The organism is Sorangium sp. So ce296 (genome assembly GCF_051529605.1).
In the GTDB taxonomy this organism is placed as follows: Bacteria; Myxococcota_A; Polyangia; order Polyangiales; family Polyangiaceae; genus Sorangium; species Sorangium cellulosum_D.
Genome location: NZ_CP150325.1, coordinates 12,898,659 through 12,956,329 on the forward strand (window position 1 = coordinate 12,898,659; position 57,671 = coordinate 12,956,329).

The 57,671-nt window shown below is 73.3% G+C and carries 45 protein-coding genes and 2 tRNA genes (2 of these 47 cut by a window edge); 24 read left to right on the top strand and 23 right to left on the bottom strand.

What is annotated here, in order from left to right; genetic code table 11:
* The 4 genes from WME98_RS47560 to WME98_RS47575 form a co-directional block, all read left to right on the top strand.
* Positions 1–912: the 3' portion of a PfkB family carbohydrate kinase gene (locus WME98_RS47560; RefSeq protein WP_061623735.1), read on the top strand. Its footprint begins 15 nt before the window's first position; only the last 912 of its 927 coding nucleotides appear in the window; its start codon lies beyond the left edge, outside the window; its stop codon occupies positions 910–912.
* 79 nt (positions 913–991) lie between these two features.
* On the top strand, positions 992–1,654 hold the full coding sequence (locus WME98_RS47565; protein ID WP_437948193.1) for a hypothetical protein: 663 nt from the start codon (positions 992–994) through the stop codon (positions 1,652–1,654).
* A 141-nt stretch (positions 1,655–1,795) separates the two neighbouring features.
* Entirely contained in the window at positions 1,796–3,472 is a 1,677-nt protein-coding gene (locus WME98_RS47570) for a serine/threonine protein kinase (RefSeq protein ID WP_437948194.1), read from the top strand.
* Positions 3,469–4,503, top strand: coding sequence for a hypothetical protein (locus WME98_RS47575; RefSeq protein ID WP_437948195.1), 1,035 nt, complete (start codon positions 3,469–3,471; stop codon positions 4,501–4,503). Before WME98_RS47570 ends, WME98_RS47575 begins: the two co-directional genes overlap by 4 nt.
* Before the next feature lie 97 nt (positions 4,504–4,600).
* On the opposite strand, the gene proS is transcribed toward WME98_RS47575, so the two are convergent.
* Positions 4,601–6,157, bottom strand: coding sequence for a proline--tRNA ligase (gene proS / locus WME98_RS47580; RefSeq protein ID WP_437948196.1), 1,557 nt, complete (start codon positions 6,155–6,157; stop codon positions 4,601–4,603).
* Between the two features lie 272 nt (positions 6,158–6,429).
* Here proS and WME98_RS47585 point away from each other — a divergent pair, with 272 nt between their 5' ends.
* Positions 6,430–7,326, top strand: coding sequence for an isoaspartyl peptidase/L-asparaginase (locus tag WME98_RS47585; RefSeq protein WP_437948197.1), 897 nt, complete (start codon positions 6,430–6,432; stop codon positions 7,324–7,326).
* Positions 7,327–7,342: 16 nt separating this feature from the next.
* The gene (locus WME98_RS47590; RefSeq protein WP_437948198.1) at positions 7,343–8,857 is read left to right on the top strand and encodes a phytoene desaturase family protein; all 1,515 of its coding nucleotides are present in this window, start codon (positions 7,343–7,345) and stop codon (positions 8,855–8,857) included.
* Positions 8,858–8,884: 27 nt separating this feature from the next.
* Here WME98_RS47590 and WME98_RS47595 read toward each other — a convergent pair whose 3' ends face one another.
* The gene (locus WME98_RS47595) at positions 8,885–10,585 is read right to left on the bottom strand and encodes a sigma 54-interacting transcriptional regulator (protein WP_437948199.1); all 1,701 of its coding nucleotides are present in this window, start codon (positions 10,583–10,585) and stop codon (positions 8,885–8,887) included.
* A gap of 255 nt (positions 10,586–10,840) precedes the next feature.
* Entirely contained in the window at positions 10,841–11,776 is a 936-nt protein-coding gene (locus tag WME98_RS47600) for a hypothetical protein (protein ID WP_437339508.1), read from the bottom strand.
* Between the two features lie 319 nt (positions 11,777–12,095).
* Between WME98_RS47600 and WME98_RS47605 the strand changes: the two genes are divergently transcribed.
* Positions 12,096–13,670, top strand: coding sequence for an alkaline phosphatase family protein (locus tag WME98_RS47605; RefSeq protein WP_437948200.1), 1,575 nt, complete (start codon positions 12,096–12,098; stop codon positions 13,668–13,670).
* Between the two features lie 60 nt (positions 13,671–13,730).
* Positions 13,731–15,380: a murein biosynthesis integral membrane protein MurJ gene (murJ, locus tag WME98_RS47610; RefSeq protein ID WP_437948201.1), complete on the top strand. Its 1,650-nt coding sequence runs from the start codon at positions 13,731–13,733 to the stop codon at positions 15,378–15,380.
* On the opposite strand, the gene WME98_RS47615 is transcribed toward murJ, so the two are convergent.
* Positions 15,349–15,945, bottom strand: a complete 597-nt coding sequence (locus WME98_RS47615; RefSeq protein ID WP_236644716.1) for a protein-tyrosine phosphatase family protein — start codon at positions 15,943–15,945, stop codon at positions 15,349–15,351. The two genes, murJ and WME98_RS47615, sit on opposite strands and share 32 nt — an antisense overlap.
* Before the next feature lie 102 nt (positions 15,946–16,047).
* Between WME98_RS47615 and WME98_RS47620 the strand changes: the two genes are divergently transcribed.
* Positions 16,048–17,739 (top strand): L,D-transpeptidase, encoded by a 1,692-nt coding sequence (locus WME98_RS47620; protein WP_437948202.1) that lies wholly within the window; start codon positions 16,048–16,050, stop codon positions 17,737–17,739.
* Positions 17,740–17,801: 62 nt separating this feature from the next.
* Here WME98_RS47620 and WME98_RS47625 read toward each other — a convergent pair.
* From WME98_RS47625 to WME98_RS47670, 10 genes are all read right to left on the bottom strand, one after another.
* A tRNA-Met gene (locus tag WME98_RS47625) sits at positions 17,802–17,878 on the bottom strand.
* A 116-nt stretch (positions 17,879–17,994) separates the two neighbouring features.
* The gene (locus tag WME98_RS47630; protein WP_437948203.1) at positions 17,995–19,392 is read right to left on the bottom strand and encodes an energy transducer TonB family protein; all 1,398 of its coding nucleotides are present in this window, start codon (positions 19,390–19,392) and stop codon (positions 17,995–17,997) included.
* A 94-nt stretch (positions 19,393–19,486) separates the two neighbouring features.
* Complete coding sequence (locus WME98_RS47635; protein ID WP_437948204.1) at positions 19,487–20,290, bottom strand: TatD family hydrolase; 804 nt, start codon at positions 20,288–20,290, stop codon at positions 19,487–19,489.
* A gap of 8 nt (positions 20,291–20,298) precedes the next feature.
* On the bottom strand, positions 20,299–22,572 hold the full coding sequence (locus tag WME98_RS47640; RefSeq protein WP_437948205.1) for a PrkA family serine protein kinase: 2,274 nt from the start codon (positions 22,570–22,572) through the stop codon (positions 20,299–20,301).
* A gap of 153 nt (positions 22,573–22,725) precedes the next feature.
* Entirely contained in the window at positions 22,726–23,202 is a 477-nt protein-coding gene (locus WME98_RS47645; RefSeq protein ID WP_437948206.1) for a hypothetical protein, read from the bottom strand.
* 268 nt (positions 23,203–23,470) lie between these two features.
* Positions 23,471–24,766, bottom strand: a complete 1,296-nt coding sequence (locus WME98_RS47650; protein WP_437948207.1) for a serine/threonine-protein kinase — start codon at positions 24,764–24,766, stop codon at positions 23,471–23,473.
* Between the two features lie 13 nt (positions 24,767–24,779).
* Positions 24,780–25,535, bottom strand: coding sequence for a zinc ribbon domain-containing protein (locus WME98_RS47655; protein ID WP_061623043.1), 756 nt, complete (start codon positions 25,533–25,535; stop codon positions 24,780–24,782).
* 35 nt (positions 25,536–25,570) lie between these two features.
* Positions 25,571–25,644 (bottom strand) — tRNA-Ile (locus WME98_RS47660).
* 184 nt (positions 25,645–25,828) lie between these two features.
* Positions 25,829–26,818, bottom strand: a complete 990-nt coding sequence (locus tag WME98_RS47665) for a formylglycine-generating enzyme family protein (protein ID WP_437948208.1) — start codon at positions 26,816–26,818, stop codon at positions 25,829–25,831.
* 1 nt (position 26,819) lies between these two features.
* Entirely contained in the window at positions 26,820–27,881 is a 1,062-nt protein-coding gene (locus WME98_RS47670) for a formylglycine-generating enzyme family protein (protein ID WP_437948209.1), read from the bottom strand.
* A gap of 306 nt (positions 27,882–28,187) precedes the next feature.
* Here WME98_RS47670 and uvrA point away from each other — a divergent pair, with 306 nt between their 5' ends.
* The gene (gene uvrA, locus WME98_RS47675; RefSeq protein WP_437948210.1) at positions 28,188–31,157 is read left to right on the top strand and encodes an excinuclease ABC subunit UvrA; all 2,970 of its coding nucleotides are present in this window, start codon (positions 28,188–28,190) and stop codon (positions 31,155–31,157) included.
* A gap of 116 nt (positions 31,158–31,273) precedes the next feature.
* Here the strand turns inward: uvrA and WME98_RS47680 are convergent, their stop codons facing one another.
* Positions 31,274–31,636 carry a TraR/DksA family transcriptional regulator gene (locus tag WME98_RS47680; RefSeq protein WP_020736477.1) on the bottom strand — a complete coding sequence of 121 codons (363 nt, stop codon included), beginning with the start codon at positions 31,634–31,636 and terminating at the stop codon, positions 31,274–31,276.
* A 521-nt stretch (positions 31,637–32,157) separates the two neighbouring features.
* On the opposite strand from WME98_RS47680, the gene WME98_RS47685 reads away from it, so the two are divergent.
* Both WME98_RS47685 and WME98_RS47690 read left to right on the top strand, forming a co-directional pair.
* Positions 32,158–33,069 carry an NUDIX hydrolase gene (locus WME98_RS47685; RefSeq protein WP_437948211.1) on the top strand — a complete coding sequence of 304 codons (912 nt, stop codon included), beginning with the start codon at positions 32,158–32,160 and terminating at the stop codon, positions 33,067–33,069.
* A gap of 3 nt (positions 33,070–33,072) precedes the next feature.
* Positions 33,073–33,660 (top strand): response regulator, encoded by a 588-nt coding sequence (locus WME98_RS47690; protein ID WP_020736479.1) that lies wholly within the window; start codon positions 33,073–33,075, stop codon positions 33,658–33,660.
* A 40-nt stretch (positions 33,661–33,700) separates the two neighbouring features.
* On the opposite strand, the gene WME98_RS47695 is transcribed toward WME98_RS47690, so the two are convergent.
* The gene (locus tag WME98_RS47695) at positions 33,701–35,497 is read right to left on the bottom strand and encodes an N-acetylmuramoyl-L-alanine amidase (RefSeq protein WP_437948212.1); all 1,797 of its coding nucleotides are present in this window, start codon (positions 35,495–35,497) and stop codon (positions 33,701–33,703) included.
* A gap of 210 nt (positions 35,498–35,707) precedes the next feature.
* Between WME98_RS47695 and WME98_RS47700 the strand changes: the two genes are divergently transcribed.
* From WME98_RS47700 to WME98_RS47720, 5 genes are all read left to right on the top strand, one after another.
* Positions 35,708–36,124, top strand: coding sequence for a YbjN domain-containing protein (locus WME98_RS47700; RefSeq protein ID WP_437948213.1), 417 nt, complete (start codon positions 35,708–35,710; stop codon positions 36,122–36,124).
* A gap of 127 nt (positions 36,125–36,251) precedes the next feature.
* Positions 36,252–37,556 (top strand): hypothetical protein, encoded by a 1,305-nt coding sequence (locus WME98_RS47705; protein ID WP_437948214.1) that lies wholly within the window; start codon positions 36,252–36,254, stop codon positions 37,554–37,556.
* Positions 37,557–37,649: 93 nt separating this feature from the next.
* Entirely contained in the window at positions 37,650–39,059 is a 1,410-nt protein-coding gene (locus tag WME98_RS47710; RefSeq protein ID WP_437948215.1) for a hypothetical protein, read from the top strand.
* 317 nt (positions 39,060–39,376) lie between these two features.
* Positions 39,377–40,372, top strand: a complete 996-nt coding sequence (locus WME98_RS47715) for a hypothetical protein (RefSeq protein WP_437948216.1) — start codon at positions 39,377–39,379, stop codon at positions 40,370–40,372.
* A 106-nt stretch (positions 40,373–40,478) separates the two neighbouring features.
* Complete coding sequence (locus tag WME98_RS47720) at positions 40,479–40,730, top strand: hypothetical protein (protein ID WP_437311614.1); 252 nt, start codon at positions 40,479–40,481, stop codon at positions 40,728–40,730.
* A 293-nt stretch (positions 40,731–41,023) separates the two neighbouring features.
* On the opposite strand, the gene WME98_RS47725 is transcribed toward WME98_RS47720, so the two are convergent.
* The 3 genes from WME98_RS47725 to WME98_RS47735 all read right to left on the bottom strand — a co-directional run bounded on the left by WME98_RS47725 (position 41,024) and on the right by WME98_RS47735 (position 45,452).
* A complete protein-coding gene (locus WME98_RS47725; RefSeq protein WP_437948217.1) occupies positions 41,024–41,974 on the bottom strand; it encodes a hypothetical protein in 951 nt (316 codons plus the stop codon).
* A 549-nt stretch (positions 41,975–42,523) separates the two neighbouring features.
* Positions 42,524–43,561 carry a deoxyhypusine synthase family protein gene (locus WME98_RS47730; RefSeq protein ID WP_437339085.1) on the bottom strand — a complete coding sequence of 346 codons (1,038 nt, stop codon included), beginning with the start codon at positions 43,559–43,561 and terminating at the stop codon, positions 42,524–42,526.
* Between the two features lie 466 nt (positions 43,562–44,027).
* Positions 44,028–45,452, bottom strand: a complete 1,425-nt coding sequence (locus WME98_RS47735) for a sigma 54-interacting transcriptional regulator (protein WP_437948218.1) — start codon at positions 45,450–45,452, stop codon at positions 44,028–44,030.
* Positions 45,453–45,586: 134 nt separating this feature from the next.
* On the opposite strand from WME98_RS47735, the gene WME98_RS47740 reads away from it, so the two are divergent.
* Complete coding sequence (locus WME98_RS47740; RefSeq protein WP_437948219.1) at positions 45,587–46,402, top strand: hypothetical protein; 816 nt, start codon at positions 45,587–45,589, stop codon at positions 46,400–46,402.
* 101 nt (positions 46,403–46,503) lie between these two features.
* Positions 46,504–47,727: a Stp1/IreP family PP2C-type Ser/Thr phosphatase gene (locus tag WME98_RS47745; RefSeq protein WP_437948220.1), complete on the top strand. Its 1,224-nt coding sequence runs from the start codon at positions 46,504–46,506 to the stop codon at positions 47,725–47,727.
* Positions 47,728–47,832: 105 nt separating this feature from the next.
* Here the strand turns inward: WME98_RS47745 and WME98_RS47750 are convergent, their stop codons facing one another.
* Both WME98_RS47750 and WME98_RS47755 read right to left on the bottom strand, forming a co-directional pair.
* On the bottom strand, positions 47,833–48,162 hold the full coding sequence (locus tag WME98_RS47750; RefSeq protein ID WP_061626525.1) for an FKBP-type peptidyl-prolyl cis-trans isomerase: 330 nt from the start codon (positions 48,160–48,162) through the stop codon (positions 47,833–47,835).
* Between the two features lie 141 nt (positions 48,163–48,303).
* A complete protein-coding gene (locus WME98_RS47755; RefSeq protein WP_437948221.1) occupies positions 48,304–49,407 on the bottom strand; it encodes a M48 family metalloprotease in 1,104 nt (367 codons plus the stop codon).
* Positions 49,408–49,537: 130 nt separating this feature from the next.
* Between WME98_RS47755 and WME98_RS47760 the strand changes: the two genes are divergently transcribed.
* Positions 49,538–50,131 carry a hypothetical protein gene (locus tag WME98_RS47760; protein ID WP_437948222.1) on the top strand — a complete coding sequence of 198 codons (594 nt, stop codon included), beginning with the start codon at positions 49,538–49,540 and terminating at the stop codon, positions 50,129–50,131.
* 30 nt (positions 50,132–50,161) lie between these two features.
* On the opposite strand, the gene WME98_RS47765 is transcribed toward WME98_RS47760, so the two are convergent.
* Positions 50,162–51,217, bottom strand: coding sequence for a hypothetical protein (locus WME98_RS47765; protein WP_437948223.1), 1,056 nt, complete (start codon positions 51,215–51,217; stop codon positions 50,162–50,164).
* A gap of 178 nt (positions 51,218–51,395) precedes the next feature.
* Here WME98_RS47765 and WME98_RS47770 point away from each other — a divergent pair, with 178 nt between their 5' ends.
* The 4 genes from WME98_RS47770 to WME98_RS47785 all read left to right on the top strand — a co-directional run bounded on the left by WME98_RS47770 (position 51,396) and on the right by WME98_RS47785 (position 56,367).
* The gene (locus tag WME98_RS47770) at positions 51,396–52,844 is read left to right on the top strand and encodes a serine/threonine-protein kinase (RefSeq protein ID WP_437948224.1); all 1,449 of its coding nucleotides are present in this window, start codon (positions 51,396–51,398) and stop codon (positions 52,842–52,844) included.
* A 200-nt stretch (positions 52,845–53,044) separates the two neighbouring features.
* A complete protein-coding gene (gene pdhA, locus WME98_RS47775) occupies positions 53,045–54,022 on the top strand; it encodes a pyruvate dehydrogenase (acetyl-transferring) E1 component subunit alpha (RefSeq protein WP_437948225.1) in 978 nt (325 codons plus the stop codon).
* The gene (locus tag WME98_RS47780; protein WP_437948226.1) at positions 54,019–55,002 is read left to right on the top strand and encodes a pyruvate dehydrogenase complex E1 component subunit beta; all 984 of its coding nucleotides are present in this window, start codon (positions 54,019–54,021) and stop codon (positions 55,000–55,002) included. Before pdhA ends, WME98_RS47780 begins: the two co-directional genes overlap by 4 nt.
* A 39-nt stretch (positions 55,003–55,041) precedes the next feature.
* Positions 55,042–56,367, top strand: coding sequence for a pyruvate dehydrogenase complex dihydrolipoamide acetyltransferase (locus WME98_RS47785; RefSeq protein ID WP_437339096.1), 1,326 nt, complete (start codon positions 55,042–55,044; stop codon positions 56,365–56,367).
* 121 nt (positions 56,368–56,488) lie between these two features.
* Here WME98_RS47785 and fxsT read toward each other — a convergent pair whose 3' ends face one another.
* Positions 56,489–57,671, bottom strand: partial view of an FxSxx-COOH system tetratricopeptide repeat protein gene (gene fxsT / locus WME98_RS47790; RefSeq protein WP_437948227.1) — the 3' end only. Its footprint extends 1,688 nt past the window's final position; only the last 1,183 of its 2,871 coding nucleotides appear in the window; its start codon lies beyond the right edge, outside the window — the gene reads right to left on this strand; its stop codon occupies positions 56,489–56,491.

Below are 57,671 nucleotides of genomic sequence, written 5' to 3' on the forward strand. Positions count from 1 at the left end.
GCGATCCTCATCATCGGCTCGATGGCCTTCGACGACCTCGAGCTCCCCTCCGGCAGCGCCAAGAACGTCGTGGGTGGCTCGGCCACGTACTCGGCGTTCGCTGCCTCGTGCTTCGCTCCGGTGCGCACGGTGGCCGTGGTCGGCGACGACTTCCCCGAGGAGACGCTCGCGGCGATGCGCGCCCGCGGCATCGCCGTCGAGGGCATCGAGCGCGCGCCGGGCAAGACGTTCCGCTGGGCCGGTCGCTACGACGTCGATCTCATCCACCGCACGACGCTCGACACGCAGCTCAACGTGTTCGCGTCGTTCGCGCCGAAGCTGCCGGAGGCGTACCGCGACACGCCCTTCCTCCTGCTCGGCAACATCCACCCTGCGCTCCAGCTCGACGTGCTCGAGCAGGTCCGCTCGCCGCGCTTCGTCCTCGCGGACACGATGAACTTCTGGATCGAGGGGGAGCCGAAGGCGGTCGCGGCGATGCTGCGCCGCATCGACACGCTCGTCGTCAACGACGAGGAGGCGCGCCAGCTCTCGGGCAAGTACAACATCCGCCGCGCCGCGAAGGAGATCCTGTCCCGCGGGCCGCGCCGGCTGATCATCAAGCGCGGCGAGCACGGCGCGCTGCTCTTCGACGAGGAGGGCGTGTTCGCGGCGCCCGGCTTCCCGCTCGAGGACGTCGTCGATCCGACGGGCGCCGGCGACGCGTTCGCCGGCGGGCTCATCGGTTACCTCGCGGGCCAGCCGGAGGTCACGCCGCTCGCGCTCCGGCGCGGCATGCTCCACGCGACGGCGACGGCCTCGTTCTGCGTCGAGGCGGTGGGCACGCAGCGGATCGCGAAGGTCACGCGCGCCGACATCACGGCGCGCCTCACCGAGATCCGGGCGCTCTACGAGTTCGGCGCGAGCACGATGTGAAGCCCGCCCCGGGGCGGGCCGGGGTCGAGGGCCTGCCGTGTGCGGTCGCTGTTCACCTTCCGGCGCATAGCCGTGCTAGATGACCGTCAAAGTGAACATGAACCTCACCACCCGTACACTCGCAGGCATCGCCTTGCTGGCACCCCTTGTCACCGGCTGCGCGGCACGCACGGCGCCGTTCGACGAGATGGACAAGGCGCAGATCACCGTGCTCCGCCTCCAGGGGCAGGAGCTGGCCCCGACGCCGACGGCGACCACGGCCCCCACCCTCATCCCGGGGATCCCGCCCGAGCTCCAGCAGATGGGGCAGGCCGCTCTCCAGGGGCTGCAGCAGGCGCTCCCCGGCCTCATCCCGCCCAACCTCATCCCGGGGCAGACCGCGGCCGCGCCGGCGCTGCCGGCCCAGCCCCGCTTCAAGAACTTCGTCATCCTCCAGCAGCGCCAGCTCACGACCAGCGACGCCGACGAGGAGCTCAAGGATCAGATCCTCGACGTCTTCGGCGACGAGGACAGCTTCACGGCGGACCGCGGCAACTGCTTCTACCCGGGCCTGGGCATCTCCATCATCCGGCCGAACAACCCCACGCCGGTCGACCTGCTCGTCTCGTTCTCGTGCAACCAGGCGATGGGAGACGGCTTCCGCTGGCCCTACGCGGTCAACGGCTTCTCGCAGGAGACCCACCAGAAGCTCAGCGAGATCTACCAGCAGCTGTGGGGACAGGCGGTCCCGCCCGGCGCGTGATCTCCCGACGCGGCGGAGCGCTCCTCCGGGCCGCGTTTCTGTGACCAACATCACATAACGTGCCTGCCGGGCCCGGATGCTAGACTTGCTCAAGCTTTCCGGGCTCCCTGCATTTCGGTCCGGAGCGCGCCGCACGACGTCATGATCCCCCAACCCCAGCTGCTGCCGGGAAAGGAGCTCGGGCATTACGAGCTCCTCCTGCCGATCGCGCAGGGGGGGATGGCCACGGTGTGGGCCGCGCGCCGCAAGGGGCATCGCGGGTTCCAGAAGACGGTCGCCATCAAGACGATGCTGCCGTCGCTCTCGGAGGACGCCCAGTTCGAGTCGATGTTCCTCGAGGAGGCGAGGCTCGCCTCGGGGATCCACCACCCGAACGTCGCCGAGATCCTCGACCTCGGGGAGCAGGGCGACGTCCTCTACATCGTGATGGAATGGGTCGACGGTGAGGCGCTGTCGGTCATCGCGCGGGCGGCCAACAAGAGCGGGGTGGCGATCCCGCTGCGCATCGCGCTCCGCGTCCTGAGCCGCGCTTGCCTCGGCCTGCACGCCGCGCACGAGCTCCGCGACCCGCAGAACGACGATCAGCTGCTCGGGCTCGTGCACCGCGACGTGTCGCCCCAGAACATCCTCGTGACGTACGACGGCCACGTGAAGCTCGTGGACTTCGGCGTCGCCAAGGCGACCAACCGCTCCGGCAACGACACGACCGCGGGCCAGATCAAGGGCAAGGTCCCGTACATGTCCCCGGAGCAGGCGCGGGGCGAGCGGATCGATCGGCGCACCGACATCTTCGCGATGGGCATCGTGCTCTACAAGCTCACGACCGGGGATCATCCGTTCACCGCGGAGAACGATCTCCTCACGCTGCAGCACATCACCTCGCGGCCAGCGCTGTCGCCCCGCCTGAAGAACCCGGATTTCCCCGCCGACCTGGAGCACGTGCTGATGACGTGCCTCCAGAAGGACCCGGACAAGCGGTACCAGACGATGCTCGAGCTGGAGGGCGCGCTCGAGGCCGTGCTGGCGAAGGAGCCGACGGTGACGGACCACGACGTCGGGGCGTTCGTGCGCGGGCTCCTCGGGGAGCGCAACCAGCGCCGGCGCGCCGCGCTGCGCGACACGGTCCGCACGCTCGACGAGCGCGCGTCGCACCCACCCGAGGTGATGCTCGTTCGCGACAGCATCAGCGAGTTCTTCTTCACGCAGCTCCCCCCTGGCCATCCGAACGCACAGCTCCCCACGATCCGCGCGAGCGCTCCCTCGCTCTCGCAGCCGGCGCTGCTGCCCGAGGCGCTGCCGCAGAGCTCGCCAGGCCAGGAGACGCCGCTCAGCCCGATCGAGGTCCCCGCGGCGCGGAGTCGCTCGGGAACACTCGCGGCAGCCGCGGCGCTCGCGCTCGTCACGGCGCTCGGCGCGGGCGTGGTGTGGCTCCGGCAGCGGTCCGCACCGCAGCCGATCGCGCCCGAGCAGGCCGCGGAGGTCGACCGCAGCGCGGGCGCCGCGGCGGCAGCCGCCCCGGCGTCGGCCAGCGCCGCCGCGATCCAGGCCGACGGCAACGAGACCGGCGCCGTGCCGGCCCGCGACCCGATCGCCGCCGCCGGTCCCGAGGAGCGCGGGACCGGTGCTCCGAGCCAGGCGGCCAAAGGCGCGCCGGGGGCCGCGGCGCCGAGCCCCGCGGCGCCGAGCGCGGCGGCCGCTGGCCCCCCGGCGCCGAGCGCGACGGCCGCAGCATCGAGCGCCGCGAGCGCGCGCAAAGCCATCCCGACCAAGCCTCCTTCGACGCGGTGGGTGCCGACCGTCACCGATCCCGGGTTTTGAGCGGCCGAAGGACGCGTCAGCTCCGCGACGCGCTCGTCCTGGCGGCGAGCCTTGGCGTCATGGGCGGCGTGCTGCTGCTTCGCCGGAGCCGGGAGCCCAGCGCGTCGCCGGTCCCGGCGCCGGCGAGCGCGCCCGCAGCGCCGTCGCCGCTGCCCAGGGGCGGCGAGCCCGAGCGGATCGCTCTCGAGGAGCGCGAAGCGCAGGCGGGCTGCGACTTCGCCGACCACGGCTTCGGCGGCTACGAGCGCTGGCGCCCCCTGCCGCTGGGCAGGCTCCTCGTCCCGCCGGCGCGCGCGATCTCGGCGCACGGCGGCTACGATCTGCTCGTCCACTTCCACGGCGCAGAGGCCATCCGAAAGGTGCTGGCTCCCAGGGACATGGAGCTGGTCATCGCCGGGATCGACCTGGGGACCCGCTCCAGCGACTACGCGCGCGCCCTCGAGGTCGGCGGCTGGGACGCGCTGCTCCAGGCGATCGACCGCGAGGTCGGCGCCGCGACCGGGATCGCGGGCGCGCGCGCGCGCCGCCTCATGCTGTCGTCCTGGAGCGCCGGATCGGGCGCGATCGGGAGGATCGTCGAGCGCGGGAGCAGCCACGTGGACGCCTTGATCCTGCTCGACTCGCTCTATGCCTCTTACATGCCGGGCCAGACGTCGCTCGTGCAGGGTCAGCTCGCGCCGTACGTCGCCCTCGCGAACGCCGCCGCGCGCGGCGCGCCGGTCTTCTACCTGACGCACACCGACATCCCGACGAGCGGCTACGCGTCGACGAAAGAGGTGGCCACCTTCCTGCTGAGCGAGCTCGGCGCGAGCCCGATCGCGGTGACGTCCACCGGCGACGGCGCGCCGCCTGGAGCGCCCGGCCTCGGCGCCGAGGGCGCGGGAGAGGCGCTGCGGCTCACCCGGATGTACGACGGGGGCAGCCTCTACGTGCGCGGCTACACCGGCTCGGGCCCCGGCGAACACTGCGCGCAGCTGCGGCTGCTCCCCGCGATCCTGGCGGAGCACGTGCTGCCCGCGCTCGGCCGTTGAGGCGCCGCGGCTCCGGCGATGCGCGCGGCGTCCAGCCCGCAGCGGCGGGCGCGCCGGCGACGCCGCGCGCGCCCGGTGAGCCGGCGGCTGCCGCCGCTCAGTACGACCTCGCGAACACCACGCGCCGCGGGCTGGGCTTGCCCGTGAAGATGCACGTCCCCTCGCCGGTCACCGCGTCGGCCCACGGCGCCCCTTCGAACCCGCCGGTCGGGATGCAGCGGATGGTCACCTTGTGCGCGTCCTTCACCGCCGCCTCGACCTCCGGATCGCCGGACCAGTGCGCCAGCGCGAAGCCGCCCGGCGCCTCCTTGCCCCCCTTCGACCCGAAGAACGCGTCGAAATCGGCGCGGCTGTCGATCACGTGCGTGTTCGCGTCGCGCATCGCGAGCGCGCGCGCGTAGAGCGTCGCCTGGATGTCGGCGAGGATCTCCGTGATGCGCCCCGTGAGCTCCGCGCGCGCCATGCTCGCCTTGTCCTTCGGCGAGCGGTCCCTGCGCATGACCATGGCCACGCCGCCGTCGACGTCGCGCGGCCCGATCTCGATCCGCAGCGGGACGCCCTTCTTCACCCACTCCCACTGCTTCTCGCCGCCGCGGATGTCGCGCCGGTCGATCTCGACCTCGACGCGCCGCTCGCCGAAGCGCTGCGCCCTGAGCTCGTTCGCGAGCCCGTCGATGTACTCGTCGATCTTGGCGCGCGTGTCGTCGCCCCGGTACACCGGCAGGATCACGACGTGGGCCGGCGCGAGCCGCGGCGGGAGCACCAAGCCGTCGTCGTCGCTGTGGGTCATGATCAGCGCGCCGACGAGCCGCGTCGTCACGCCCCACGAGGTCGTCCACGCGTACTCTTCGGTCTCCTGCTTCGTCTGGAACTTGATGCCGCTGGCCCTCGCGAAGTTCTGCCCCAGGAAGTGGCTCGTCCCGGCCTGCAGGGCCTTGCGATCCTGCATCATCGCCTCGATGGCGTAGGTGTCGACCGCGCCGGGGAAGCGCTCGCTCGCCGTCTTCGGCCCCTCGAGGACGGGCATCCCGATGAAATCGCGCGCGAACGTCGCGTAGACGCCGAGCATGCGCAGCGTCTCCTCGCGCGCCTCAGCCTCGGTCGCGTGCGCGGTGTGCCCCTCCTGCCACAGGAACTCCGCGGTCCGCAGGAACAGGCGCGTCCGCAGCTCCCAGCGCACGACGTTCGCCCATTGGTTGATCAGCAGCGGCAGATCCCGGTAGCTCTGGACCCAGCTCGCGAACGCCGCGCCGATGATCGTCTCGGACGTGGGGCGCACGATGAGCGGCTCCTCCAGCCGGGCCTGGGGGTCGGGGATGAGCCCGCCGCCTGGGCCGGCCACGAGCCGGTGGTGGGTGACCACCGCGCACTCCTTCGCGAACCCCTCGACGTGCTCCGCCTCCTTCTCGAGGAACGACTTCGGGATGAACAGCGGGAAGTAGGCGTTCTTGTGCCCGGTCGCCTTGATCATGCTGTCGAGCTCGCGCTGGATGTTCTCCCAGATCGCGTAGCCCCACGGCTTGATGACCATGCAGCCGCGGACCGGCGAGCTCTCCGCGAGGTCGGCCGCGCGCACGACCTGCTGGTACCACTCGGGGTAGTCCTCGTTGCGCGTGGGCGTGATGGCGGTCTTCGGCGCTTCGTTCTTGGCCACGGTCTCTGCTCTCCTCGATTCCTCGATGGGCGGCTTCGCGGCGGCCTTGGACCTGGCCGCGCTCGTCCCGCAGCTGGCGGTCGGCTGGCGCCTGCCGCGCTCCGGGCTGAGCGCGCGACGTATCAGGAGCGCGGCAGGGTGTCGAGCGCAGCGGTCCTGCCCCGGAGCCGAGCGGCCTCCCCGGTCGGCGGCCCCGCGCCCGCCCCCCCGGCGGCCGCGGGCCCGGCCGGCTTCGCGGCGGCGCGCTGCCGTGGTACGCGCGGGAGGACGACGTGAGATACGCCATCCTCACGCACGGCGGGGTGTCCGCGCCGCAAGACGGCGCGGACAGCTGCGCCAGGGCCGCCGACGAGGCGCTCGGCGCGCTCGACGCGGGCGGAGAGGCGCTCGCGGCGGCCATCGCGGCGACCGCGCGCCTGGAGGACGACCCGCGCTTCAACGCCGGGACGGGCTCAAACCTCCGCCTCGACGGGCGCACGATCGAGATGGACGCGGCCGCGATGGCCAGCGACGGGCGGTTCGGCGCCGTCGCGTGCGTCGAGCGGGTGAAGAACCCCGTCCTCGTCGCGGCGAAGGTGATGGAGACGCCCCACCTGATCTTCGCCGGCGCGGGCGCCACCGCGTTCGCGCGCCGGCTCGGGTTCGCCGACCACGATCCGGCCACCGAGGCGGCGCGCGAGCGGCACGGCCGCGCCCTCGCGGCGCTGCGCGGCGAGGGGGGCGACGGCGACTCCACGAACGACGCGGCGCGGTTCCACGCGCTCACGGCGAAGCGGTTCTGGAACTTCGACGCCGAGCCGATCGAGTGCGACACGGTCGGGGCCGTCGTCCGCGACGCGCACGGCCGCTTCGCCGCCGCGGCGTCGACGGGCGGGTCGACCTTCTCGCTCCGCGGCCGCGTCGGGGACGTGCCGCTGATGGGCGCGGGGATCTACGCCGGCCCGCACGGGGCGGTGGCGGCGACCGGGGTCGGCGAGGAGATCGCGCGCCGCCTCCTCGCGCGGACGGTCTACGACTGGCTCGCCGACGGCGTCGCGCCCGCCCGCGCCGCGCAGCGCGGCGTCGCGATGTTCCCGGACGTGATCGCCGTCGGCCTGCTCGTGGTGGGGCGGAGCGGCCAGGCGATCGCCTCGAACCGCACCATGCCGAGCGCGCAGCTCGTGGGCTGAGGAGCCGCAGACGACGATGCAGAGCGGAGACCCTGATGTGATCGTGGTGGGCTCGGGACCGAACGGCCTCACCGCGGCGGCGTACCTCGCCCGCGCGGGCCTGTCGGTGCTCGTGCTCGAGGCCGAGCAGGAGCCGGGCGGCGCCGTGCGCACGCGCGAGGTGACGCTCCCGGGGTTCCGCCACGACCTCGGCGCGGCGTTCTTCCCCTTCGGGCAGACGAGCCCCGCGCTGCTGCCGCTCGACCTGCCGGGGGCCGGCCTCGTCTGGCGGCACGCGCCGGTCGACAGCGCCCACCCGGCGCCCGACGGGACCTGCGCCGCGATCGCGCGGGACGTCGAGGCGACGGCGAGGTCGCTCGGCGAGGACGGCCCCACGTGGCGCCGGATCGCGGGCTGGCACGCCGCCACGGTCGAGCGGCTGCTCAAGGCGCTCCTGTCCACGCCGCCCGCCCTCGGGGCGCTGCTCCGCTTCGGGCCCCTCAACCTGCTCCGCCTCGCGCAGGTGGCCCTCTCGAGCGGCCGCGGCTTCTCGACGCGCACCTTCCGGACCGAGGCGGCCCGGCGCGTCGTCCCCGGCCTCGCCCTCCACACCGACGTGGGCCCCGAGGACCCCTGCGGCGCCATCGTCGGCTTCATGCTCACCCTGCTCGCCTCGAGCGGCGGCTTCGCGGTGCCCGAGGGCGGCGCCGGCTCGGTCACGCGCGCCTTGCTCCGGCGCATCGAGGAGCGCGGCGGCAGCCTCCGCTGCGGCGCGCGGGTCGAGCAGATCATCGCCAGGCAGGGCCGGGCGGCCGCGGTCCGGCTCGCGGACGGCGAGGAGATCAGCGCCCGCCGCGCCATCGTCGCCGACGTCGCGGCGCCGACGCTCTACCTCCGCCTGCTCGCGCCCGAGCTCGTCCCCGGCCGGATCCAGCGCGCCATGCGCCGGTTCCGCCAGGGGTTCGGCACCTTCAAGATGGACTGGGCGCTCGACGGCCCGGCGCCGTGGTCCCACGAGGACGCCGCGCGCGCCGCGGTCGTGCACGCGGGCGACAGCCTCGAGGATCTCGCCGAGTTCACGCGCCAGGTGCGCGCCGGCGCGCTCCCCGAGCACCCCTACCTCGTCATCGGGCAGCAATCGCTGGTCGATCCGACCCGCGCGCCGGCCGGGCGCCACACCCTGTATGCCTACTCGCGCGTCCCCTCCTCCATCGGCGGGGGCTGGGCGGCCTCGCGCGAGCGCTTCGCCGACCGCGTCGAGGCGCGGATCGAGGAGCTCGCCCCCGGCTTCCGGCAGCGGATCCTCGCGCGGAAGATCTGGGCGCCCGACGACCTCGAGGCGATGGACGCGAACCTCATCGGCGGCGATCTCGGCGGAGGCTCGGCCGACATCCGGAACCAGCTCATCTTCCGGCCGGTGTTCCCCTACTTCCGCTACCGGACGCCGGTCCGCGGCCTCTATCTGGGCTCGTCGTACGCGCACCCCGGCGCCGGGGTCCACGGCGCGTGCGGGCACAACGCGGCGCTGGCGGTGCTGGAGGACGAAGGCTGAGCCGCCGGGGCCCCGCGCGCCCGCGCGCTACTTCGATCGCGACGGCGGGCCGTCCCGGTAATCGGAGCGCTTCAGCCCGTGGCTGGTGATCTTCTCCTGGAGCGTGCGCAGCGGCATCCTGAGCCGCCGCGCCGCCATCGCCAGGTTGCCGTTCGTCGCGCGGAGGGCCTCGAGGATGATCTCGGTCTCCAGGCGGTCCATCTGCGCCTTGAGCCCGATCATCGGCCCCGTGCTGGTCGGCGCGATCTCCACGAGCGGCCGGTCCGGCGGCGGCGGCGTGGAGCGCCGGCGCGCCGCGAGGGCGTTGATGCTCTCCGGCAGGTCGAGCGGGGTGATGACGCTGCCCCGCGCGATGACGACGGCCCGCTCGATGGCGCTGCGCAGCTCGCGCACGTTGCCGGGCCAGGGGTATTGCTCCAGGAGCGCGAGCGTCTCGGGATCGATCGAGCGCACGTTGCGGCGATGCGCCTCGTTCGCCTGCCGGAGGAAGCGCTGGGCCAGCGGCCCGATGTCCTCGCGCCGCTCGCAGAGCGGCGGGATGCGCAGCGGCACCGCGTTGAGCCGGTAGAGCAGGTCCGAGCGGAACGCGCCCGCCTCGCACATCGCCTCGAGATCGCGGTACGTGGTCGCGACGATCCGCACGTCGACCTCGATCTCCCGGGTCGACCCGATCCGGGCGATGCGGCCGGTGTCGAGGAGGCGCAGCAGCGCGGCCTGGGAGGAAGGCGGGAGATCGCCCACCTCGTCGAGCACCACGGTGCCGCCCGCGCACGCCTCGAAGACGCCCTCCTGCGCCTCTGCGGCGCCCGGGAGCGCGTCGGCCTCGTGGCCGAAGAGCGTGCTCTCCAGGAGCTGCGCGGGGACGCCGCTGCACCCGACGTGGACCAGCTGCTTCTTGTGGCGCGGGCCGGCCTCGTGGATGAGCCGCGCGAGCACGTCCTTGCCGGTCCCCGTCTCGCCCTGGAGCAGCACGGGCGCCGACGAGCGCGCGAGGCGCATGGCGGTCTCGAGCACCGGCCGCATCGCGGGGCTGCGCATCACGAGCCCCTCGTCGCTGACCGCGCGCACGCCGCCCACGGGCGTCGGCCCGCCCATCAGGTTGTCGGCGCTCGGCAGGCGCCGCGGGTCCAGGGCGGCGCGGCGCGCGTCCAGCGCGTCGAGGTGGAGCACCGGCAGCTCCGCGCTCGCGATGACGCGCAGCGAGGCCGTGATCTCCCCGAGCACCACCTCGTCGCCGGGCTTCAGGATGCCCTGCTCCACGCGATGGCCGCTCAGGAAGGTGCCGTTCGTCGAGCCGAGGTCCTCGATGAGCACGTCGCCGCGCTGGAACGTGAAGCGCGCGTGGCGCCGCGACAGGCTGCGCTCGGGGATCGCGACGTCCGCGCTCGGATCGCGGCCCACGACGACCCCGACCCCCTCGTTCAGCCGCACCGTCTCGGCGCCGTGCCGGTGATAGATGATGAGCAGCACGTGCGGCTGCGTCCCGCGCTCGCGGCTCAGCTGGTTCAACGCGTCACGGACCTGCGACATGGCGATCGGATCCGTCACGCCCAGCTGCGAATCGAGCTGAGCCTCCTGCGCGTCGGGGTCTTCGGCCGGCGTCGAGGGCTGGACGGCCGAGGCCTCGACCGGCGACGCGTCGCCGCGGTACCCCTCCTCGGACGCGCCCGGCTCGCGGACGTCCGGCGACGGTAGACTCCTCGGAGCGGCCGGACGCGAGTGATTCATGCGTTCTCTCTCATGGGTGCCAGAGCAACCCCCGGCGCCGGATGCTGGCCCGCGAGCCCTGCTCGCGATCATCCTTTATCCCATGACCATAAGCCGCAGGTAGGCCGGCGCGCAAGGCGCGAGCAGCCGATCGTCGGCGCTGGTTGCCGTTCCCCGCGCAGTTCCCCGCGCCGCTCCCCGAGCAGCTCCCCGCGGGTCCCTCGACGGCGCGGCCCCTCGGAGCACGCGCGGATCAGGTACCGCGCCGCGCGCGGCTCAGGCGCCGCGCGCGACCTGCTCGCCGGGGATGGGCGTGCGCGCGGAGGGCGTGGGCGGATCCTCGGCGCGGCAGTGGGCGGCGAAGCGCGGGCACGGGGCGTCCTCGATCGGCGGGAGCTCCGCGTAACCGCGGGGGCCGGCGATCTCGTTGAAGCAGCGGCCGAGCCAACCTGGAATCACGAGCGCGTAGGTGCGCGCGAGCCGCCTCGGATCGTCCAGGGTGCGCAGCATCGCGTGGTAGGTGACCTCGCCGTAGGTCGCCTTGAAGGCGGCCGCCTGCTCGGGCCGCGCGAGCCAGCTCATGACGCCGGCGCGATCCGCCTCCGGATGGAACTGGACCGCCTCGACCCCCGGCGCGACCTGCAGCCCGAGGATCGCCCGGCCCTTGGAGATGCCGTCGCGGCTCTCGCGGGCGAGGAGCTGGCCCCCGAGGCCGCCGAGGCGGCGCTCGTCGAGGTTCACCGCCTCCCAGTTGCGGTGCTCGAAGGCGAAGAGGCGGTCGCCGAACGGAGACAGCAGCGGGTGCTGCTGGCCGACCGGGGTCGTGTAGATGGGCATGACGCCGAACTTGCGGTCGGCGCGCGGGACCACATCGGCCAGCCGGTAATGGTGGACGACGAGCTCGAACGAGTAGCAGATCGCGAAGAGCGCCCGCCGGTCCGCGCCCCCCTGGATCGCCGACTCGACCACGCCGTCGAGGAGGCGCGCGTAGTCGACCGTCCACGGCTCGCCCTCGCCGTCGAACGGAGAGCCGGGGCCGCCCGACGAGAGGTACAGATCACAGTCCGCGGGGATCGGTGCGTTGGTGTCCCGGGGGGACACCTCGACGACCTCGCAAGATACGCCCGGATTGTGCTTCTGGACACGTTCGAAGAAGGCTGCGGTGAGCCCGCGCAGGCAGCGCATCGCCTGATTCACGTGGCCATTGTTCATGTCCACGATGCACAGCCGTAGCGGCCTCAGCGGCGCGATCGACCGGCCGTTCTCGACGGTATCTATCCCTGCTGACGTAGGTGGGAGCGGATTCGAGCTCATCGGAAGGTGGCAGAGTGCAAACGTAGGCCCCCGCGATTTCTATCCATATCACCCGGCAGACCTCGCGAAAAGAAAGGTTTTCTCGGTTACGCCGGTCGCACGCCGGTCGCGCGCCGGTATTCGCAGAAGGTCACGTGGGTTACTCGGCGGTTACGTCGAGTCGAGGGGACATCAAAAGTCCTTTCTCGGCCCCGCGTTCCTGAGGATCCTGTGTGTGATGAAAAAACGGAATGGACCGCCGCGTGATCCCCTGACCCGGCGGCATGTGCTGACGGGGCTCGGCGCGGCGCTCGGCGCCGCGACCTTCGGATGCAGCGCCACGGAGGGCGCGACGCTGCTCGAAGACGCCGGCTCGAGCTCGGGCAGCTCGGGTGGGAACGACGGAGCCGGCGGAGCGGGCGGCGGCGCTGGAGGTGCGGGCGGCGCTGGAGGTGCGGGCGGCGCTGGAGGTGCGGGCGGCGCTGGGGGAGCGGGCGGCTCGGGACAGGCGGGAGATGACGGCGCCGGCGGCGCGCCTGCGGATGGCTGCGTCGACACGGGAGGCCTGAGCCCTGCAGAGCTGCTCGCGCCGATCAGCACCATCGTCGTCCTGTGTATGGAGAACCGGTCGTTCGACCACTACCTCGGCTCGCTGCGGCTGAAGGAGGGCAGGCAGATCGACGGCCTGACAGGCAACGAGTCGAACCGGGCGCCGGACGGCGCGCTGGTCTCCCCCTTCCAGCTCGACAACTTCACGCCCGCCGACCCGCCGCACAGCTGGGACGCGGCCCACGCGCAGTGGAATCAAGGGAGGAACGACGGGTTCGTCGCCGCTCACGCGGGGCCGGATCAGCGCGACGTGATGGGCTATCACGTGCGCGAGCACCTGCCGATCCTCTACGCGCTCGCCGACGCGTCGGCGATCTGCGAGCGCTGGTTCAGCTCGGTGCTCGGCCCGACCTGGCCCAACCGGTTCTTCCTGCACGGCGCCACGTCGAGGGGCGTCTCCAGGAACGTGCCGGTCACCGGCTTCACGAGCGTCTTCGAGCTGCTGAGCGACGCGGGGATCTCGAGCAGGAACTACTACCACGACGTGCCGTGGTGCTCGGGGGCGTACTTCAAGTTCAAGGGCGTCTCCGGGATCGAGCGCTTCTTCGAGGACGCGGCCGCGGGGCTCCTCCCCGCGTTCTCCGTCATCGATCCCCAGTTCTTCGGCGCCACCGCGAACGACGATCACCCCGACCACGACGTGCAGCTCGGGCAGGTGCTCATGGCCAGCGTCTACAACGCGCTCGCGAAGAGCCCCCAGTGGGGCCGGTGCCTGCTCGTGATCACCTACGACGAGCACGGAGGCTTCTTCGACCACGTGCCGCCGCCCACGACCACCGACGACGATCCGCTGTTCTCGCAGCTCGGGTTCCGGGTGCCGTCGATCGTCGCGGGCCCGTTCGTCCGGAGGGGCTGCGCGGTGAGCACCGTGCTCGACCACGCGTCGGTCATCCGCACGCTCGAGGCGCGCTTCGAGATCCCCAGGCTGAACGCGCGCTCCGGCGGGGCGAACGACCTGTCGTGCTGCATCGACCCGGCGCTCCTCCGCGATCCCCAGGCGCCGATCGCCCTCCCCACGGTCGAGGTCTCCCTCTCGCAGCTGCGCGCGCGGACCGAGACCGGGATCTCCCAGCCGGAGCTGTGGGACGCCGCGGAGCGCGGGGTCATCCCGCGGCACCTGGACCGCCGGCGCGAGGGGCCGGACGTCGCGCGGCGGGTGCTGGCGCACGCGGAGCGGCTCGGCGCCGCGAGGCTCCGGGACTGAGCCGCCGGCCGGCCGGCGCCGAGGTCGCCCGGGGGCGGGAGGTCTGATAGAAGCGGCGCCGTGCCGCCCGACCTCGATCCGCCCGCCGCCACGCAGGCAGGGACCACGCCGGCGAGCGCCGCCGCCGCGGCGGCGGCCGGCGCGAGCCGGCCGGCCGCCGGACGCGAGGCGGCGCCCAGCGCGGCGCGATCGTCGGCGATGGTCACCGCGGGGATCATCCTCTCGCGGCTCGTCGGGCTGATCCGCCAGCGGGTGACGGCGCACTTCTTCGGCACCTCCGAGCTCGCCGACGTGATCGCGGCGGCGTTCCGCGCGGGGAACGTCACCCAGAACCTCCTCGGCGAGGGGACGCTCTCCGCGACCTTCATCCCCGTCTACGCGCGCCTCCGCGCGGCGGGCGACGCGCGGCGCGCGGCGCACTTCGCGCTGTCCGCCCTCGGGCTCCTGCTCGTCGCCGCCGCGGCGGCGTCGCTCCTCGGCGTGCTCGCGGCGCCGTGGCTGTCCTTCCTGGTCGCCGCGGGCTTCGACGAGGACAAGCTCGCGAGCACGACGCGCGTCGTCCGGATCATCTTCCCGATGACCGGCCTCCTCGTGCTCTCCGCGTGGGGGCTCGGCGTCCTGAACGCGCACCGGCGGTTCTTCCTCCCCTACGCCGCGCCCGTCGCGTGGAGCGCCGCCCAGATCGCGGGGCTGCTCGCCTGCGGGGCGTGGCTCGGCATGCGCGGGGAGCCGCTCGCCGAGGCGCTCGCGTGGAGCGCGTTCGCCGGCGCCGCGCTGCAGCTCGCGCTGCTGCTCCCCGCGGCGCGCGCGCTGCTCGGCGGGCTCGCGCCGCGCCTCGACGCGCGCGACCCGAGCGTCCGTGAGGCGGCCGGGAAGCTGCCCGCCGCGCTGCTCGGCCGCGGGATCATCCAGGTCTCCGGGCTCGTCGACACGCTCCTCGTGAGCTTCCTCGGCGCCGGCGCGAACGCTGCCTTCAACTACGCGCAGACGATCTACCTCCTGCCGATGAGCATCCTCGGCACGGGGGAGGCCGCGGTGGCCCTGCCCGAGATGGCGCGCGACACGGCCGAGGCGGACGTCGCGCGGCGCAACGAGGCGCTGTCGCGCCGCCTCGGCGCCTCGCTCGCGCGGATCACGGTGCTGACCGTGCCGGCGACGGCCGTGTTCCTGGTGCTCGGGCGGGAGCTCATCACGCTGCTGCTGCAGACCGGGACGTTCGATCGGGCGTCGACGGCGCGGGTCGAGCCGCTCGTGGGCGCCTACGGGCTCGCGCTGCTCGGGAACGCCGCGGGGCGCGTGCTGATCACCGCCTCGTTCGCGCTGGGGGACACGAGGACGCCGGCGCGCTACGCGCTCTACCGCGTGCTCGTCAGCACCGCCGTCGCGCTCCTCCTGATGCGGCAGCTCGACGTGCTCGGCGTGGTGCTCGGCGCCGTGATCGCCGGGTGGGTCGAGGCGATCGCCCTCGCCCTCCGCGTGCGGCGCGAGATCGGTGGGCTCGGGCTGGATCAGATCCGGATTGGCCGCGTCGCCGCGCTCACGGCGGTCTCGGTCGGCTGCGGCGCGGCGCTCCGGGCGGCGCTGCCGGAGGCGATCGCCGCCACGCCGTGGGGCGCCGCGCTCATCCTCGCGGGGTGCGGCGGGGCCTTCGCGGTCGCGGCCCCCGCGCTCGGGCTCTTCAGCCTGAGATCGCTCCTGCGCAGGAGGTGAGCGCGCGCGGCGCCGCGCGCTCGCGGTGCCAGGCCACGTAGCGCTCGACGAACGCGCGCTGCGCGCGGCTCAGCGCGACGCGCGGCCGCTGCCGCTCGAGCAGGGCGATCGCCTCGCCGACCTCGAGGCCGCCGCGGGTGGCGAGGTAGCAGAGCGCGATCGTGACGCTCCGCCCGACGCCGCTCGCGCAGTGCACGTGGACGCGGTGGCCAGCGCCGAGGTGGCGCTCGAGGAATGCCACGCCGCGCGCGGCCTGCTCGAGCGTGGGGGCGCACATGTCCCAGCACGGGACGCGGAGGTACTCGACGCCCGCCGCGCGCAGCGCGAGCACCGGGTCGTAGAGCTCGCGCGACACGTTGATCACGGCGCGAACGTCGAGGCGCCGGAGCTCGGCGACGTCGCCGGGGAGGAGGAACCCGCCGATCAGGAGGTTCGGGCTCACCCACGTGCGCCACGGGTGCCGCGGTCGGAACGACGCGGCGGCGCGGCGCAGCGCCAGGAATGCATAGAAAACCACGGCATACGGCGCGAGCAGGAGGAACACCAGCGCGGGGCGGAGGCGCACGCGCAACTCATGGCGTCGACGCGCGCGCGGCGCCAGCGGCCGGGCGGCGCGCCGCGCCCTGGAACTTGGCCCGGGGCGCGCAGGTCGGGCATGCGTCGGCCGATGCCGCTCGCCTCCATGCCGACGGAGCCCTCCCGGCCGGTGCCGCCTCCGGACCTCGGGGCGCCGCCGCCCTGCGCGCCGCGACGCTCCGCGCGCGGCCCACGGCCGCGTCGCCTCGACGGCCTCGCGGGCCTGGTCGTCGTGCTGGCCCTGTCCGGCTGCAAGGCGAAGGCCGCGTCGGTGGAGCTATCGAAGGACGAAGCGGGCGGCGGCGAGCCCGAGGTCGTCGCGCTGCCCGCGGACGGGCCCAAGCTGGTCGCCCTGCGCGCGGGGACGCCCGTGCTCGCGCGCCCGCAGGCCGGCGCGCGCACGATCGGCGAGCTCTATCCTGGCGCCGCCGTGGTGCGGTCGTCGGAGCCGTACGGGCGCGCCGGGTGCAGCGGAGGGTGGTACGCGATCCGCCCCCGCGGCTTCGTCTGCGTGGGCGAAGGCGCGACGCTGCACACCGACGCGGTCGCGGTGCTGCCGGCGCCCCCCGACCTGTCGCGGCCCCTGCCCTACCGCTACGGGCGCGCGAGGACGCAGGGCACCCCGGCGTACTCCGGGGTGCCGAGCCGCGAGGAGCTGCGGCACGCCGAGCCGGATCTCGAGCGCCACCTCGAGCGCGCGCAGCGCAGCGACGCGCAGCTCGGCGCGTCGGCCAACGACGTCCCGCTCGACGAGCGCGGCGTCGCCACCGGGCCGCCGGTGCTGCTGCCGCAGCAGCACGGCGTCGGCGCGGACGGGCGGAGGACCGAGTCGAGCTACTTCGTGTTCCCGCTCGCCGACGCGGTCGCGCCGCTCCCGCCCCTCGCCGCGCTCGGGATCGAGCTGGGCGCGAAGGACGGCGCGCCCGTCGACCTGCGCGCCGCGATGAAGACGGCGGCGCTGCGCAAGGGCAGCGGGGTCGCGATCACCCGCACCTTCACCGCGGGCGAGGCCGACGGCCGCAGGCTCGGCGTGACGCCGGACGGCCGCCTCGTCCCGACCGATCGGCTGCAGGCCGCGCTCGGCTCGCCGTGGCACGGCCTCGACGTCGAGAAGGTCGGGCTGCCGGTCGCGTTCGTGCATCGCCACGACGTCACCACGTGGTCGATCGGCCGCGGCAAGGCGACGCCCAACGACGAGGAGCTCGAGCGGCGCACGGGCGTGCCGCTCACGGGCAAGTTCAGGACGGTGGACGGCACGCGCTTCGAGGAGGCGCGCGACGGCTTCTGGCTGCGCGCGCAGGACCTCGTCGTCATCGTGCGGCGCTCGAAGTTCCCCGACTTCGCGAGAGGCTCACAGCGCTGGCTCGACGTCAGCCTGGCCAACCAGACGCTGACGGCCTACGAGGGGCAGAAGCCGATCTACGCCACGCTGATCTCCTCGGGCCGCGATCAGCTCCGCGATCCGGAGTCGAGCGCGTCGACGGCGCGCGGCACCTTCCGCGTGCGGAGCAAGCACGTGACGCGCAACATCGATCCGCGCGAGGTCGCCGACAGCTTCGACGTCGCCGACGCCCCGTGGGTGATGGACTTCGCGCCGGGCCACGCGATCACCGGCATGTACTGGGGCGCCGGGGTCGGCGAAGCGCAAGGCTTCCACGACATCGCGCTGACGCCGGTCGACGCGCGGCGCATCTTCCTGTGGACCGAGCCTGAGCTCCCCGACGGCTGGCACGCGGTGCACAGCAGCGGCGAGGAAGGAACCCTCGTCCACGTCCGACCTTGAGGAACACGTCGCGAGCGCTGGCCCCCGATTCAGGGAGACCAGCGGTCGACTGTCACCATTTCTGGTGCCGAAGGAGGGAATCGAACCCCCGACCCGGCGCGTATGAAACGCCTGCTCTAGCCAGCTGAGCTACTTCGGCAGAAGCGAGGGCGGACTAGTACCGCCCTGTCCCGACCCTGTCAAGCGATGTCTTGCGCGCTGCGACGCTGTCCACGCGCTCGGGTGGCGCGCTCGGGTGGCGCGCTCAGGCGGCGTTCATCGTTCATCGTTCATCGTTCGCGCGGGGAGCTTCGGCAGGACGGCGGGGTTCCTCGCCTCGAAGGGCATCGACCACCGGAAGCTCTCGCCGAGCTCGGGGGGCACCGGTGGGTACGGCGCGCCGCGCAGCACCGCGCGCCGGCAATTCTCGTCGAACTCCGGGATGCCGCTCGGCCGCGTCACCGCTGCGCTGCTCACGGTCCCGTCCGCCCGGATCACGAAGGTCACGATCACGGTCCCCTGGAGCCCCTCGCCCGCGGCCCACTTGGGGAACGCGTCGGCCCAGAGCGGGTGCAGCTTGGCCATGACCTGCCGCATGTAGAGGCTGCGGCGGCGATCGAGCGGATCGTTGTCGAGCAGCCGGCCGCGCCCGGAGCCGAGCGCGCTGGAGCGCGCGCCGCTGCCCGCCACGCCGCCCGAGCCGGTCGCGCCCGGCCCCGCCGCTCCGCCCGGACCGAGCCCGCGCGCGCCGCCGGCCGAGCTCGCATGAACGAGCGACTGGATCGCCGTCGCCACCTCCTGCTCGCTGTCGATCGTGTCGTTCGGGCGCCCCGCGACGTTCGCGGGGACCGAGGGCGTGCCCGCGGCGACCATCGGACGCGCCAGCGGGACCGCCGCGCTGTCGCGATGATCCGCGCCGGGCCGCCCGTCGCGCACGCCGAGCCCCACGGACGAGCGCTCGCTCCCCTCCACGGCCCCGCCGACCGCGCGCGGCGTCGCTCCGAGCGACAGCGTCGCGCCGGGCTCGCCTGACGCGTCGGCCGCGCCCTCGGTGCCCGCGGGCCGCGCCGCGGCGCCGAGCGGGCCGCCCCGACGCTCGGGCGCGCCGCTGTCGCGCGCCCCGACCGACGGGTCGCGCTCGGCCGCGGACCGACGCTCGGGCCGGCTGCCGACGCGGCCGCCCGCGAGGAACGTGAGCTCCGTGGGCTCCCGGCTGGCGCGCCAGTCCTCGCGCGACGCGCGGCGCGACGACGAGCGGATGCGCTGGATCTGGCTCCTGTCGAGCCGCGAGCGGACCTCGGGCGACAGGAAGGTCGCGTCGTCCCTGTCCGCGAGGTTCAGCGCGGGCAGCGCGGCCGCGTCCGTGCCGCCGCGGCCGCGCGTGCCCGTGTCCGGCCGCGCCGCGACTTCGCCTCCGCCGCGCGGGAGGCTCGCCGGCAGCTCGGGCGCGATCGCCGGCGCGCTGTCGAGCGTGCCGTCCGAGACCACCGGAAGCTCGATCTCGATCGGCGCGCTCGGCGCGACCGGCGCGCCGGCGGTGCGCGCGAGCGTCACCTCCTGCGTCGAGAGCGAGCCCGCGACGATCGCCGCGCCTGCCCCGACGAGCCCGGCGTGGGCAGCGACGGAGAGCGCCCACGCGGACGCGATCCGGCGGCCGTCGCGTGATCTCTGCATCGTCCTGTCACTATGCCTCGAAACGAACACGAGGCGAGCCCGCAGGCGGCACCGCCGGAGGAGCGTGACGCTCGTGTCCGACGTCGTGCGCGTGTCAGACGGCAGGCGCGGCGGGCGCGTCGCCCTTCGGCAGCCGCAGCCGCCGGCGGGTGTTCTCCGCGGTGCGCGCGGCGAGCGCCTCGAACGGCTCGCCCCGGAGCTCCGCGATGAAGCGGGCCGTGTGCAGCACGTGCCCCGGCTCGCACCGCTTCCCGCGGAACGGCACGGGCGCGAGGTAGGGGCTGTCGGTCTCGACCAGGATCCGGTCCCCGGGCGCCCACGCGGCGACCTCCTGGATCGCGCGCGCGCTCTTGAAGGTGACGATGCCCGAGAACGAGAGATCGAAGTCGAGCGCGAGCGCCCTCTCGGCGAACGCGCGATCCTCGGAGAAGCAGTGGATGATGCCGCCCACGTCGCTCGCGCCTGCGCGCTCCAGGATCGCGAGCGTGTCCTCCGGCGCCTCGCGCGTGTGGATGACGATCGGCTTCCGCACCCGCCGCGCGAGGGCGACGAGGTCGGCGAAGACGCGCTGCTGTGTGTCCTTCGGCGAGTGCATGTAATGGTAGTCGAGGCCGATCTCGCCGACGGCCACGACCTCGGGGCGGCGCGCCAGCGCCTCGAGCTCCGCGAGCATCCTGTCATCCAGGGCGGAGGCGTCGTGCGGGTGGACGCCGACCGCGGCGTGCACGTCGGCGCGCCGCGCCGCCAGCTCCGCGGCGAAGCGCGCCGCGGACAGATCCGCGTCGACGCCGACGACCACGAACGCGTCGACGCCGGCGGCGCGCGCGCGGTCGAGGACAGCGTCCGCGCCCTCGCGGAAATGGTGCGGGTCGACGTGGCAGTGCGAGTCGATGAGCATGCTTCGGCTCAGGTGACGAGCTCCGCGAAGCGCGCGCGGAGCAGCGCGCTCGCGGCGTCGAGCGCGCAGCGATCGCAGTAGCCCATCCCGTGCAGCCGCTCCAGCGCGCGCGTAGCGTTCCTGCGCTCCTCCTCGCGCAGCTCGCCCCATCCCTTCTCGGACTTGCCGTCGCCCTGCGCGTCGCGGAGGAGCGCGACGAGGTCGCGCACGAGCAGCGCCACGCCCTTGCGCCGCTCCGTGAACACCGCCTCCCGCAGCTTGCGGATCTGCTGCGGGAACACGACCGCGTTCACGATCTTCTGGCCCGGGTGGTCGATGGCCCACGCGGCGATCGCCGAGATCAGGCCGCGCCGGTGGTCGTCGTGCTTCGTGCGGACGCCGAGCAGCGCCTCCACCTCGCGCATCATGCGCTCGTCCGGGTTCTCGAAGTCGCCCGTGTGCGGGTTCCGGATCTTCTCGCCCTTCACCCAGACGCCGACGTGGGAGATGTACCGATCGAACAGCTCGGCGTAGCGGGTCTCGTCGACGAGGCCGCTGGCCGATCGCATCTCCTCCTCGATCGTGTCGAGCAGGCGCGTGCGCACGACCTCGCGGAAGAGCCGGTGGTCGTGGTAGCCGCCCGCGAGCTGCTTCTCCTTGAGCCAGTCGTACTCCGCCTGCCGCTTGCAGAGCGCGTCGAGCTCCGAGAGCACGGCGAACGGCGAGAGGCACGCGTGGTCCGGGCTCTGCGCCGCGTCGAGCAGGAGCGTCCGCACCTCGCGCGGCGAGACGCCGAGCCGCCCCTCGAAGTCCACGGACGCGTCGCTCTCGTGATAGATGGCCTCGATGCCCGCGCGCAGCACCTTCTGCGCCTCGGCGTCGAACCGCTCCGGCGCCGTGCCCGTCGCGAACAGCTCCATCTTCTCGACCGCGGTGAGGCTCGACACGAGCGGCGCGAGCGCGTCGGGGTACCGCTTCGCCTCCGGCTGGCGCATGCGGGTGAGCACGGCGAACTGCGCGGCGACGCGCGTCGCGTGCGGGGCGACGTGGCGGGTCACGAACGGGACGATCTGCGCGTCGTAGATCGTCTGCTCGTCGAGGTAGCTCCGGAGGTAGGGCGCGCGCAGGAGCTCGAAGCGCCCGCGGAAGCTCGGGAACTCCGGGTGCTCCCGGAACGCGTTGAGGTGCACGTCGTTGGCGCTGCCGATCATGACGACGTTCGTCTGCACCGTCTGCTGCGGCAGGCTGACCTCGCCGGTCTCCAGCGTGAGCTGGAGGTAGCGGAACGCGTCGAGCGGGCGCTTCAGCAGATCGCTGAACTCGAGCACGCCGCCGGCGGCCTCGATGAGCTCGCCGTGCGCCTCGAAGAGCGTCGTCGCCTGGAGGGAGGTCGGCAGCGAGGCGAGCGAGCGATCCGCCGTGATCTGCCGCTCGCCGGCGTCGACCGAGAGCTCCGGGCCGATCGTGACGGCGCCGACGCGGTAGCGGCGCGAGATGAAGTACCGCTCGACCTGGACGTGCCGCAGCGTCTCGGCGAGCGAGCCGTTGCTCGCCACGAGGAGCGCCTCGAAGACCTGCTGGTTCTTGTGGGACAGCTTGCCGCTCATCAGCCACTCGGGCGGCGGCTCCGTCGCGCCGGCGTCCTCGTAGAGCTTCAGGATGAGCGCGCGCCGCTCGCGCACCGGGAGCAGGAACAGCGGGTGGTCCCGGAGCTCGATCACGAGCCGCGCGTCGATCTGATCGTCCTCGAGGTGGGCGTAGCTCGCGCCGTCCGCGGCGCTCGCCTTCACGTCGCCGCCGAAGCCGATCGAGCCGCGCGTCGTCTTGCGGCTCGGGAAGACCCAGTGGAAGCGGTACAGCGCGCCCTCGTCGAGGGTCGAGTAGTGCTCCAGCGCCCGCAGGATGCAGGCGGCGAGCGTGCTCTTCGCCGAGCCGTTCGGCCCGTGCATCAGGACGAGCCGGTTGGCCCTGCCCTCGCGCACGAAGTTGCAGAGCACCCGGTAGACCTCGGCCTGGAGCTCCTCGTGGCCGATCAGCGCGAAATCCCGCCCGTGATACGCGGCCGACGGCGTCGCTCCCTGCTGCGCCGCCTCGACCGCAGGGAGCTCCCACGGAAGATCGAACAGCTGGAAGCGGGTCAGCTCCCCCCAGGGCTTCTTGATCGTCCGCGTGCCGAAATGGTCGAACATGTCGCGGACGTAGCGAGCCGCGTCACGACCGAAGCGGACCGGGTTCGAGGCGAACAGCTCCAGGTACTGCTGGAAGGAGAGGACCCGCTGCTCTTCGTTGAAGCGCCGGGCCATCGATGTGGCGATGGCGTCGAGCTCGGAGAGGGCCTTTCGAGCCCGCTCCGCCGCACTGCCTTGAACTGTCTGGCTGGGGCCGACCGCGCTGGGCTGGCCCCCCCGGCTACCGGAGGTGTCGTTATTCACGTGAGGCCGAGTTTACCGTTGTGCCTACTGCACGTCGATGACCGCCTCGAGCTCCTGCTTCTGCATCAGGCAGTTCGCGGCGCTACAGATGCTGAAGGAGAGCACGCCCGCCACCTTGGCCTTGCCCTTCTTGGCCGCGACGAACGGGATCTTGAGGACGCCCTTTTTCTCCTCGAACGCGCCGTCTTCTCGCTTGAGCAAGGGCTTCGGGTAGGTGACGCCCTCGGCGGCCGGCTCAGTGACCTTGAACTTGATGGGGTATTTGTCGTTGATGTGGTAGTCGCCCTTCGACAGGAGCGAGACCTCGACGACCCCCTCCTGGCCGGCCTTGTACGTCCCCGCCGGCTTCATCTCGAGGGTGTAGACCGCATCCTCGACCTTCGATTTTCCGCCCTGGGGTGACGCCGCGGGTACATCCGCGACGCTGCGGGAGGTCGCCGCTTCGCTCTGGCTACACCCCGAGCCGACGACGGTGAGCCCGGAGAGAGCGATCAGGCACATCGCGGCGGGGAGAGGCTTGCGGGTCCGAGTTGAAGGATGAGTGCTCATGGTCAACACAAATAACACAGCGGCGGCTTCCGCGCGAACAGGGGGCGCCCGGCGCCCGTGAGGACGGGCGCAGGCGCGGCGACGGCCTCACGCGCCGCGGCGCCGCGACGGCCTCACGCGCCGCGGCGCCGCGACGGCCTCACGCGCCGCGGCGCCGCGACGGCCTCACGCGCCGCGGCGCCGCGACGGGCGCGCGGTCGGGCGCGTCTCCAGCCGCGTTTCAGCGCGAGATCAGCAGGGCGACGAGCGCACAGAGCAGCACGGCCGCGCTGGCCACCGCGGGGACGACCCACCGCGGCATGCGCTGGGGCACCCCCATGACGATATCCTCGGCGAACGCGTCGGCGGCGCCCGTCGACGGCGCGGCGACCGCGGCGGCGCCGGGCGCTCGCTCGGCGCCGGCGGCGGCCACGCCGACGAGCGAGCGCCCGTCGCCGCCGCCACCGGCAGCGCCTTGCTGGTGGCGGGCCAGCACGGCCGGCATCGCGGCGCGGATCCGGGCCGCGAGCTCCTTCTGCGGCATGTACGCCCAGTCGCGGTGAGACCCCGCGAGGCCGTACGCCTGACCGACGCGATCGGCCAGCAGGCCGACCGACGGGAGGCGCGCCTCCGGGCTCTTCATGAACGCCGCCTCCATCACCGGATCGAGCGACGCGGGCACCCCGTACGCCTTGCCCGCCTCGCTCGGGGGCACCGGGTTGCTGCCCATGATGGCGACGAGGATCATCGGGCCGGTCGGCGCGTGGAACGGGACCCGCCCCGTGACGCACTCGAACACGATCGCCGCGACCGACCAGACGTCGGCGCGGTGATCGAGCGCGAGCAGCCCCTGCGCCTGCTCGGGCGACATGTAGAAGGGCGAGCCGATCGTCGTGCCGACGACGGTCAGCTTCTTCGCGCCCTCGCTGTTGTCGCGCATGCTGCCGAAGTCGAGGATCTTCACCCGGTCGCCGTCGTGCGTGCCGACGAGGAAGATGTTGTCCGGCTTGAGATCGCGGTGCACGACCTTGCGCTCGTGGGCCTCCACGAGGCCAAGCGCCACCTGCGACAGCATCCGCACGAGGCGCTCGGGGGGCAGCACCTTGTCGCGCTTCAGGACCGTCCGCAGCTCCTCGCCCTCGAGGTACTCCATCACGAGCGCGAAGCTGTCGTCCTCGGTCTTCTCGAAGGCGAGCACCTCGACGATGTGCTCGTGGGGCAGCGACGCGCTGACCTCGAACTCGCGGTGGAAGCGCTCGACGCTCACCTCGTCGAGCGCGACCTCGGGGTGGAGGATCTTCAGGGCGACGCTGCGGCCAGCCCGGAGATCGAGCGCCTGGTAGACGCGCCCCATGCCCCCGTCCGCGACGATGCGCCAGACCTGATAGCGCCCGCCGCAGAGCGTCGCGCCGACGCGCCGGTCGTCCGGGTGCCGCGGCGGCGAGGCCTGCGCGACCGGGATGAGGCGCTGCCCGTCGATCGGGCAGAAGCCGCTGTCCTGAGAGAAGAGCCTGAAGCAGGCGGAGCAGGTCTTCAAGCCGCCCCCGGGGTCAGGCGCGGGAGGGGTCCGCGGCAGGCGAGCTGCCCGGCGCGGGCTCTGGCGGCATGTAGTAGAGGATCCGGTTGCAGTTCGGGCACCGCTCGAACTCCTCCTGGCGGCGCATCTTCTGGAACATCATCGGCGGCACGGACAGGTGGCAGCCGAGGCACGTGCCGTCGTAGGTGCGGGCGATCGCGACGGGCCTGCGCGTGCGGATCGACTCGTAGCGACGGTACAGCACGACCGGCAGCTTGCCGACCACCTGCTGGCGCGCCTCGGCCCGCTGGGCGCGCTCGGCCTCGAGCGCCGCCAGCGACGCCTGCGTCCCCGGCGCGCTGCCGTCGATCGCCCCCGCGAGCTCGACGCGCTTCGCCTCGGCCTGATCGATCGCCCCGCGCGCGCCCTCGGAGGCGGCGTTCAGGCGCTCGATCTCTTCCTCGCGATCGCGGTGCAGCTTGCGCAGCTCCTCGATCTCGCGCTGCGCCGCGTTCGACTCGCGCTCGTTGCGGGAGCGCTGCAGCTTCTCCCGCGATCGCTCGATCTGGGTCGACATCTGACGGAGCTCGACGACGAGCTCGGAGCGCGTCTTCTCCATGGCCGCCAGGGTCTCCCGATCGGCCTTCAGCCGCTCCTCTAGCCGCTTCAGCTCGGACCGCATCCCTTCCAGGCTGCCGCGCTGCTTGTCGAGCTGCTCATCGATGCGGCGGATGTCGCTGTCGATGGCCGACAGCTCTTCGAGGAATGCGATCTGCTCGCGGATGCTCACGTGCTTCCTTGTCTCCTTCTGTTTCGTGGCTTTCGTGGGCCCACCTGGACTCGAACCAGGAACAGCCCGGTTATGAGCCGGGGGCTCTGACCGATTGAGCTATAGGCCCTGGCGCATGAGCGAAGCCCCTTCGGGTCCGCCCACTTTCGCACCGGCCGACAACGTAGTCCAAGCGGCGCGCAGTTGGAAGGGGAGCGCTTCGGCCGCCCAGGTTCGCGGCGGCTCCGCGGCGCCGGCGGGCCTTCGCGGGCGGCGCCGCGCCGCCGGCGAGGGTCCGCTCGGGCAGCGATCGCTCACGGACCCTGCCGCCCGGCCGGATCGGCCATCGGGCTGCGGTGCGGGATGCGGGCCGTCTTCGCGGCGGGGGACACGGCCTTGCCCCCGTCGAGCGCGTCGGCGCAGCAGCGGAACCCGACCTGATAGAAGCGGAACCACCGGTTGTGCGTCGAGGTCACCGGGCGGCATCGCGAGCGGATCGGCCCCCAGTACCCGCCCTTCAGCGTCGATCGAAACGGCTGCTCGTCCAGGTGGCCGAGCTCGTTGTTGACCCACTCGTCGACGTTGCCGGTCATGTCGCGCACGCCGAAGGGGCTCACGCACCGGTGCATCTCCCCGGACGCGACCCGGCGGTCGAGCCGCTCGACCTCCGCCGAGATCTTCCAGGGGTCGCCGAACACCTCGAGCACGGGCATCGCGATCTTCCTGTCGATGTTGCATGCCTCGGGATCGCGAGCGATTCCATAGGGATAGGGCCACATCTGCGGGCCCTCGCACGCGAACTCCCACTCCTCGCCGGAGCAGAGCCGCTTGCCCTCGGTCTCGCAGGCGCGCTTCGCCTCGAGCCAGTTGACCATCACCGCCGGGCGGACGCCCTCGATGTTCGGGTACTCGAAGACGTCGATGCAGAAGCGCCGGTGCTGGAGGCGCCCCTCGCAGAGGACCTCGGGCTCGAACCGCGCGCAGATGTCCTTTTTCTCGTCGATGTAGGAGGCGCAGTGGTGGCCGACGTAGGGGCAGTAGATGCCGTCCACGAGCACCATCCCGCCGAGGCACGCCGTGGCGCTCGCCGGGTTGACGCGCACGTACGCGGGCAGCGGCGGGGGCGGAGGGGGCGCGAGCGCCGGCGCGGGCGGCGCGGGCTCCGGCGGCGGGACGCTCGCCGGCGGCGCCGCGCTCGACAGGTCGAGCGGCTCCGGCCGCCGCTGGAAGCGCGGGGCGAAGAGGAGCGCGCTCACCAGGGCGGCGACGGCGAGGGCGGCGATGAAGGCGAGGCGCTCGCGCATGTCAGTCGTACACGCCGTCCTTCTCGCGGTCGCGCTCGATGAACGGCCGCGGCGGCGGCGTGACGACGCCGTCGACCGTGTCCGCGCAGCAGCGGAAGCCGGCCTGGTAGAACCTGAAGGTCGGCCCGTGCCCCCCCGTCGTGAGGCGGCAGGTGTTCCGCACCGGACCCCAGTAGCCGCCGTTGAGCGTGGCCGGGCGCGACGTGCCCGGATCGTCGGCCAGGTTGTCGGTCCACTCGTCGACGTTGCCGGCGAGATCGTACGCCCCGTAGGCGCTGATGCAGTTCGGGTGCGATCCGATCGGATCGGCCTGCCACAGCCGGGCGATCTCGCCCTCGCGGGTCTCCTCGTCGACCATCGCGTCGATGTCGAACGCGATCGCGGCGCGATCGATGTTGCAGGGGCTCGGCGTGCGCACGAATCCCCAAGGATAAGGCAGGCGCTTCGGTCCTTCGCAAGCGAGGATCCACTCGGAGCGCCGGCAGAGCCGCTTGCCGATCGAGGCGCAGAGCGACCGCGCCTCGTGCCAGTCGACGTAGACGCGCGGCAGCTCGCCGACCCGGTTCGGCCACTCGTGGCGGTCGATGCAGAAGCGCCGGGGGTCCACGGCCGCCCGGCAGCGCGCGCCGCGCGCGTACTCGGCGCAGCCGTGGCCGATCCCGTCGCCGGCGCGGGCGCAGACATACGGGAGGGACGGGCAGAAATCGCCCTCCACGAGGGTCATGTCGGCCGGACACGCGGCGCGCGCCGCCGGATCGTCCGCGAAGCGGTCGACCGGCGGGGCCGCGGAGGCCGGCGCGCCCCGCGGGACCGGCGCCGGCGCGGGGGGCGAGCCTTCCTCGGACGCCGTCGGCTCCCCCGGGCGAGCGGGCGCGCCGGGCGCGCTGGACGCCGACGGCGGGGAGGCCGGCGCGGCGGCGTCCGCGGAGCGCGGCGCGGCGGGCAGGGCCGCGGAGCGCCCGGGCGGAGCGGGCGGCATGAGCAGCAGCGCGTCGAGCTCGGGGGCGTACCGCGCGAGGAGCGCGACCGCGCCGAGCGCAGCGCCGGCGCCGACCGCCATCATGATGCTCCTAGGTTGCGCTTCCACGTCACCCCGCGCGCCCCCTCATAGTCCAGCTCGCGGCGCAGCGACGTGAGAAGAATTGCAGGACCTCCGGAACACCATGTCCGGCGCGACGCGTCTCGACGCGCTGCGCGCCGGAAGAACGGGAAGACGCGCCGCGCATCGAGCAAGCGGGAAACGCGCCGCGCCCGCCGGGAATGCGGAAAGGTACGGCGGGAGAGCGGCGGGGAGCGCTGCGGGAGAGCGGCGCGCGCGCAGGAGCGCGCCCCGCCCGCTGCCGTGTGTGATAGCTCTCCGGTTCCCCCTATGGATCGACTGGTCGTTCGAGGCGCTCGGCAGCACAACCTCAAGAACGTCAGCGTGTCGCTTCCGCGCGACCGCCTGGTGGTGATCACCGGCCCGAGCGGCTCGGGCAAGTCGTCCCTGGCGTTCGACACCATCTACGCGGAGGGGCAGCGCCGCTACGTCGAGTCGCTCTCCGCGTACGCGCGGCAGTTCCTCGAGCAGCTGTCCAAGCCCGACGTGGAGTCGATCGAGGGCCTCTCGCCCGCGATCGCGATCGAGCAGCGCGCGCTGGCCAAGAGCCCGCGCTCGACCGTCGGCACGGTGACCGAGATCTCGGACTACCTCCGCCTGCTCTTCGCGCGGGTCGGCACCCCCCACTGTCCCGCGTGCGGCAAGCGGATCGAGGCCCAGACCGTGCAGCAGATCGTCGACCGCATCCTCGATTTCGGGGACAAGACGCGGGTCACGATCATGGCGCCGATCGCGCGGGGCCGCCGCGGCGAGCTGAAGCTCGACATCGAGCGGCTGCGGCGCGAGGGGTTCGTGCGCGCGCGCATCGACGGCGAGATCGTCGACCTCGGCGACGAGATCGTCCTCGACCGCACGCGCGCCCACGACCTCGACGTGGTCGTGGACCGGATCGTGGTCAAGGAGGGCATCAAGGGCCGGCTCACCGACTCGGTCGAGCTCGCCCTCAAGCTGGGCGAAGGCCGGCTGCTCGTCGACATCTCCAGCGACGGCATGAAGATCGAGCCGCTCTGGATGAGCGAGCGCTTCGCGTGCATCGACTGCGGCATCTCCCTGCCGCCGATCGAGCCGCGGATGTTCTCCTTCAACGGCCCGCACGGCGCCTGCCCCGCCTGCGACGGCATCGGCGCGAGGACGCGCATCGATCCGGACCGCGTGGTGCCCGATCCGCGGCGCACGCTCCGCGAGGGCGCCGTGGTGGCCTGGGGGCGCCGCGGCTCGCTCTCGCTCGCCACCGAGACGGAGCGGGCCGTGAGCGCGCTCGGCTGCGATCCGGACGTGCCGTGGGCGAAGCTGCCGGCGGCCGTGCGGCAGGCGATCCTCGAGGGGAGCGACGCCCCGGGCGCCGGCGGCCGGGGGAAGAAGAAGGCGGCCTACGAGGGGATCATCCCGCGGCTCGAGCGGCTCCTGAGCAGCGGCGAGCCCGCCCTCGCCGACGAGGAGGACGCCGATCCCGACGAGGACAGCGCCGCGCTCTCCGACGAGATCGGCCGCTTCGTCATCACGCGGGTGTGCGACGCCTGCGACGGCAGGCGCCTGCGCCCCGAGGCGCTCGCCGTCCGCCTCGGCGATCGCAACATCGCGGAGGTCGGCACCCTGCCGCTGCGCACGTTGCGCACCTTCCTCGAGGGGCTCATGCCGCCCAAGGACGGAGCGCCGCGGCCCTCCGGCGGCGGCGACGCCGCGGGCGAGCCGTCGGCCGACGGCGGGCTCGCGCCGCGCGAGCGCGCCATCGCCGAGCCGCTGCTCCGCGCGGTGATCGCCCGCCTCGGCTTCCTCATCGACGTCGGGCTCGACTACCTCACGCTGGATCGCTCCGCGCAGACCCTCTCCGGCGGCGAGGGGCAGCGCATCCGCCTGGCGACGCAGATCGGGGCCGCGCTCGTCGGCGTGCTCTACGTGCTCGACGAGCCCTCGGTGGGCCTGCACGCGCGCGACAACACGCGCCTGCTCGAGGCGCTCCGGCGGCTCGTGGATCTCGGCAACACCGTCGTCGTCGTCGAGCACGACCGCGACGCCATCCTCGCGGCCGACCACGTCGTGGACATGGGCCCGGGCGCGGGCGTGCACGGCGGCAACGTCGTGGCGCAGGGCACGCCCGAGGAGCTGAGCGCCGATCCCGCGTCGATCACGGGCCCCTACCTCAGCGGCAAGAAGCAGCTGGCGATCCCCACGAAGCGCCGGCGCCCCGACGGGCGCTTCATCCGCGTGGCCGGCGCGCGGGCGCACAACCTCCGCAACGTGACGGCCGAGATCCCGGTCGGCCTGTTCTGCACGGTCACGGGCGTGTCCGGCTCCGGCAAGTCGAGCCTCATCGTCGACACGCTCCTGCCGGCCGCGAAGAACGAGCTGTACCGGAGCTCCGCCCCGATCGGCGCGTGCGACGGCATCGAGGGCCTCTCGCACATCGACAAGGTGATCTCGATCGATCAGGCGCCCATCGGCCGCACGCCGCGCTCCAACCCGGCGACGTACACGGGGGTCTTCGGGCTGCTCCGCGAGCTGTACGCGGGCCTCCCGGAGGCGAGGACGCGCGGGTACAAGGCGGGCCGCTTCTCGTTCAACGTGAAGGGCGGCCGCTGCGAGGCGTGCCAGGGCGACGGCGTGCTCCGGATCGAGATGCACTTCTTGCCCGACATCTTCGTCACGTGCGAGACGTGCGGGGGCCGCCGGTACAACCGCGAGACGCTCGAGGTGCTCTACCGCGGGATGTCGATCGCGGACGCGCTCGACCTCACGGTCGAGCAGGCGATCGAGCAGTTCGAGGCGCTCCCCCGCGTCCGCGAGCGGCTCGCCGCGCTCGCGCGGGTCGGCCTCGGCTACATCACGCTGGGCCAGCCCGCGACGACGCTCTCGGGCGGCGAGGCGCAGCGCGTGAAGCTCGCGCGCGAGCTCGCGCGCAAGGCCACCGGCCGCACGCTCTACGTGCTCGACGAGCCGACCACGGGCCTGCACTTCTCGGACATCGAGGTGCTCACCGCGAGCCTCATGAGCCTGCGCGACGCCGGGAACACCGTCCTCGTCATCGAGCACAACCTCGACGTCATCGCGTGCAGCGACTGGGTGATCGATCTCGGCCCCGAGGGCGGCGAGCGCGGCGGGACGATCGTCGCGGCGGGCACCCCGGAGGACGTCGCCCAGGAGGAGGCGTCGTTCACCGGCGCGTACCTGCGCGAGGTGCTCGCGGCGTCCAAGCGCCGCGGTCCGCAGGCGCCGCGCGGCAAGGCGGCGGCCCGCAAATAAAAGAGCGGGCGTGGCCCCGCCCGGTCCTCGCGAGGTGGACCGGAGGCGGAGCGCACGCCCGACGGCGCGGCGGCACCACCGCGGAGGCCGCCGAGGCGGACCTCCGCGCGCGGCGGTCAGCCGTAGTCCTTCTCGACCCGCTCCTGGTCCTCTTTGCAGCGGATGCAGAGGGTCGTCTCGGGGCGCGCCTCGAGGCGCTTCGCCGAGATCTCCTCCTCGCACTCCTCGCACTGGCCGAACGTGCCGTCCTCGATCTTCAGGAGCGCCTTGTGGATCTTGTCGAGGAACGACTTCTCGCGGCCGCGGAGCCGGAAGGTGAACGACTGCAGGTACTCGCTCGACGCGAGGTCCATCTCGTCCGGGAGATCGTTCGCGTCGAGCATCATGTCTTCGGTCAGCGTTTGCTTGGCCTTCTTGACGATCTCGTCGCGCTTCGTCTCAAGCAGGGTCTTGAACTTTTTCAGCTGGGCCTTGTTCATAGGTCCTCTCGCGTCGAATGCGCCGTTCGGCGCCGCCGTCTGAGCTCCCTGGCGCATGCAAGCCGCGGGGCGTCGACCCCCGGGCTGCCGGAACGGGGCTTACGGCTCCGCGACATGTCCGGAGAGGCCAGATAGCCCCCCGAAATAGCGAGGCGCGGGATTCTAGGCGTGAGCGCCGTGCCCGTCAACGACGCCTCCGTCGGTGGCAGAGTTCGTCCGATGCGCGCGGCGATCACCGCTGCATGCACCGCTGCGGCGCCGCGCTCGGCGCAACGGCCGCGACCGATCGCTCGCAGCGGCATCGATGTCGGGAGAGCGTGGAAAGCGCCTGCGGGAGCGCCCCGAGGCGCAGGAAAGAGCGGCGGTTTTGGCCCCAAACCCGCATGCTCACCGCAGAGCACGCCGGAAAAGAGACGCAGCGGACGGTTTGACGAAAGACAGCTCACGTGGAACAAATTTATCCCATATTGCTGGATTTCGATCAGAACCGAACCCCGATCCGACCTCGCGATGCCGCCACGGTGATCGTCCTGCGTGACGGTCGCGTGGGGGTCGAGGTGTTCTGCGTCCGCCGCCACGCGAGCTCGAGCTTCATGGGCGGCGCCGTGGTGTTCCCGGGTGGGAAGGTGGACGCGCAGGACGGCGCGGAAGTCTGGAGGGATCGGGCGACCGATCCGCCGGCGCGCGCCGCTGCGCTCGCGACGGACGCGATCGCGGCGCGCGCGCTGTGCGTGGCGGCGTGCCGCGAGACGCTGGAGGAGGGGGCGATCCTGCCGACGGATCCGCCGCTGTCCGGCGACGAGATCGACGCGGTCGCGCGGGAGCTCGCCGCCGGGACGCCGCTCGACGCGAGCCTCGAGCGGCGTGGCCTGAGGCTCGCCCTCGCGGCGCTCGTGCCGTGGGCCCGGTGGATCACCCCCGCCGCCGAGGCGCGCCGCTTCGACGCGCGCTTCTTCCTGCTGCCGCTACCGCGCGGCCAGGTCGGGCGCCACGACGGGCACGAGACGACGATGAGCTTCTGGGCCGCGCCCTCGGAGGTGCTGGAGCGCGCCGCGCGTGGCGAGATCGTTCTCGCCCCGCCGACGTCGCGCACGCTCGAGCTGCTCGCCGCGGCCCGGGACGTGCGCAGCGCCGTGGCGCTCGCGGAACGCCAGCCGCTCCTGCCGATCTGCCCGCGCTTCGTCCCGGGCGATGGGGCCGAGCCGCCCTACCTGGCGCTGCCGGGCGACCCCTCGCACGAGCTCCGCGAGCGGCGCGTCGACGGCCCGACCCGTTATGTCCTGCGCGACGGGCGCTTCGTCGCTGAAGAATGCTGCGCACATGGATCCCCGATCCACATCAAACAGGAACGAGAGCCCAGATCCACGACGAGCTTCGACACCCCCCAGACGAATGCCCCCTCCGTGCCGGCGACGCCTGATCTCGAGGAGTGAGCCATGGAAACGAACCCGAAAGAGAACACGACGCAGCCCGAGCTGTTCACCGCGAGCGACGTCGCGCGCTTCTGTCAGGTGGACCTCAAGACCATCCACAACTGGGCGGACAAGGGGGAAATCCGCCACTTCCGCACGCCCGGACGGCACCTCCGCTTCCGGCGGCTGGACGTGCTCGATTTCCTCCGAAAGTACGGCTACCCCATCCCGGAGATCCTGCGGATGGGCAAGCCGAAGGTCGTCGTGGTCGACGACGACCCCGCCGTCCTCGCCGCCCTCCGCAAGACCCTCTCGCGGAGGTTCGACCTGACCACGTTCCAGGATCCGTTCGACGCCCTCGTCGCGGTGGGCAACCTCCAGCCCGACGCGCTCATCCTGGACGTGATGATGCCGGGGCTCGACGGCGTGCGCTGCCTGGAGCGCCTCCGGTCGATCGACTCGACCTCGCACATCCGCTGTATCGTCTACTCGAACCACGAGGAGATGAAGAAGAACGCGACCGAGGCCGGCGCCTACGACTTCATCAAGAAGGGCGAGGCCGGCGAGCTGCGCGACTCGCTCGAGCGGCTCATGGGCCTCGAGCGGGGGTGATCCCGGCGCGGGCGGCGCCTCGCTGGGCCGTCCTCGCCCTTCACTTGCCCTCGCGGTAGGCGCGGATCGCGTTCACGATGGCGTCCGCCATCTTCTGCCGGAAATCGGCGGTGGCGAGGCGCGCCTCGTCCTCGGGGTTCGAGATGAACGAGGTCTCGAACAGCGCGGCCGGCATGTCGGCGCCCGCGAGGACGAAGAAGCCCGCGCCCTTGACGCCCTGGTCCTTCGTGTCGGGGTAGCGGGGCGACAGCGAGGCGAGCGACGACCGCTGGAGGAGCTCGGCGAAGTGGCGCGAGCGGGCCGCCATGTCGCCGACGTTGAGGTTCGACAGGATCGCCGCCACCTCGCGGCGGGCGTCGGGATCGCCCGGATCGGCGCCCTGCCCTCCCCTGGCGGCGCGGGCGGCGTTCTCGCGCGCCGCGAGCGCGGCCGACGTCGACTCGGCGTCGTGGGGCGCCGCGAGCGAGAAGGTCTGGACCCCGCGCGCGCGGCCGTTGTCGCTGGCGTTGCAGTGGATCGAGACGAACAGGTCGGCGTGGAACGCGTTCGCGCGCGCGGTGCGGAGCTCGAGCGGGACGTAGACGTCGCTGTCCCGGGTGAGGAGCGTCTCGATCTTGAGCTCGCGCGCGAGGAGCGGGGCGACGCGGTGGGCGACGTCGAGCGTCACGTCCTTCTCCTTCAGCCCGGTCGGGCCGACCGCGCCGGTGTCGTTGCCGCCGTGCCCGGGGTCGATCGCGACGCGCCGGACCTCCCGCGCGCCGCCGGGCTTGGCCTCGTCGTCGCGCACCGGCGGGCGGGTGCTCACGTCGACGACGATCCGGAACGGCTCGGGCAGGTAGAAGATCCGGCGGTACAGGTTGGCGGCGAGATCGAGGACGACGCGCGTGCCCTTCGGCTGCACGCCGACGCGCACGCGCCTGAGGACGCCGCCGACCTCGATCTCCCGCGCGACGCCGCGCGACGTCGCCCGCGCGATGTCGACGAAGATGCGCGCGTCCTTGCCGGCGGTCTCGTCCGCCGGGAGCGTGCCGACGTTGAACGTCGTCGGCGCGGAGAGCTCGATGACCACGCGCGCCCCCTTGTCCGAGCCGTGCCGCTCGATCGACGTGACCTTCACCGGGGCTGCGGGCGCCGCGGACGCCGGTGGAGCGACGACGAGATCGCCCGCGGCGTCGGCGGTCGCCTGCACCGGCGCCGCGCTCGCCGGCGCGGCGGAGGCGCCCGGCGCGAGCGCGAGCGCGAGCGCGACGCCCTCGACGCGGTGCCCCTCCTGCTCCAGGGCGCGCAGCGCGTCCCCGCTGGGCCGGTAGGCGACGGCCTGCGCCAGGGCGACCGCGATGGCGCCGAGGCACGGCGACGGCGCGGGCGGCGCGCCGCCGGACGCGGGCGGCGAGAGGGCCGCGTAGCGCCGGGAGACCAGGTAGAGCTCGCGGTACGCGACGGCGGCGTCGCGGGCGAGCTCGCCGGCGAGCAGCGCGCGGCGGCGCTCGGCCTGGCACGCGCGCTCGAGGTGGGCCGGATCGGCCGAGGCGCGGAAGGCGGTCGCCGCGGCGCTGTACAGCTCCATCGCCTCGCGCGCGTCGGTGGCCGCCTGATCGAGGCGGAAGAGCCGCACGCGAAGGTCGGCGGCGAGCTCCGCGAGCGCGGCGGCCGGCGCCCCGGCCTCGGCCCGCGACGACGCGATGGCGACGGCGTCGGCGAGGGCGACCGTCTCGGCGCGGGGCGGGAGCAGCGCGCCCGGATCGAGCAGCGCGGCGGCGCGCTGCTCGTCGGAGAGGGCGGCGGGAGCGGCGGGCGCGCCGCCGTCGGCGCCGCACCCGAGGGTGTGCGCGACCACTGCAAAAAGCGTGATCGCCGAGGAGGCCAGGGCGTTACGATGCGGCTGCGCTGGGGTGGTGCGCCGTGGTTTCGCCAGAGCTGCCCCGCGCGCCGAGCGAACGGCGATACGTCCCGGAGGTTTCACGTGCCCGACCTCACGCCCACTTCATCCACAGAACCCCTCTACGCGGATCGTGCGTCGGGGGAGAGGTTTGCCGACGCGACGAGCATGGTCAACGCGTATCTCGCCCGGTACGCCGCGAGCCCCCGGGGCGGGGCCGGATCGCCGGGCGGCGCGGGCGCGCGCGCGCTCGACGAGACCGGGTACGCGCAGCTCCAGCACGGGAGCGCGACGATCGGCGTCAACGTGCTCGAGGCCCAGGGGGTCCTGATGGTGTTCTCGCCGATCATGGCCGTCCCCCAAAGCGGGCGGGAGGCCTTCTACCGGCGCCTCCTGGAGCTCAGCTTCGTCGCCACCTCCGACGCGGCGTTCGCGATCGACCGGTCGCGCAACGAGGTGGTGGTGCGCTGCCTGCGGCGGCTCAGCGCGCTCGAGTACGAAGAGTTCGAGGATATCGTCACGACGGTGAGCCAGGTCGCCGACCAATGGGACGACGCGCTGCTGCGCGAGGTGCGCGGCGGATGAGCGGGTCGAGTCGCCTCCCGGGGCGTCGGGCGGCGCGCGCCCCCGCCGCCGCGCGGCGGGAGGGCGACGCGCGGATCCGTCGCGAGATTGCGGTGCGGCAGACGCGGGTGATAAGTTCCTCACCGCGATGACTGCGGGGGAGCGACCGACGACCGCGGAACCTGGTGAGCGCTCCCTCTCTGCGGAGGAAGCGGATCGGATCGCGGCGTCGATCCGGCCCTCCTGGGAGGGGTTCGACGAGCGGGGCAGCGCCCCCGGCGCTCGGGGCGACGAGCGCGGCAGCGCCCCCGGCGGCCGAGGCGACGAGCGCGGCAGCGCCCCCGGCGCCCCGGCCGCGAAGCCGCCGGAGGCCGCGGCGGCGCCCCCCGCCGATGCGCCGGCCGCGGGGCGTGAGCCGGCGATGGCCGCCTTCTCTGCCGCGCCGATCGCGCCTGCGGCGCGCGTGCTGGAAGCGCCGCCCGCCGGCGCCTCCGGCGTGTCCGACACCGTGATCGAGGGGGTCCCGACCATCCCCGTCGGCGACGACGCACAGGGGGCGCCGGCCGCGGAGGCCGCGCCCAAGGCTGCAGCGGGCGCTCCCGATGCTGGCGCGCAGGACAGCCCGTCTCCTCGACCGCTCGCGGATGCCCAGACGCACGGCGGCGCTGCCGGCGCCGGCGCTCCGGAGGGCGGCGCGGCGAAGCCGGGCCAGTACCTCGCGCCCGCCGGAAAGACGCGCGTGGGCGTCGGCGCGCCGGACGCGGCGGACGACGCGCCTGCGGCCGAGCGCGGCGGCGAGGCCGGCGCGCGGGCCGCTGAACCGGGGCGCCCGGAGCTGGCCCCCTCCCCTGAGCCTGAGCCGCCGTCCGCGCGGCCTGCGCGCACCCGCTCTCGCGCCGCGCGCCCGGCGACGGAGGGCGCCGGTTCGGTCGCCGCGTCCGCCGTGCGCACGGAAGACCACGATCCGATCGAGCTCCCGGTCTCCACGCCGAACAAGGCGGCGCTGCGGATCGTCATCGCGCTCGTCGGCGCGGTCTTCCTCTTCTTCGTCATCCGCGCCCTGCGTCACGACGACGCCGGCGCCGATCCCACGCCGCCCGCGGCGGAGGCGCCGTCCGCGGCGACGGCGGCGCCTCCCGCCGCCGCCGCGCAGGCGACCGACGGCCCTTCGCCCGCCGCCGCTGCCACGGAGGTCGGCGTTGCGCCGGCGCCGAGCGCCTCGGCGCCGGCGAGCCCTCCGGCCTCCGCGGCGGCGACGTCTCCCGCCGCCGCGCCGCCGTCATCCTCCGCGCCGCCGGCCGCCGCCGCGCCGCCCACCGCCGCCACGCCGCCGGCGACGCCGGCGACCGAGCCCAAGGCAGCTCCGGCACCGAAGAAGCCTGTGCCGGCGCAGCGCGGGACCACGACCGGGGGCAACAAGGGCGGAGGCATCATCCGCGATGCCCCCTTCTGAAGCGCCCCGCTTTCCGCCTCGGCAGCGAGGCTTGCTGCAGTCGTTAGTCACCTACCGCGGACGCCGACGAGGCGAAGCCCGACCTGAGGAGCCATGAAAACACGCGCCTGCGCCCCCGTTCTCCTGCTCTCGCTCTTCGCTCCTGCTGTGCTCACCGAGGCCGGGCTCACCTCCTCTCTTCTCGGCGAGCCGCTCTGCTTCGCGCAGTCGTCCGATCCCGTCACCGAGGTCGCGCGCCAGCGTTACGAGGACGGCGTCAAGGCGTATGACGCGGGTCGGTTCGAGGATGCGCGTACGGCGTTTCTTCAGGTCTACGCGCTCAAGCGTCACCCGGCCGTGCTGCTCAACCTCGGGCAGAGCGAGCTTCGCTCCAACCACCTGGAGGACGCCGGCAAGCACCTCCAGCAGTTCCTGCGCGAGCACACCACCGCGACCCCGGACCAGCGCGCCGCCGCCGAGAAGGCGCTCGCCGACGTGAAGCGGCGGACCGGCTTCATCATCGTGACGGCCGACGCGAACGGCGCGGACATCAGCGTCGACGGCGTCCTCGTCGGCAAGGCGCCCCTGCTCGATCCGGTGTTCGTGCCCCCCGGCAAGCACACCTTGTTCGCGACCTACCAGGACCGCTCGGCGACGGTCCAGGTGGATGCGAAGGTCGGGACGGCCACGCCGGCGACGCTCACCCTGGGAACGACCGGCGCGCCCGCCGCCACCGCGCCGACGCCCGCGCCGGGGGCGCTGCCGACCACGCCGGCCCCGGGCGCGCCAGCCGGGGCCACGCCGCCGGGCACCGCGCAGCCGGCCCCCGGCTCGCCGACGCCGGGCGCGACGACCCCGGGCGCGCCGGCGCCTGACGCGACGACGCCCGGCGCGACCGCACCCGGCGCGACGGTGCCCGGCGCAGCGGCCCCCGGCGCGACGGCACCGAGCGCTCCGCCGGCGGCGGCGACGGGCTCCGGCGGGCTCAGCGTCTCGACGAGCAGCACGCTGGGCACGATGGGCCCGGACCAGACCTCCGGCGGCCGCGAGCCGTTCTTCCACTGGTACGCGCGCAAGCCGCTCGCCTGGGTGGGGACCGGCGTCGCGGGCGTCGGTCTGGTCATGGGGATCGTCGGCTCGGCGATCGTCGTCAACGCGCGCGGCAACGCCGACGAGGTCGGGCAGACGATCGAGGCGTACGTCGCGAGCCACGAGAGCACGATCCCCGCGAACCGCAGGTCGCAGCCGTGCGGCGCGCGCGAGGATCCCTCGGGCGACCTCCCCGGCTTCCAGACCGCGTGCGGGACCCTCCGGGATGAGCTCGACCGCTACGACGGCGCGCTCCCCTGGGCGATCACCGGGTGGGTCCTCCTCGGCGTCGGGGTCGTCGGCACCGCGACGTACGCGATGATCGATTGGTACCCCCAGAAGCAGCAGACCGCGTCGGGCGGCCCGCGCATCACGGCGATCGCGCCGTTCGTGGCGCCCGGTCAGGCCGCCCTCGGCGTCGCGGGCACCTTCTAGAGCGGTTTTTAGCTGGGACTGACACATCGTCGTCCGTCTCGTCCCCGTCTCTCGTCCCCGTCTTTCGTCCCCGTCTTTCGTCTTCGCTCTTCCGTGCGCGTGCGCGCTCATTCCGGGGAATCGCGCACGCGCACGCGCACGAGGGACGCGCACGAAGACGGGAGACGGGAGACGGAAGACGGAAGACGGAAGACGGGAGACGGCCTGGAGCCTGTCGCGCCGCGCGTGCGAGCATCAGCGGCGGCGCGCGCTGTGGACCGCCGCGCAAGCCGCCCACGTCGGTTGACCTGGGTTCGCCGCTAGGTAGCCTCGCCGTCGTGGAGCTGCGGTTCGACCTCTGGCACCTGGCGTTCGTGAGCCTCGTCGCGGGCCGGGCTCCGCCAAATTTCGAGGTCCTGTCCGAGGTGCGGCTCACGATCGAGCCCCAGCGCGCCGACCTCTTGCTCCTTCGACGGGTCGGCGCCGAGCGGAAGGACGACCAGGCGCTCGTGCTGCGCGCGCTCTGGGCGCGGCTCGGGCGGGTGGCGATCGTGGAGTACAAGAGCCCCGCCGAGTCGTCGTTCCGGCCCGGCGATCTGGTGCGGCTCGTGACCTATGGCGGACTGTACGAGACGGCCCACCTCGACGAGCTACCGGCGCCAGGGGACCTGACGCTGGTGCTGGTGGTCGCGTCGGTAACGCCGACGCTGCGCGAGGATCTGGCGCGCAAGGGCTGGACCCTGAGCCCGCTCGGGGGTGGGTATGCGCGCATCGACGGGCCGATGTACACTACGTACCTCGCGATCACGGACGAGGTGACCGACGCGGAACGCGACGACTACCTGCGGCTCTTCAGCCATCGGCCCGCCCACCCGGGCGAGGCAGCGCGGTGGCTGAAGCAGTGGATGAGGGACACGAGGATGAAGCAGCCGGACATCGAGGAGCTCCCCGGGTACGAGGAGATGTTCCAGAAGCTGGTCGAGGCGATGCCCGTGGAAAAGCGGCTCGCCGGGCTCGCTCCCGAGCAGCGGCTCGCCGGGCTTGCCCCCGAGCAGCGGCTCGCCGGGCTTGCCCCCGAGCAGCGGCTCGCCGGCCTCGCTCCCGAGCAGCGGCTCGCCGGGCTTGCCCCCGAGCAGCGGCTCGCCGGGCTTGCCCCCGAGCAGCGGCTCGCCGGGCTTGCCCCCGAGCAGCGGCTCGCCGGGCTTGCCCCCGAGCAGGCGATCCTCGCGCTCCCGGTCGAGGTGCTGCGCATGCTCCCCGAGGAGCATCTCCAGTCGCTCCCCGCCGACGTTCAGGAAACGATCAAGAAGCGCCTCCGGGGCACCGCTCATTGACGTGCGGATCGCGAGAGCAAGGCCCACTGGATGCGCCCTCGAGTGACGATGTCGCCCGCTTAATCTCGGTGCGCGCTCAGCGGCCCGGGGGATGAGGGACACGAGGATGAAGCAGCCGGACATCGAGGAGCTCCCAGAGTACGAGGAGATGTTCCAGAAACTGGTCGAGGCGATGCCTCTGGAAAAGCGGCTCGCCGGCCTCACCCTCGAGCAGCGGCTCGCCGGCCTCACCCCCGAGCAGGTGATCCTCCTGCTCCCGGTGGAGGTGCTGCGCATGCTCTCCGAGGAGCATCTCCAGTCGCTCCCCGCCGACGTTCAGGAGACGGTCAAGCAGCGCCTCCGGGGCACCGCCCAGTGACGCGTGGATCGCGAGCGCAAGGCCCAGTGGATGCGCCCTCGCGGACAACCTCGCCCGCCTGATCTCGGTGCGCGATCAGCGGCCCGCGGATGGTCGCATGGTCTCGTGGGACAACGGAGGGGCAGCGATACCTGATGAGCACGAGCCAGCGCATCGAGCCGTCCATCGGGTCTTCCCGGCGGACAGCCCGGTCCTGGCGGAGCGCGACCGGTTGAGTAAGGCGCTCCTGTCAGCGTGACAGCGGGGTTACGGCGCGTCCGCAGCGCTGGCACGCCGCGTTCTCGGGAGTGGCTTCAGACCGGCGCGGGCTCGATGGGCTTCGGCTCGGCGGGCTTGGGCTCGACGGGCTTCGACTCGGCGGGCTTGGTCTCGGCGGGCTTGGTCTCGGCGGGCTTGGTCTCGGCGGGCTTGGTCTCGACGGGCGCCGGCTCGTCCGGCGCGGCGGCGCTGCCGCGGCGCTTCGGGCGGAGCCTCCGCAGGGCGTTGCGGAACGAGGTGGCGCTGAAGCGGCGCTTCGCCTCGGGGAGGTCCCAGCAGGCGTTGACGCCGGCGGCGCGCGCCTCGTTCCCGAGCAGCGTGGCATACGTCACGATGGAGTTGCGGAGCACCATCGCCTCTTCCCGGTTCCGCAGGCCGAGGATGCCGAGCAGGTCGCGGCCGCTCACTTCATCGAGCAGGGCGCTGCCTTCGCGCAGGAAGTCCTCGGTGAGGCCGACGGGCGCGAGGCGGGCCTGGTGCTGCTTGGCGAGCCGGAGCAGCATGGCGAGATCGCTGGTCTCTTCCGTGAGCGTGCCGCTCGTGTTGACGTCGGCGAACTGCTCGGCGACGTCCGGCTCGAACGCGAACGCCTGGTCGGCGAACGCCTTGAGCCGCGCGCGCCACGGCCGGCTCGCCTTGATCACCTGGTCGATGGGCCGCACCTGGTAGGCGCCGGTCCGCTTGCCCTCGCCGAACCAGAGGTTCGCGGTGTCGAGCAGCTGCAGGGCGCCGCGGAGCAGCGCGCGGCGCTCGGGACCGTAGGCCTTGCTCGCGAGCGCCGCCTCGTACTGGACGACGGCCAGGTAGAGGTCCCGGAGCTCCGTGAGGGTGATCGAGATGGGTTGGCTCGGCTCCATGACCTCGCGGATGATGCGGTCCATCTCGGGCCGCGCGGCATCGAGGAGAGCCTGAAACTCCGCGGGGGTCGCGACCGCGCGGGTCTCCTTCAGGACGGCGTGCTGCTCTTGTGACAGTTCGATTCCCATGAACCTACCTCCAGTGGGGGTGGCGAGCGGGCAGGCGTAGCACTGCGGCAGAGATCGCGGCCGCACCAGGCAAGATGCGGCCGTCCGGAAGCACGGTGTCGACGCCGGGGAGCTGCGCCAGCGCGCCCGGGATGCGCACCAGCGGGCCGGGGCGCGACCCCAGCAAGCCGCGAGCGCGACCCAGCGGCCCGGGAGCACGGCCAGCGCCGCCGAGACGGCCGGGAACCGTGCCAGCACGTCCGAGGAGCCGCACCAGCACGTCCGAGGAGCCGCACCAGCACGTCCGAGGAGCCGCACCAGCACGTCCGAGGAGCCGCACCAGCACGTCCGAGGAGCCGCACCAGCACGTCCGAGGAGCCGCACCAGCACGTCCGAGGAGCCGCACCAGCACGTTCGAGGAGCCGTACCAGCACATCCAGGGAGCTGTACCAGCAGGCCCGAGGAGCCCTACCAGCGGGTGCTGGCAGGCATCCCGGGCCTGCCGGGCAGGCGCCGGGAGCTGCTGGCAGGGCGCCGGGAGCTGCTGGGATTAGGGGAATGCGCCGACGCTCACGCGCCGCCCGCCTCGATGATGGCCCGAGCCTCGGCCGGGTGGCGCTTGCACTCGAGCAGCGCTCCGAGCAGGAGCGGCGCCACGATGGTGGCGTCCGACTCGATCACGAACATGGGCGTGTCCGCGGTCAGCTTGTCCCAGGTGATCTTCTCGTTGGGCGTGGCGCCGGAGTACGAGCCGTAGGACGTCGTCGAGTCGGAGATCTGGCAGAAGTAGGCCCAGGGCCGGGCCGGCTCGTCGAGATCGTACTTGAGCGACGGCACCACGCAGATGGGGAAGTCCCCCGCGATGCCCCCGCCGATCTGGAAGAACCCGACGCCCGCGCCCGCGCTGAGCGCGCGGTACTGATCGTACAGCGCGGCCATGTACTCGATGCCAGACTTCACGATGCTCGGGGAGCACTCGCCCCGCCTCACGTAGGACGCGAAGATGTTGCCGAAGGTCGAGTCCTCGTGGCCCGGGACCACCAGCGGCAGCCCGGCCTCCGCGGCAGCCAGCAACCAGCACTCCTCGGGCGGTCCGCGGTGGAGCGCGGGCTCGACCGCCCGGACCAGCTCGTAGAAGTACTCGTGCCAGAAGCGGCGCTCGCCGCTCGCCGTCGCCCGCTCCCACATGGGGACGATGTGCTTCTCCACCGCGCGGAAAGCCTCGTCCTCGGGGATGCTGGTGTCGGTCACGCGCCGCATCCGGTCCTCGAGGATCCGCGTGTCGTCCTGCTTGGTGAAGTAACGGTAGTCGGGGAAGTCGCGGTAGCCGTCGTGCGCCACGAGGCGAAACAGCGACTCCTCCAGGTTGGCGCCGGTCACCGACATGCCGTGGATCAGGCCGGCGCGGATGGCCGGCGCCAGGGTGATGCCGAGCTGGGCCGAAGACATCGCCCCGGCCACGGCCCAGAACATCTTCCCCCCGCGCTCGATGTGCTCCCAGTAGGCGAGGAGCGCATCGCGCGTCGCGCGGGCATTGAAATTCTTGTAGTTGCGGAGAACGAACGAGAGGAGGGGCAGCGTCGTGGACGCCGACGTCGTTCCAGACATGTTTCGCCGAGCCTCGGCGACCACGAAGGTCGTCCCGGTGGTCTCGGGTCGCGCAAGCCACCAGGGACGCGCTACGGACCGGCGCAGGCCGGGCCGCCATTGCAGCGTCGGGTGGCTTCGGGGGAACCCTAGCACGAGAATCGCCTCGTCGCCTGCAGCTCGGCCCTCCTCCTACGACGGCGTAAGCGCCGGCGGGGGGCTGTGCGCGGCGGCGCGCGGGCGGGCGCGGCGAGCACCGACCGAGGTGCCATAAGGTCCCAGCGGGCTCCACGTCTCAGGCGCGCCTTGTGTGGCGCGCAACGAAACGTCCCAGGTGGCAAGGCCCGAAGGGAGACATGCCGGGCGGTGTTCTCAGCGCAAGCTCTCCAGTCCCAGTCTTGGCGGATGGCCGAGCGCCCGCCCGCGCGCCGCCGCGCACAGCCCCCCGCCGGCGCGTGCGCGCGGGAAGGAGCGCCCCGCGCCGCCCTCACCGCTCCCTCGCGGCCCGCAGCAGATCCCGCATCGTCGACCGCGGGACGTCCGCGAGCCGCGCCGCGGCGCTGATGTTGCCGCCCACCTCCTCGAAGGCGCGGAGCGCGTCCGCGGGCGTGATCTTCCGGCGGACCGGCGGCTCGCGATCGGCGAGCACCGCCGTGATGTGCTCCGGCAGCACGCGGCCGTGCGCGCGCAACGCCGCTTGAATGAGCACGTTCCGCAACTCCCGGACGTTGCCTTGCCAGCGGTGCGCCCGCAGCGCGACGAGCGCCCCGGGGGACAATTGCCGCGGGCCGATCTCGGACGTCGCCAGCAGGTGCTCGGCGAGGAGCGGGATGTCCTCCGGCCGCTCCCGCAGCGCGGGGAGGTGGATCCGGCACACCGCGAGGCGCTCGTAGAGGTCCGCGCGGAAGCGGCGCTCGGCGACGAGCGTCTCCAGGGGCTCGCAGGTCGCGACGATGAGCCGCACGTTGACCGGCGTCGACCCCTCCCCGCCCAGCGGGCGCACCACCCCCTCCTCCACGACACGCAAGAGCTTCGCCTGGACCTCCAGCGAGAGCGCCGCGATCTCGTCGAGGAAGAGCGTGCCCTGGTTGGCCTCGACGAACGCGCCACGCCGGTCCCGATGCGCGCCGGTGAACGCGCCACGCCGGTGGCCGAACAGCTCGGACTCGGCGATGTCGCGCAGGATCGTGGCGGCGTTCAGCACCACGAACGGCCCGTCGGCCCGCGCGCTCATCGCGTGGATCGCCCGGGCGACCAGATCCTTGCCCGTGCCCGACTCGCCGCGCAGGAGCACGGGGAGCTGCAGCGGCGCCACCCGCCGCACCGCCGCGGCGAGCTGCCGCATCGGCCGCGAGCTGCCGACGAGCGACGGCAACGGCGGCCCCTCCTCGATCGGCGGCACCCGCCGCGCCGCCTCGACGCACACCGCCGTGCGGCCGATCTCGAAGCAGCCGCCGGGAACGAGCATCGCCTGCCGCACCCGCACGCCGCCGACGCGGACGCCGTTGCGCGAGTCGAGATCCGTCACCTCGATCGAGGCGCCGCGGTGCGCGACCCGGCAGTGGCGAGCGCTCACCGCGACGTCGTCGATCCTCACGTCCGCGGCCGGCGCGCTGCCCACGACGAGCTCGGCGCCCGGCCCGACCGCGATGCGCACCGGCGCGCTCCAGCCGCTCTGATCGCAGCGGAGCCACACCGTGGCGAGCGCCTCGCCATCCTCCACGAGCTCGAGCGTGGCGTCCCGGATCGACCGGGCCTCGCCGCCCTGAGCTCTCGGGCCCGGCCGACCGCCGGGCGCCCCGGCGGGCCCCCTCCGCAGCGCCGCGGCGGGCGTGGCGGGCGCGGCGGGGTGAACGGGCGTGACGGGCCTGAAATCGCGATCCTCTTCGCTGCGGGTCGGTGCGTTGTCCATGGTCCAGGAGGTCTGTCGTCGGCGCGCGGGGCGCAGTTGCGTCGCTCGCCCCGCTCTCCCCGCCGCGTCGACATTCCTCGCGCCGGCCCGTCACCCCCTTTGCGCTCGGGACCGCGCTGTTCTAGAGGCCGTTCGTGGCATCGCGCTCAACAGGGTGGATCGCGCCGGCGCTCGGCGCGGCGGCAGCGGCCTGGGTGCTCTCGGCCAACCAGGCCCTCGCCCAGCCAGCAGATCGAGACACGTCGGCCGCCGTCGACGACGACGAGGAGCCCGGGCCGGAGGCCGGCGCGAAGCGCCCCGCCGGGCCGGACGAACGGAGCGGGCACGTCCTGCTCCAGGGACGCGCCGGCTACAACCTGCCGTTCGGCAGCATGGCCGCCGGCCAGCCGGTCAGCGAGAAGGTCTCGGGCGGCCTCGCGTTCGGCGCCAACATCGGCCTCGGGCTGAGCCGCGTGACCGTCGTGGAAGCGAGCGGCTCCTACGCCCTGCTCCCCGCAGCCGCCGGCTGCGACGGCTGCTCCGGCCGGAGCCTCGATATCGGCCTCGGGTTCGTCTACCACCTCGCCCAGGGCATCGCCTTCGACCCGTGGATCAGCTACGGCGTGGGCTACCGGCGGGCCGTCCTCACATGGCAGGAGGGCTCGGCCGCGGGGCCGACAGCCTCCGACCATGTATTCCATGGGCTCGACGTCGCCCGCATCGCGCTGGGCGGCGATTTCTACCCCGTGTCGAGCTTTGGCGTCGGGGTGTTCGCCGAGCTCGACGCCGGCACCTACCTCTCGCGCCCGGGCGAGCGCTCCGAGGCCACCGCCTACGGATTCTTCCAGTTCGGCCTGCGCCTCGTGCTGGATCCCGTCCCCCGAGGCGCGCGCACATCGGCCGTCTCGGCCGGTACGTCGCGGAGGATCGCCGTCCAGGCGGCCGGCTCCCCGGGGGCGGTCCGCCGGTAAAGCAGCCGGAATGTGGGCGGTCCGGGGGGCCGGACGGGTATAATCAGCCGCGAATGGGCGAGTTCAGGACGAGCAGCCGCACCCGACCCGTCGCGGCTGCCGTGACCGACGTTGGACGCCAGCGGAAGCACAACGAGGACAACGTCCTCGTGAAGTCCGATCTCGGTCTCTTCGTCGTGGCCGACGGCATGGGCGGGCACAACGCGGGCAACGTCGCCAGCGCGCTCGCGACAAAATCGCTCGACAACTTCTTCGAGGCGACCCGCGCCGGCAGCCTGCCCGGCCCCGTCCCCGCCGACGAGCAGGAGCTCGATCCCGAGGCACGGCGCGTCGTCGCGGCGATCCGCAAGGCGAACCACGATGTGTTCGTCATCTCGAACACGTACGCCCAGCACCAGGGCATGGGCTCGACGGTGGTCGCCGCCTACGTGTCGCGCGAGACCGACCGGATCCACGTCGGGCACGTCGGCGACAGCCGCTGCTACCGGATCCGGCACGGCGAGATCGAGCAGCTCACGAAGGACCACTCGCTCATCAACGACGCCCTCGCGCTCAAGCCCGACCTGAGCCAGGACGAGCTGGCGAGGCTCCCGAAGAACATCATCACGCGCGCGCTCGGCATGAAGGACGCGGTGAAGGTCGACATCCGCTCGGAGCGCATCGAGCCCGGCGACGCTTTCCTGCTCTGCTCGGACGGGCTGAGCGGGATGGTCTCGGAGCAACAGATGCTCGATGTGTTCGACGTCACCCAGGACCCGCACGAGGCTTGCGAGCTCCTCATCGAGATGGCCAACGAGGCGGGCGGGACCGACAACATCTCGGCGCTGATCGTCCGCATCCTGCCGGAGGCGGAGGACGAGCGGCAGCCCGACAGCGCGGAGCTCGAGGACACCCGGCCCCACCACATCGACGAGCTCGGCGCGATGCTCCCGCCGCCGCCGGTCCGCGCGGCGCGGGCCCGGGCCGAGGAGGCCGATCTCGACGCGGCCGCCTCCTCGGGCGACGAGCGCATCGCGGCGCAGCCGATCCACTCCGTCGCGGGCAACGGCCTGCGAAGCCACGCCCAGGGCGCCGCGGGCGCGATGTCGCGCGTGGCCGCCGCGCCGTTCACGGACCGGCGCTCCCGGGCGGCCGCTGGCTCCGGCCGCTACGCGGCGGTCGCGGCCGACCCGAGGCCGGCGGCGCCCCCGGTGAAGGAAGCCCCGCCGGCGAAGCCCGCGAAGCGCCAGACCGAGGTGCGCGTCGCGCGGTGCGCGCACTGCAAGCACGAGCTCTTCATCGGCAACCGCTTCTGCGTCGAGTGCGGCGCGCCCATCAAGCCGTGAGCGGCGCGCGTCTCGCTTCACGAGACGCGCGGCGCGAGACGCGCGCGCGCCGCCCCGCGCGCCGATCGCGAGCCGCGGCCGGCGCTGCGGGGGCAACGCGGCGCATCACTTGAGCGCGAGCAGCTCGACCTCGAAGATGAGGGTCGAGTTGGGCGGGATCACGGGCGGGAAGCCGCGAGCGCCGTAGCCGAGCTCCGGCGGGATCGTCAGCTTGCGGACGCCGCCGATCTTCATGCCGGCGACCCCCTGATCCCACCCCTTGATCACCTGCCCGGCGCCCAGCTTGAACGAGAAGCCCTGGTTGCGGTCGCGCGAGCTGTCGAACTTGCTGCCGTTCGTCAGCGTGCCGACGTAGTGAACGGTCACGAGCTGGCCGTGCTTCGCCTCGTCGCCCGTCCCTTCCTTGAGGTCCTCGATCCCTAGCCCTGCTTGCATGAATGACTCCTTTCGACGCCGATGGGAGGAGCGCCGCACGGTCGCGTCAAGCCGAAGCAGCGCGCGGGCGCCCCGAGCGAGCGCTCGCGAGCGCCCCGAGCGAGCGCTCGCGAGCGCGCAGGGGCCCGGAGAAACCGCGGGTCAGCCGCCGAGGCCGGGGAACGTGAACACGGGCGCGCCGCCGGTCAGCCGCCACGTGTTCGCGGTCTGCTGCACGATGGGCTGGCGCAGCGCCGGGTGCGGGTGCGTCTGCTCGAAGGCGAACAGGATCGCGGCCGGCGTGAGCTGATCGAGCGACGCGAAGAAGCCGAGCGTCAGCATCGCGCCCCCCTCGGTCCACCGGTACCCCTGCCGCCGCGCGCCGGCGGAGAGCAGGTTGTTCACGCCCGCGACGTCCGCGGCGATCTCGTTCGGCTGGTTGAAGACGGGGAGCGCGCGCGACAGCATCCGCCCGAGATCCGCGGGCGTGACGCCGCGGCTGCCGCCCTGCCCGTTCGCGCAGCCCGTGTGCCCGAGGTGATGGTGGCCGAGCTCGTGGCCGAGCACGAACGCGAGCTGCTCCTGGTAGAGCTGGCGCTGCCGCTCGACCTTGCGCGCGTCCGTGTGCTGCGCGGGGTCGATGAAGCCCATCGGCGGCCGGATGATCGGCTGCCCGGGCCGCTGCCGCTGCGCGAGCATCCGCAGGAACTCGTCGAGCTTCCTCGTCCCGAAGATCTCGTCGGTCGCCTTGAACTGCGCGATCTGCGCCTGCACCTCGAGCAGCCCGTCGGTGATCGCCATGAACGGCATCCGCTGGTCGTCGCAGCCGGCGAACGCGTTCACCTCGCCGACCGTCGGATCGGCGATGAAGGGGATGCCCTTCACCTTCTGCTGCGCGCCCGACGGCAGCGCGCCGATCAGCGCGCCCATGACGACGCCGGCCTCGGACTGCAGCCAGCCGATGTTGATGTCGTTGATGGGGTCGCCGAGCACCGGCAGCCCGGGCACCGTGGGCACGGAGAAGGTCGGCGCGGGCGCGGGCCCGGTCTGCGCCGGCGGGTAGCCGGGCTGCTGCTGCGGGTAGCCGGGCTGCTGCTGCGGGTAGCCGGGCTGCTGCTGCGGGTAGCCCTGCGGGGGCGCGCCGTACGGAGGGTAGCCCTGGCCGTACGTAGGCTGTGACGGAGGCCGGCGCGAGCTGCTCCGCTGACAGCCTGCGACGAGGCCGAGAGCCAGAGCGAGGGCGCCGATCGATCGAAGCAGGTTCATCGCCCGCGAGCATAGCGCACGGAGCGGGCGTCAACCTGCGCTCCGGCGCGCGCAGGATCCCAGCGCGGCGCGGCTCGCGCGCCGAGGTGAGCCGAAAGCCGCGGCCCGGGCGTCAGGCGCAGGAGGACCGATGAACAGAATCCGAGCCTGGTCTGTGGCCGCCGCCCCCCTGTGGATCAGCGCCGTCGCGCTCGCGGGGTGCGGCGGCGCCTCCGTCGCGCATGCGCCCGCGGCGCCGGAGCCGGCCGGCACCGCCGCCTCCGCGGCGCCGCGCGAGGAGGGCTCCATCGAGACGGCCGACGACGCGCTCGCGGCGCTCGAGCGCGCGGAAGGCGAGCTCGACCAGGCCCTCGGCGTACCGGCCGCTCACGAGGAGGATCGCGCCGCGGCGCAGACAGCACCGCCGGGAGCGCCGCCGCCGCCGGCAGCGGCGCCGTCGCCGCCGCGCGCGGCGCCTGCGGAGTCCTCCGGCAGCGCCCCGGCGCCGTCCACGCGGGCGACGACCACGGCCGGCGGGCACCCGGCCAAGAAGGCCGAGGCCGCGCCGGTGTCCGCGGCGCCGTGCGAGACCGCGTGCCGCGCGCTCGCGTCGATGAGCCGCGCCGCGCAGCACCTCTGCGGGCTGGCCGGCGACGCGGACGCGCGGTGCGACGCCGCGCGCACCCGCGTCAAGAGCGCGACCGACCGCGTCGAGGCGCGGTGCCCGCGCTGCGCCGAGCCCTAGGACGCCGGACGGCCCTCCGCCCGGACGGCGTCAGGGTCCCGGCGCGAGGAGCTGGAGCAGCCGCACGTTCTTGTACATCTCCCCGAGCGAGCCCGCCGCCGCCTGGCCGGCCTTCGCCAGCCGATCGAGCTCCTCGGGCCGCACGTCCACCTGCACCGTGAGCCGGGCCGCGGCCGGATCCACCGCGAGCGTCGCGCGCTTCGCGACCTCGGCGAGCGCCGCGCCGGGCTCCGGGCCGACGAGCGCCTTCAGCGCGTCCACGTTCGCGCGCTTCTCCTCCAGGAGCTTCCGGAGCTCCTCGGCCGCTTCGGCCGACGCGGCGTCGATCGCGACGGTCGCCGACAGGCCCCCCTTCGTCGAGACGCCGACCGTGACGGCGCGCGGGCCGGTCGACCCGGTGAGGATCGCCCGCAGGCTCGGCTTGCTCTCGGCGAGCAGGGCGACGCCCAGGAGGGGGCGATCCCACCCGATGTGCGCGAGGCGCGAGGTGACCTCGTCCCGGCTCGCCAGCGACGCGTCCGCCTCCTCGGCGTCGATGCTCGCGCGGAGGTCGGGCTCCGCGCCGTACAGCAGGATCGAGCCGTCGCGCACGGCGATCGCGTCCTCGCCGGCGCGGAGCAGGTACTTCACGCCCTTGTACTCCGCCTGGACGTAGCTGTGCTCCGCGAGGCGCGCCGCGAGCTTCCGCTCGTCGAAGCGCCCGCGCGCGACCACGAGCGAGGGGGAGAGGACCAGCTTGTCGACGTCGAACCCGAGATCGATGCCCGTCGCCTTCTTGATGTCGTCGCGGGTGCGCTCGACGTGCTGCCGCACCGCGCCGCCCTCCTCGCCGAGCGCCTTCAGATCGAGCTGGTGCGGGTCGACGATCACCACGCCGGGAGCGCTGCCGTGGACATACTCGAGCAGCGACTCGTCCTTCGGGAACGTGGCCGCGCGGAGGTGCGCCAGCCCGAAGCCGAGGAGGCCGGTCTGCTGGGCGAGGACGACGGCGAACACGAGGGCGAGGAGCACGATGTACTTGGCCTTGCCTCGCTTCTTGGGGGCTCCGGCGGCTCGGGCCGGCTTCGACGCGCTCTCGGTGCTCATCTGTACTCGCTGCGCCCTCGCTGGATACCGCGTGCCGCCGGGCCCTGCGGGAACCGCCGCCGCAAGCGCCTCGAGCGCCGCCCGTCGACCTGGAGCGCGCCGCGGCAGAGCATAACCGGAAGCGGGACGCCGGCCAGGCCTTCCGCCGGGGCCGCTGGACGGATAGAAACGACGCGACGTGCCTCGATCCTCGTCCCCCGATGGCCACGGCGCGCTCGCACCGCCGAGCGACGGCGCCGCGCTGCCTGCCGCCCTCGGCCGCTACCACGTGCAGCGCCTCCTCGGCGAGGGGGCGATGGGGCGCGTGCTGCTCGCGCACGATCCGGTGCTCGATCGCGACGTCGCGCTGAAGCACCTGCGGGACGACCTCCGCATCCCGCGCGACGTCCGCGAGCAGCTCGTCGTGCGGATGCGCCACGAGGCGCGCGCCGCCGCCCGCGTGACCCACCCGAACCTGGTCACGCTCCACGACGTCGGCGAGGACCCGGATTTCGGGCTCTACCTCGTCTTCGAGTACGTCGAGGGGCCGACGCTGAAGCAGCACCTCCTCGAGCGCCCGCTCTCGGCCGCGCAGGCGGCGCGGCTGGCGCGCGAGCTCGGCGAGGCGCTCACCATCGCGCACCGCGCCGGCATCGTCCACCGCGACATCAAGCCGGAGAACATCATCCTCTCCGCGAACGGCGGCAAGATCGCCGACTTCGGGATCGCCAGGATCCCGGACTCGACGCTGACGCACCAGGGGGGGCTGATGGGCACGCCCGCGTACAGCGCGCCGGAGACGTTCCGCGCCGGGAAGTTCTCGCCCGAGAGCGATCAGTTCTCGCTCGCGGCCGTGATGTACGAGGCGATCTCCGGCAGGCGCGCGTTCCCGGGCGACGACGCGGTCTCGGTCGCGTCGAAGATCGCGAGCGACGATCCGCCGCCGATCGCGCAGGAGATCGGCGCGCCGCCGTCGCTCGATCAGGTGCTCGCGCGCGGCCTGTCGAAGCGGCCCGAGGACAGGTACCCGAGCTGCGACGCGTTCGGCGCCGCGTTCGCCGACAGCCTGGAGTGGGCCGCCTCGAGCCAGCTGCCGAGGCGCATGCTGGAGGGCCCCGCCGCCGCGACGGCGGCGCTGTCCACGGAGCCGGGCGCCGTGCGCGCGGATCCGATCGGCGACGACTTCCCTCCCCGCGAGCGGAAGATGGGTCAGGTCGTCCTCGGCGCGGCGGTGGTCGTGGCGACGGCCGTCCTGCTCGTCCGCACGGCGATGCGATCGACGGACGCGCCGGTCGAGGAGCCCCCCGCGCAGGCGGCGCCGGCCGCGTCGTCCGCGGCGCCGCGGCCGAGCGCCGTCCCCTCGGCGCGGCCTGCGCGCCCGAAGCACGGGGCCGCCGAGACCTCGCCGCCCACCGCGTCATCATCATCCACGCCGCGCGCGGCGGGCAGCGCGGAGCCCAGCGCGAGCCCGCCGGACAGCGACCCGAGCCGGCCCGCGTCGGTCACCCTCCCCGAGGACGAGCACGGCGCGGACGCAGGGGCGCCGGAGCCCGAGGTCGACGACCTCGACGCGCCGGAGACCACCGACACCGAGCCGGACCCACCCGACGCGCCCGACGCTGGAGCGGCCGATGCTGCTGCGCGTTGAACGGCAGAGATCGCGGTGGCGTTGTCACGAGGAAAAAACTCACCTAAAGGAGCCCGGGTAAGCGGCGTCGCTGTCCGGAACGGCTCGACGTCGAGCGCCTCGTCGGGTCCCTCGCGGGCCCCGACGAGGCGCTCACGCTCACGCCGACCGCCGCGCTGGCGACCGTCTGGAACGCTGTTCTGCCCCTTGAGATCCCCGCGATGACTACCCTGACAAACGGCGACGATCTCCATCTGTCGCTCTACCGAAAGATGTTTCAGATACGCCGCTTCGAGGAAGAAGCGGCCCGCGCGTACGCGCAGAGCAAGATCGGCGGGTTCCTTCACCTGTACATCGGCCAGGAGCCCATCGCCGTCGGCGCCACCGCGGCGCTCCGCCCTGACGACTACGTGATGACGACCTACCGCGATCACGGCCTCGCCCTCGCCCGCGGGATGACCGCGCGCGCCGCGATGGCGGAGCTCTACGGCAAGGTCACCGGGTGCTCGAAGGGGCTCGGCGGCTCGATGCACTTCTTCGACAAAGAGCACAACATGCTCGGCGGCTACGGCATCGTCGGCGGCCACATCCCCATCGCCGTCGGGACGGCGTTCGCGTCGAAGTACCGCGGCGAGGACCGGGTCTCGATGGTCTTCTTCGGCGAGGGGGCGGTGAGCATCGGCGACTTCCACGAGGGCATGTCCCTCGCGGCGCTCTGGAAGCTGCCGATCGTGTTCGTCTGCGAGAACAACGAGTACGCGATGGGGACGCCGCTCTCCCGCACGCTCTCGGTCGAGGACGTCTCGCTGAAGGCGCTCGCCTACGGGATGGAGCGCGATCGCTTCAACTCCGAGCACGTCCTCCAGGTGCGCGATCGCCTGGGCGAGGCCATCGAGCGGGCGCGCAAGCACTCGGAGCCGACGCTGGTCGAGATCAGGACGTACCGCTTCCGCGGCCACTCGATGAGCGATCCGGGCAAGTACCGGTCGAAGGAGGAGCTCGAGGAGCGCAAGAAGAAGGACGTGCTCCTGCGCTCGCGCGTCGAGCTCGAGGAGAAGGGGCACAAGGACGCCCTCGAGGCGATCGAGAAGGAGGTCGAAGAGGAGATCGCCGATGCGGTCCGCTTCGCCGAGGAGAGCCCCGAACCCGGGCCCGAGGTGCTCGAGCCCACAACCTATGCAGGACCTTTTGCGCGATGACCGTCCTAAGATTCCGGGAGGCGGTTCGCGCCGCCATGATCGAGGAAATGGAGCGCGACGAGCGGGTGTACCTCGTCGGCGAGGAGGTCGGGCACTACCAGGGCGCCTATAAGGTGACCGAGGGGATGCTCGAGAAGTTCGGCGCGAAGCGCGTGATCGACGCGCCGATCACCGAGAGCGGGTTCACCGGCATCTCGATCGGCGCCGCGATGGTCGGGCTGCGGCCGATCGTCGAGTACATGACGTGGAACTTCTCCGCCGTCGCGTTCGATCAGATCCTCAACAACGCGGCGAAGCTCCGGCAGATGTCCGGCGGGCAGCTCAGCATCCCGCTCGTGCTGCGGGCGCCGAACGGCTCGGCGCGGCAGGTCGGCTCGCAGCACTCGCACTCGATGGAGCACTTCTACGCGCACATCCCCGGCCTCAAGGTGCTCGCGCCCGCGATGCCGGCCGACGCGAAGGGGCTCCTCAAGTCGGCGATCCGGGACGACAACCCGGTGCTCTTCATGGAGAGCGAGACGCTCTACGGCGTGAAGGGCGAGGTGCCCGACGACCCCGACTTCACCGTGCCGCTCGGGGTCGCCTCGATCCCGCGCGAGGGGACCGACGTCACGATCATCGCGTGGAGCCGGATGGTGCACGTGGCGCTCGAGGCGGCCGCGGAGCTCGAGAAGGAGGGCATCAGCGCGGAGATCGTGGACCTGCGATCGCTGCGCCCGCTCGACGAGGAGACGATCGTGAAGAGCGTCACGAAGACGCACCGCGCGGTCGTGGCGCACGAGGGGTGGCCGTACGGCGGCGTCGGCGCGGAGGTCGCCGATCGCATCCAGCGGCTCGCGTTCGACGAGCTGGACGCGCCCGTGCTGCGCGCGACGACGCTCGACGTCCCGATGCCCTACAACGCACGGCTGGAGCAGTACGTGATCCCGCAGGCGGCGCGGATCATCGAAAACGTTCACCGCGTTCTCTACAAAAGCTGACTGAGCGGACGCACATCCCCGATCAAGGTTGATAGACCCATGGCGAAGGTTCTGGAACTGCCGAAGCTGTCCCCGACCATGGAGGAGGGGCAGATCAGTGCCTGGCACAAGAAGGAAGGCGACAAGATCGACATCGACGATCTGCTCGCAGAGGTCGAGACCGACAAGGCGACCATGGAGTACAAGTCCTTCGATCGAGGGACGTTGCTCAAGATCCTCGTGCCTGCGGGCAGCGTGGTTCAGCTCGGCCAGCCCGTCGCGATCATCGGCAACCCGGGCGAGGACGTAAGCGCCCTCGCCGGGGGCGGCGGCGCTCCGGCGCAGAAGCCGGCGGCGGAGGAGCCCAAGGGGGATCGCGCCGCGCAGCCGGCGGGCGGCGCCGCGCCGAGCGGCGACGCGCCCGGCACGGCCGCGCCGCCCGCGGCGCGCGGCGAGGCGGTCTCGCCGCCCACGCAGCCGGCCGCGCCGCAGCCGGCGTCGGACGGGCGCGTGCGGGCCTCGCCGTACGTGCGCAAGCTCGGCCGCGAGCGCGGGCTCGACCTCACCAGCGTCGCCGGATCGGGCCCGCGCGGGCGCATCGTCGCGCGTGACCTCGAGGGGCTGAAGCCGGCCCCGGCCGCCGCGGCGGCCGCGCCGGCCGCCCCCGGCGAGCTCGCCGCGCCGGACGTGCGTCCGCTCAGCATGATGCGCAAGGCGATCGCCCGGCGCCTCACCGAGTCGAAGCAGACGGTCCCGCACTTCTACCTCTCGATCGACGTCGACGCCGATCCGCTGAACGCGCTGCGCGAGCAGATCAACGCGGATCTCGCGGCGACCGCGGCCGAGGGCGAGAAGCCGGCCAAGGTCAGCTTCAACGATCTCCTGGTGAAGGCGTGTGCCATCGCGCTCGTGCGCGTGCCGGAGTGCAACGCGCAGTTCACGTCGGACGCGATCCTCGTCCACCGGCGCGTCGACATCTCGGTGGCGGTCGCCGTCGCCGAGGGCCTCGTCACGCCCGTGGTGCGCGACGCCGATCGCAAGCAGGTGCTCGAGATTGCCACCGAGGTGCGCGAGCTCGCCGGGAAGGCCAAGTCGAAGAAGCTGCGGCCCGAGGAGATGGCGAACGGGACGTTCTCGATCTCGAACCTCGGCATGTACGGGATCGACAACTTCGGGGCCGTCATCAACCCGCCCGAGGGCGCGATCCTCGCCGTGGGCCAGGTCCGCCGCGAGCCCGTCGTGCGCGGCGAGCAGGTCGTGCCGGGCCGCCGCATGGCCATGACGCTCTCCTGCGATCACCGCGTCGTCGACGGCGCGGTCGGCGCGACCTTCCTCAAGGTCCTGCGCCAGCTGCTGGAGCACCCGACGCAGATCCTGCTCGGCTGATCCTCCCCGCCACGACCAGCGCTCAACCAGAACGCAGCGGACGCCGGGGCTCTCCCCCGGCGTCCCCGCGCGCGGCGCGCCCCGCGCTCACCGCCACGGCGCGCGGGCGCCGCGCTCGCGCTCAGGTCGCCTCGGCGCCGCCGCCGAGCGCGTCGCCGAGGCGCGCCAGGTTCCGCGAGAAGATCTGCACGGACGGGTGCGACGGCCCGAGCGCCTTCGTGGCGATCGCCACGGCGCGCTCGATCTGCTGCCAGGCGCCGGATAAGTCGCCGAGCGCCTGCAGCACGCGCCCGAGGTTGTTCACGATGCTCGCCACGACCGGGTGATCCGGGCCGTAGGTCGCCTGCGCGATGCCGAGCGCCCGCTCCAGCTGCTCGCGCGCCCCGGGCAGCTCGCCGAGCGCTTGCAGCACGCTGCCGAGGTTGTTGCAGCCGATCGCCACGGCCGGGTGATCCGGCCCGTAGGTCGCCTCGGCGATCCTCAGCACGCGCGCGAAGTTCGCCCGCGCGCCCTCGAGGTCGCCGAGATCGCGCAGCACGCTGCCGAGGTTGTTGATGTCCCGCGCCACGTCCGGGTGATCCGGCCCGTACGTGTCCTCGACGATCGCGAGCGCCCGCTCGAAGTCGGCGCGCGCCCCGGCGAGGTCGCCGAGGTCGCGCAGCACGCGCCCGCGGTTGTTCAGCGCGAGCGCGAAGCGCGGGTGGTACTGGCCGTAGCTGTGCTCGTCGATCTTGAGCGCCTCCTCGAACTGCTCTCGCGCGCCCTTCAGGTCGCCGAGATCGTGGAGCAGCCGGCCGAGGTTCGTGCGGCCGATCGCGACGGTCGGGTGATCCGGCCCGTAGGCGCGGATGTCGATGGCGAGCGCCCGCTCGAGGTGCACGCGCGCGCCCGCGAAGTCGCCGAGGTCGCGGAAGAGCGCGCCCAGGTTGTTGAGCCGTATCGCGACGCTCGGGTCGTCGGGGCCGTACGTCGCCTCGTCGATCGCGAGCGCGCGCTCCAGGTGCTTGCGCGCGCCGGGCAGGTCGCCCTGATCCATGAGCACGCTGCCGAGGTCGTTCACGTCGCGCGCGACCTCCGGGTGGTCGGGGCCGAAGCGCGCGATGTCGATCGCCAGCGCGCGCTCGAGGTGGGCGCGCGCGCCGCCGAGGTCGCCGAGATCGTGCAGGACGCTGCCGAGGCTGCGCAGCACCGCGGCGACCTTCGGATCGTCGTGGCCGTACACCGCCTCGTGCAGCGCGAGCGCCCGCTCGAGGTACCCCTTCGCCTCCGCGAACGCCGCGCGCCCCTGCAGGTAGACGGCGAAC

Coding starts and splice junctions, on each gene's coding strand:
- WME98_RS47565 (WP_437948193.1), top strand. CDS start 992: ATGACCGTCAAAGTGAACATGAACCTCACCACCCGTACACTCGCAGGC.
- WME98_RS47570 (WP_437948194.1), top strand. CDS start 1,796: ATGATCCCCCAACCCCAGCTGCTGCCGGGAAAGGAGCTCGGGCATTAC.
- WME98_RS47590 (WP_437948198.1), top strand. CDS start 7,343: ATGCAGAGCGGAGACCCTGATGTGATCGTGGTGGGCTCGGGACCGAAC.
- WME98_RS47595 (WP_437948199.1), bottom strand. CDS start 10,585: ATGAATCACTCGCGTCCGGCCGCTCCGAGGAGTCTACCGTCGCCGGAC.
- WME98_RS47600 (WP_437339508.1), bottom strand. CDS start 11,776: ATGAACAATGGCCACGTGAATCAGGCGATGCGCTGCCTGCGCGGGCTC.
- WME98_RS47605 (WP_437948200.1), top strand. CDS start 12,096: ATGAAAAAACGGAATGGACCGCCGCGTGATCCCCTGACCCGGCGGCAT.
- WME98_RS47620 (WP_437948202.1), top strand. CDS start 16,048: ATGCCGCTCGCCTCCATGCCGACGGAGCCCTCCCGGCCGGTGCCGCCT.
- WME98_RS47630 (WP_437948203.1), bottom strand. CDS start 19,392: ATGCAGAGATCACGCGACGGCCGCCGGATCGCGTCCGCGTGGGCGCTC.
- WME98_RS47635 (WP_437948204.1), bottom strand. CDS start 20,290: ATGCTCATCGACTCGCACTGCCACGTCGACCCGCACCATTTCCGCGAG.
- WME98_RS47640 (WP_437948205.1), bottom strand. CDS start 22,572: ATGGCCCGGCGCTTCAACGAAGAGCAGCGGGTCCTCTCCTTCCAGCAG.
- WME98_RS47645 (WP_437948206.1), bottom strand. CDS start 23,202: ATGTGCCTGATCGCTCTCTCCGGGCTCACCGTCGTCGGCTCGGGGTGT.
- WME98_RS47665 (WP_437948208.1), bottom strand. CDS start 26,818: ATGCGCGAGCGCCTCGCCTTCATCGCCGCCCTCGCCGTCGCCGCCCTG.
- WME98_RS47670 (WP_437948209.1), bottom strand. CDS start 27,881: ATGATGGCGGTCGGCGCCGGCGCTGCGCTCGGCGCGGTCGCGCTCCTC.
- uvrA (WP_437948210.1), top strand. CDS start 28,188: ATGGATCGACTGGTCGTTCGAGGCGCTCGGCAGCACAACCTCAAGAAC.
- WME98_RS47680 (WP_020736477.1), bottom strand. CDS start 31,636: ATGAACAAGGCCCAGCTGAAAAAGTTCAAGACCCTGCTTGAGACGAAG.
- WME98_RS47690 (WP_020736479.1), top strand. CDS start 33,073: ATGGAAACGAACCCGAAAGAGAACACGACGCAGCCCGAGCTGTTCACC.
- WME98_RS47700 (WP_437948213.1), top strand. CDS start 35,708: ATGGTCAACGCGTATCTCGCCCGGTACGCCGCGAGCCCCCGGGGCGGG.
- WME98_RS47705 (WP_437948214.1), top strand. CDS start 36,252: ATGACTGCGGGGGAGCGACCGACGACCGCGGAACCTGGTGAGCGCTCC.
- WME98_RS47710 (WP_437948215.1), top strand. CDS start 37,650: ATGAAAACACGCGCCTGCGCCCCCGTTCTCCTGCTCTCGCTCTTCGCT.
- WME98_RS47720 (WP_437311614.1), top strand. CDS start 40,479: ATGAAGCAGCCGGACATCGAGGAGCTCCCAGAGTACGAGGAGATGTTC.
- WME98_RS47725 (WP_437948217.1), bottom strand. CDS start 41,974: ATGGGAATCGAACTGTCACAAGAGCAGCACGCCGTCCTGAAGGAGACC.
- WME98_RS47730 (WP_437339085.1), bottom strand. CDS start 43,561: ATGTCTGGAACGACGTCGGCGTCCACGACGCTGCCCCTCCTCTCGTTC.
- WME98_RS47735 (WP_437948218.1), bottom strand. CDS start 45,452: ATGGACAACGCACCGACCCGCAGCGAAGAGGATCGCGATTTCAGGCCC.
- WME98_RS47750 (WP_061626525.1), bottom strand. CDS start 48,162: ATGCAAGCAGGGCTAGGGATCGAGGACCTCAAGGAAGGGACGGGCGAC.
- WME98_RS47755 (WP_437948221.1), bottom strand. CDS start 49,407: ATGAACCTGCTTCGATCGATCGGCGCCCTCGCTCTGGCTCTCGGCCTC.
- WME98_RS47760 (WP_437948222.1), top strand. CDS start 49,538: ATGAACAGAATCCGAGCCTGGTCTGTGGCCGCCGCCCCCCTGTGGATC.
- WME98_RS47765 (WP_437948223.1), bottom strand. CDS start 51,217: ATGAGCACCGAGAGCGCGTCGAAGCCGGCCCGAGCCGCCGGAGCCCCC.
- pdhA (WP_437948225.1), top strand. CDS start 53,045: ATGACTACCCTGACAAACGGCGACGATCTCCATCTGTCGCTCTACCGA.
- WME98_RS47780 (WP_437948226.1), top strand. CDS start 54,019: ATGACCGTCCTAAGATTCCGGGAGGCGGTTCGCGCCGCCATGATCGAG.
- WME98_RS47785 (WP_437339096.1), top strand. CDS start 55,042: ATGGCGAAGGTTCTGGAACTGCCGAAGCTGTCCCCGACCATGGAGGAG.